The following is a 56,506-nucleotide window of genomic DNA, read 5'->3' as shown; positions in this document are numbered from 1 at the left end:
CATAGTAAAGCGCTTCTGCGGGCAATGCGCAGTTGGCACCCTTGCCGATCTCGCAGCCATCGTTGAAGCCACCTGCCTTGTAACCGGTGGAGACCGACGCGAAGATCAGGCCGAGCGACGTGTCGTAATCGACCCCCGCCCGCCAGGTCACGCGGCTGAAGGTGCGCTTGGCATCGTTGTTCTGGTTGATCTGGCGGCGGATGAAGTTGCCGATGCTATAGGATGTGCCGATGCTGTCGTAGTAATCGACCACCGTGTTGCCGACGCGCGACTTGAGGTCGTGCGAGTAGCGGACGCCGCCCGTGATCTTCAGGTCAGGGACAATTTCATAGGTTGCCTGCCCGAAGACTGACTTGTTCTCGGCAATTGTCGGGTCCTGCGGGAAGCCGAAGCGCGTGTTGGCACCCAGCAGATTGTTCAGGAAGAAGGCAATGCCTGACTTTTCCTTGAAGTAGTATCCGCCGATCTGCGCCTGCAGCGGGCCATCACCACCATAAGCGAGACGGACTTCCTGCGAGGTTTGCCAGTACTTGCCCGCAAAGTCTGCCGAGAACGCGCCATTGGCGGCGTTGCTGAATTCCTTGCGTTCCGATTCACGGTATGACCCGAGATAGGTAAGCGTGACATTGCCCAACGTGTAGTTGAGCTCGCCCATCACGCCCTTTTCCTCGTTGTTGCGGAAGGCCTGCTGCGCCTGCGTGCGGCTCAACGTGCGGGCGACATCGGGATCGGCGCCCAGATAGGTTGGCGCGCTGAAGTTCTGGCGACCACCGCTCGTGATGTTGCTATAGAACTGCGTGGTGGGAACACCGTTGGTGGGGTTGCCCTTCACCTTGCTGTAATCACCGACAAGCAGAAGGCTGAGGTCAGGGGTCGGCTTGAACAGTGCTGACAGGCGGACAGACTTGTTGTCCTTGAACTTGTTGAGCGTCACGCCATCGTTCGGTGCGCCATCGATGAGATAGCTGTCACGCTGGTCGATGTTCGCGGCAACGCGGAAGGCAATCGTTTCGCCAGCCGGGACGTTGATGACGGCAGTACCATTCAGCGCGTTGAAATTGCCGTAGGAAACATCGGCGCGTGCGCCAAATTCGAACTTGGGCTGAACCGTGAGGATGTTGACCACGCCGGCCGTCGAGTTGCGCCCATAGAGCGTGCCCTGCGGGCCGCGCAGCACTTCTACCCGCTCGATGTCGAAAAACGAGACTTCCTGAGCCTGCGGACGCGCCAGGTAGACGCCGTTGACCATGAAGGCCGCCGAAGGATCGCCCTTTTCGGTACCGTCGGTGCTGGTCACGCCGCGAATGGTGATCTGCAGGCCGTTGCCGCGCACGATAGACAGGTTGGGAACGCTTTCCTCAAGCTGCGTCGGGTTGGTGATGCCCGAGGCGATCAGATCGTCACCGCCGACAGCCGTCATTGCAATCGGGGTCTTGGACAGCAGCGACGAAGTGCGGTTTGCCGTGACGACGATGTCGCCATCTGTCGGCGCCTCGCTGGCATCCTGGGCGTAGGCGGACGTAGCCGCCAGAGACAGTGCCGATGCCAGGCACGCGAACTGCAGTTTTCTCATCGTAATCCTCCCTTTTGAAACCTGCACCCTTATCGACAGCGCTGTCAGCAGAGGGGGCGCCAGGGCTCACATATCGCCCCTGTGGCTTGGTTCTGGCATCCCTCTCAGCCGCTGCAATGTATACGCGCGGTCGTTATGCCTCTTGCCTTGCATACTTGTTTTGACAGCGCAAGCCAAAATTGTTGCCAGTTCCCACTGGCCTTGTTGAGGGTATCGTCAGCCTTGCACGTCGGGACTGGTGAAAAGGCGAGCGTATCCTTCGAGCGCGTTCGAAGCGTTGAACATGTGCGCACGCATCAGTTTGGCCGCTTCTTCCCCATCGCCACGCATTACGGCCTCGACCAGTTCGCCGTGTTCGTTGCGCGACCGCGCGGGTCGTCCACCCTGTCGCAACTGCGCTCTGCGAAAGGCGGCCATGCGCTCACGAAGGAGCTTTGCCTGTTCCACGATGAAGGTGTTGTGGGTTCCCTCATAAATCGCATCGTGGAACCGCCAGTTCAGTCGGTCGTACTCCTCCACATCGTCATTCTCCACCAAAATGGCCGATTCTTCGTGGATTTTCCTCAGCGCGCTCCGTTCGAGAGGGGTCATTCGCCACGCCGCCAGGCGCACGCACAGCGCTTCGATTTCCGCTGAGAGTTCGAACATCTCGAACACCCGCTCTGCCGTCATCGCGGCCACGACCGCACCGCGCCGCGGTCGCATTTCGACCAGTCCCTCCGCGGCCAATTGCCGCAAGGCTTCGCGAACCGGCGTGCGCGAGGCGCCGAACCGGTCGCCCAGTTGCTGCTCGTCCAGCTGGGTGCCGGGCGCCAGAATGCCGCTGGTAATTTCGTCCGCAAGCGCGAGGCGGATGCGCTCCGAACGCAGCATCCCGCCGGCGTGGTCATTTTCCGAAATCATGTTGATGCATGCCCGATAGTGTGATTATGGAATTCTTGCATACACACACTCCGGAAACAACCTGTTCCCGAGTCCTGCTCAAGGACCTGCCAATTGCCTTACGGTGCGCCGCACGACATCCTCAGCCTGTTTCTGGGCCATTGCGAATCTCAACCATGTGCACCCTTCCTGATCGGTCCGGATGGAGCAGAGCTGAGTTACCGTAGCGCCGCAGTTCGCGCTGCCCAGATCGCCCATGCATTTCGCGCCAATGGCGTGATGCCGGGCGACCGTGTGGCTGTCCAGGTCGAGAAATCGCAGACAGCGTTGCTCACCTGGCTGGCCGCGCTGCTGTCGGGCGCTGTCTACCTCCCGCTCAACACTGCGTATACGATAGGCGAATTGCGCTACTTCCTTGGTGATGCGCGCCCCGCCCTCGTTCTGTGCCGTACCACTGATGAGGCGGCCATGTCGGACTTGTGCAGCGAGCTTGGCCTGCCTGCGCTGCTGACGCTCGACACAGAAGGCACCGGCGGAACGCTCGTCGCAGCCGCGGCAGGCCAGCCCGAAGCCTTCCCGCGCCACATTCCGCAGCCGGACGACCTCGCTGCGATCCTTTACACCTCCGGCACAACCGGGCGCAGCAAGGGAGCAATGCTGAGCCATGCGAACCTGGCCTCGAATGCGCTGACCCTGCTCGATTATTGGCGCTTCACCAGCGCCGACCGGTTGCTTCATGCCCTGCCGATCTTTCACACGCACGGCTTGTTCGTGGCAACCAACGTCACGATCGCGGCGGGCTCGGCGATGATCTTCCTGCCGCGGTTCGATGCTGATGAACTTGTCAGGCTGATGCCGCAGGCAAGCGTGTTGATGGGGGTGCCGACCTTCTATTCGCGGTTATTGGGCCATGCCGGTTTCACTCGCGAGCTTGTCAGCCATATGCGCCTCTTCATTTCAGGTTCGGCGCCCCTCTCGGCGGAGGTCCACAAGGATTTTGCCGCTCTCACCGGGCAAGCGATCCTCGAACGCTATGGCATGACCGAAACCAACATGAACACTTCCAATCCCTATGATGGCAAGCGCAAGCCGGGCAGCGTAGGATTCCCGCTCCGGGGCGTGATCTTGCGCATTGCCCAGCCCGAAAGCGGAGTCGAAATGCCCCAAGGCGAGATTGGCGTGATCGAGGTCAAAGGACCCAACGTGTTTCGCGGTTACTGGCAGATGCCTGAGAAGACTGCCGAGGAATTCCGCGACGATGGCTTCTTCATCACCGGCGACCTGGGCTACATCGACCCGCAAGGCTATGTGCATATCGTCGGCCGTGCCAAGGATCTGATCATCGCCGGGGGCTTCAACATCTATCCGGCCGAAGTCGAAGCCGTGCTCGATGAGATCCCCGGCATCGCCGAAAGCGCGGTGATTGGGGTGCCCCACGCCGACATGGGCGAGGCGGTCGTTGCCGTGGTGAAGGCGACCGACCCGACGCTCGATGCCGATAGGGTAATTGCCGCTCTGGCTGACAGGTTGGCCCGCTTCAAGCAGCCGCGCGCGGTCGTTTTCGTTGATGAATTGCCGCGCAACACCATGGGCAAGATGCAGAAGGCACTGCTAAGACAGGAATATGCCGCACTCTTCGCCAGCTAGGGCAACGTGCGGGAGGGGAATGAGAGATGTTGATCCTGTCGATCGCGATTCTGGTCGCGATCTTCGTGGCGGCAGTGTGGTTGCCGGTAAACATGGGGCTGATCGGCTTCGCAGCAGCTTTGGCGCTTGGCGTATTCGGCGCAGGACTGCCGGTAAAGGAGGTTCTGGCAGGCTTTCCTGCCGACCTGTTCCTGACCCTGCTCGGCATCACCTATCTGTTCGGGATTGCCAGCAGGAATGGCGCGATAGACTGGCTGGTGGCGCGCGCGGCGGGGCTGCTGGGCAGTCATACGGCGCTTTTGCCGCTGCTTGTCTTCCTCGTCGCCGGCGTGCTGACGGCGCTTGGCGCTGTCGGGCCTGCTGCGGTCGCCATCGTCGCCCCGATTGCCATGCGCTTTTCGCGCAGCCACGGCTTTTCGCCATTGATGATGGGCCTGCTCGTTGTCCACGGCGCCCAGGCAGGAAGCTTCTCGCCCATCTCGATCTACGGCGGCATCACCGCCAAGGTCCTCACCGGCAGCGGCATCGAGCCTGATGCGCAATACCTGTTCATCGCCAGCGCGGCCTTCAATGCCGCAATCGCCCTCATGGTCTGGCTGTTCTATGCCCGGCGCGAGGCGGTGGCAGGCACGAACCACGAAGGCCATGTTGAAGTGCCGGTGCTCGACCGCGATGGGGCGTGGACGCTTGCCGGCCTGCTGGCCCTCGCCGCCGGCGCGCTGCTGTTCAAGGTCGAGATCGGGTTCATGGCACTCATGGTGATCCTCGCGCTCGCAATGGTTGCGCCGCGTACGCAGCAGGGTGCGCTCAAGCAGGTTGACTGGTCCACCATCCTGCTCATCTCAGGCATCGTCATCTACGTGACCCTGCTCGACAGAATCGGCACGCTCGATGCAATCAGCGCACTGATCGGGCAGGTCGGATCGGCCAGTCTCGCAGTTCTTCTGCTATGCTATCTTGCCGGCGTCGTCTCGGCCTTTGCTTCGTCGACGGCGCTGCTAGGGGTCATCATCCCGTTAAGCCTGCCCGTTCTCGCTGGCGGTCACATCGCCGTCATGCCGGTCGTCGCGGCGATCTGCATTGCCAACACCATCGTCGATACCTCACCGTTTTCCACCAACGGCGCGCTGATCGTCGGCAATGCGCCCGAAGACGAACGCCCTGCCATGCTGCGCAAGCTGCTGCTTTATGCCGCAATCATCGTTGGCATCGGGCCGATGCTGGCATGGGCCGCCTTTGTCGGATTGCCCGGCCTTTGATCGTCTAGCCGAACCGGAAGCTGGTCACGGCAAGGCCGCCGAAGAAATCGTCCTGGTGAAACTGGACGCTGCATGGATCTGCTCCGGCAGCTCCGGCGATGACATGCAAGGGCAGCAGGTGCTCGGGCCGCGGATGCGCCTGCATGGCCGCAGGCCCATCCATCCACCGCTCGAGCGCGATCGCACGCTGGTCGCCATCGACACCGGAAAGGCTGTGGCGCAACCAGCGGTCGAAGGCATGCGACGCCGCCTGTCCCTTCACCCCGAAATTGCGCAGATTGTGATAAGACAGTCCCGAGCCCAATACGAGCACGCCCTCCTCGCGTAGCGGCGCAAGGAGGCGGCCCATGGCGATGTGTTCGGCTGCGTCGAAACTGGTCAGCACTGAAAGCTGGACAACTGGAATGTCCGCCTCGGGCCGGATCGGCTGCATCATCGAGAAGGTGCCGTGATCGAAGCCGCGCTTCGCGTCCCCGCAACAGTCCATGCCCCCGGCGCGTAGCAACTGGCTGACTCGACCGGCTAGCTCCGGACTCCCGGGAGCGGGATAGCGTATGCGATAGGTGTGTTCTGGAAAGCCATAGTAATCATAAAGCATCGGTGGCGCCGCGTTGGTCGAAACGTGCGGCACCGCCTCTTCCCAGTGTGCCGAAACCACGAGGATGGCCTTGGGCATGGCCCCCAAGGATGGGATGACAGCCTGCAGCGAACCTTCAAGCTGGTCGTATGCCCGGCGCATCGGGCCGTCCATCCATGGCCACGGGCCGCCGCCATGGTTGAGGAAGAACGTCGGAAGGCGGTCTGCAGTCTGGGTCAATTGTCATTCCCGGCGGTGTATTCAGTGGCCGAGATGGCACCTGCTGGGGCGCCGGACAAGATCGTCAGAGCTTCACCACCCGCATCCTCGGTACCACGTTCTCGGCTGCGTTGAACCAGCGCCACAGGCCTGTGCCGGAACGATGCCCGGCAAGATCGACCCAGTTGCCGAACCCCGGATCAGCATCGGCACAAACCACGATCACGCTGCCGTCCGGCTCCAGCCTGGCCATCGAATTGTTGAGCCACACCTTCTGGTGAACGTGGTCGAGCGATTCCATCCACCAGTTGTCGATCTGGACGTTCCACATGCGGCAGTCCGGCACCGGTGTTTCGATCACCAGCGCCTCGCCCGGCTGGAGGTCGAAGTAGAAGTGGCCGTACCAGATATTGGGATCGCCGCCCGCCTTCCAGAAAATCTCCTGCGGCGCATCGTAGAACTGGTTGGGATGCGCCTTGAACCATTCGGACCAGTTGGCGAAGGTATTGGCCGTGCCCCGCGCCCATGCGGCAGAGGCCATGAGTTGCTGTTCGATCAATGCGGGCGTGAGCAGCGCGGGCGCTGTCGGTCCATCACTGATCCGTTCCACCTTGATGTCGGCAGGGGTCTGCGTCTGCTTGTCGTCAAAGGTCTGGCGCACGATCAGCAAGGTGGTGTCGTCTGCCATCGGCAGCCAGTTGCCCGGCTGCGGATCGCGGCTGACCACGATCTCGAAGGTGCCGTCAGGCCCGAACTCCATCTGCGCGAATTCGATCTCGCCAGTCGAAGCCATCGTCCCGTCGATGGCATAGCGGTTGGCCTTGCTGCCGATCGAGAAATAGGGGACCGAGTTGCGCTTGCCGGTGATGCGATAGGTACGATCGCCCCGCACTACGCACTGCTGGTAGAGGTTGTCGGGGTTGTCGGCGCCGATCTTGATCTTGTCGTCGCACAACAGGAACAGGCGCGGAAAATCCGGGTCCGCGCTGTCGACCAGCATGTTGAGCGCGGTGCGCGCCAGACGGCTGAGATACCGCAGACCCTCGGCCTGATCGAGTGCGCTGGTCGGGCTCGACGGGCGTGCCAGAACCTCCCCCGCCTCGGCCAGTTCGCTGCAGAACCGGCGCCAGACGTGGCTGAGGTTGCTGGCTTCGGCGGAAAGGTCTGTCATGCTGTCATCCTGCCAGTTGTCCGCCGTCGACGGTAAACAGCGATCCGGTGATCTTGCGCGCCTTGTCGCTGGCGAGGAAGGCGAACATTTCCGCGATGTCTTCTGGCGCGCACGAACCGTCCAGCAGCTTGGGCGCGTTGCGCATCATCAGCGCCCAGTCCACGCCCTCGGGCGGAGGGGTGTTCTCCGTCATCGGCGTGATCACATGGCCGGGGCAGATCGCATTGATGCGAACACCTGCGGCAGCATATTCGATGGCCAGCCCCTTGGTGATCGCCGCCACCGCGTGCTTCGAGGCCGAATAGGCAGCGTTGTAGGGCTGGCCCTGCAGCGCGGCGGTGGACGCGGTGTTGACGATATTGCCCTTGCTCTTGAGCAGATGTGGCATCGCCGCCTGGCAGATCACGAAGACGCTCGTCGCGTTGACGTGCATGAGCAGGTCGAAGTCCTCTGCCGCAAAAGTCTCGGAGCGCCCCCATTTCAGCAGGCCAGCGATGTTGCAGACGATGTCGAGCCCTTCGCGCGCGGCGGTGTCCACCAGCGCGCGGCACGAGGCATAGTCGGTGGCGTCGTAGGCCTGCACTACCGGCGCCGTGCCCGAAGCGGCGGCGATCATCGCAGCCGTTTCCTCAAGCCCCGCAAGATTGCGATCACCGATGGTCAGCGACGCGCCCTCGGCGGCGAAGCGGATGGCCGTGGCGCGGCCGATGCCCGATGCCGCACCGGTTACCAGCGCCTTTTTCCCTGCGAACAGCATCAGAACTTCACGCCCAGCGTGAGGCCGTAAGTGCGCGGATCGGGGAAATACCCGACCGTCAGGCCGCCAAAGCCCGGGCCAAAGTCGATGAAGTTGGAAGGATCGCGCTCCTTGGTCAGGTTCTTGACCCACAGCGCCAATTCAGCCTTCGCCCCGCCCAGCGGCACTTCGGAAACTGCGGCGCGCAGGTTCACGATGGTGCGGCCCCTGGACTTGGTGTTGTTGGCGTTCTGGTCCGACGGGTTGGTCGTGTTCAGGGCATAGGGGAAAGTGTAATAGCTGGAGACATAGTTGATGTCGCCGTTCACGTTGAAGCGGCCCCAGTCACCCTGCGCCACGCGCAGGTCGACGCCCGCTGCCGCCGTGGTCTTGGGTGTGTGCGGGAAGGCGCGGTTGTCGGCGACGTTGGTATCCACACCGCCCACTGCCTCGATATAGCTCTTGTACTTCGGGTCAAGGAAGGCGAGCGAGCCGTTGATCGTCAGAACGTCGACCGGACGGATCACCGTCTCGATTTCCAAGCCGCGGATGCGCGCGGCAGCTGCGTTCTTGACGACCGAGGCTGCCGCACCGTTGGCGGTGAAGACCGAAAGCTGGATGTCCTTGTGCTCGTCCCAGAAGCCGGCGACGTTGAAGATCACCTTGCCATCGGCCAGCTTGGTCTTGATGCCGACTTCGTAGCTGTCGACCGTTTCCGGGCGATAGGGGTTGCACAGCTCAAATGCGCCGGTCGGGCAAGCCGCCGTCGGCTGGCGGAAGTCGTTGGTTTCGCCATTGAAGCCGCCCGACTTGAAGCCTTGCGCGAAGCGAGCGTAGAGATTGATGTTCTCGTCTGCCTGATAGGCCAGCGTGATCGCCGGGTTGAAGCGGTTGTACTTGGCATCGGGCACGCCGCCATAGGGGATGTTCGCCGCGACGAACGGGGCGAAGATGCCGTTTGCCGGATCGAAGTTGATGCGCAGGAAGCGGCGCACATCCTTCTTCTCGTGCGTGTAGCGCCCGCCGAGCGTCAGCTTCAGGGCATCAGTGATGTCGTAATCGACCTGCGCGAATACGGCGAACGCCTCGGTGTTCGATCCGTAGTCGGACTGGTAAGACGCACCGCCGCCGAAGAAGCTTTGCGGCCCGAGCGTTTCGGCCTTTTCCTTGTAGTAGAACACGCCCGCGACGTACTTGAGCTTGTCGCTCATCGTCTGGCCCGAAACCTGCAGTTCCTGGCTCCAGCTGTGGAAGCTGGTATCGCGCTGGGTCAGCGCCACCGGCAGCGGCGAGCCATCAAGATCGAGCGAGTCCGCCCACTTGAGATTGCGGTAGGCGGTGATCGACTTGACCGTGGCGCCGCCGAGGTCGAGCGCGAGGGTCAGCGCGTGACCATAAGTGCGCGAACGTTCGTAAAGCGGGTTGGCGTCGAGAGATGCGGTCGACTGGCGGTCGGCCCGGTCATAGAGGTTGAGCGGGAAGAACGCTCCGCCGTTGGCATAGCCGGGCGAGTTGGGATCGAAGATGTCCTGGGGAAGGCCATTGCGGTTGACGCGGACCAGCTGGGCATAGTCCGGGCGCTGATCGAACTTCGAATAGTCGAACATGTAGTCGGCGGTGAAGTTGCTGCCTTCAGGCTTGAAGCGCAGCTGGACCATGCCGCTCTTGCCGTCGAGGTCGTTGGTGCGACCGGTGCGCGCAGGGCCCGCGGCTACCGCCTGGGGATAGGGATTGGGCGTCAGCCTGATGAAGCCGTCACGCTTCTGGATCTGGCCCGAAAGCTTGAGCGAGAAGGGCCCCATCGCCGGAAGATCGACCACGGCGCGCCCCTTCCAGTAATCGTAGTTCCCATACGTCAGCTCGCCCTTCACGCCCAGTTCGCCGCTCGGCGCCTTGGGCACGAGATTGACGGCACCGGCCAGCGCGTTGCGGCCATAAAGCGTGCCCTGCGGACCGCGCAGGATTTCAACGCGCTCCAGGTCGGCCACGTCGAAGATCGAACCCTGCGCCTTGGCAATGTAGACGCCGCCCAGGTAAAGGCCGACGGCAGGTTCCCAGGTCACGGCCGGGTTGATCGTCACCGATCCGCGGATGGCGATCTGCGAAATCGTCTTGTTCGATGGCGCACGTTCGAACTTCACGTTCGGCGCGATCGAGCCGAGGCTGTCGATCGAGGTGATCCCGCGCGTCTCGAGGAACTGGCTGCTCACCGCCGAGATGGCGATCGGCACGTTCTGGATGTTTTCGGCCCGCTTCTGCGCAGTGACGACGATCTCGCCGATACCCGAGGTATTTTCGGCAGCAGTGTCTTGCGCGGAATCCTGCGGCAAATCTTGCGCGAATGCCGGTGCTGCAACAAAGGCGAGCGAGCTCAATGCCGTAGCGGCGAGCAGTTTCCTCACGATGTCCTCTCCCTCTCCAGGATACTTTCCGATGCGCTTTCGCGCAATCAATTCGGACTTAAGCTACGCATATGCAGCGAGGATGGCAACTGGAAACTCTGTATTTCGGCAAAATGCGTCGCACTCGCTGGCGAGTGTTGCGCAAAGCACGCATTTTTGCAGTTCACGGCTTGCCCTACGTGCACGCGCGGTGACGCGCAGCAGCACTGCCGCTTTTCAAGGAGAAACGTAGGGAGGACTGCGCCTTGCCGGCATGACGCGGCACGGGGACAGGCTTGCGCGTTACTTCAAGCCGTAGCGCGCGTAATCCTGCACCAAACCCGGCGCGACCTTGCGAAAGTAGGCAAGATCGGCCTTCGCATCCGGCTTGCCCATGGCGTTGCCGATCCAGGCCCTCAGATAAAGCGACGCGAGTTGGGACGGCGAGATCTTCAGAGCAGCTTCGACGTCGGCCAACGCGTTTTGCAGGTTGCCTTGCGCCAACCAGGCCAGTGCCCGGCTGTCCAGCACGGCGGCAGCATTGGAAGCCCGTTCGACCGCCTGGTTGCAAGCCTTGATCATACCGTCGGAATCCACCCGGAAACGTGCCCGATACCAGCAAGCAGCATTGAGCAGCGACGTGTCTCCGGGCTTCTCCTCAATCAGCCCGTCGATCTCCTTCAGACCGTCTACCCCCTTCCCTGCGAAAGCCAGAATGTCCGCACGGGTCAGGACGACGCCGGTGTGTTCGTCGCCCATGTCGTCGTATTCGGTGAGCAGGGCCAGCGCCTCGTCAGTCTTGCCTTCGCGGCCGAGGGCACCAGCCAGTGAGATGGCGTTGGAGACCGATGGCGCCAGCTTCAACGCCTCACGATGATCCGTGATCGCATCGGCCCAACGACCCATCTGCCGCTTGGTGAAGGCGCGCCTGCCGTAGGTCCAGGCATCGGGCGCCATAGCGATTACCTTGTCCCAGTCGGCCAGCGCCCCATCCAGATCTTGCACGGATTCCCGCAGATCGGCACGGCGCGCCAAGGGATCGCTCTGCGCATCGCCGGTTTCCCGCGCCAGCGCCTTTTCGTAGGCTGCCTCGATCGGCGCGATGCGCGCCTTCAGCGCTGGCTGCTGATAGCGCCATGCGCGGGCTGCGGTCACAGGGGCAACAAGGAATGGCACCGTGTTGCGCAGGCGCAGCGCCTTTGCCTTTTCCACGGGTATTTCCGAAGCGGGCAGTTCACCGCCAAGCGAGGCGCGCTCTTCGCTGATGGTGAAGCGCTGACCTTCGAGCGCCCCCTTCCGGGTCACGGTCGTTCCAGCGAAAGTTGCCTCGTATTCGGCCCTTCCGCCCAACTTGAAACCCGGCTCGTCAGCCGGGAGCAGAACTTCGATCTCCTCTCGCACTCGTTCCGCGCGGCCAAGGTTGACGGGGATCGCCTTCCAGTTTGCCCGGCTGCGATCGTGGTCGAAGGAGGCGCTGGCACTGCCCAGGCCGCGCATGTCCATGCGCTTGGTGCCATCGCGGTCCAGGAAAAGGGAAATGACCATGCCTTCGATTGTAACGGTGGCCGTCCCGGTCTCGCTGTCGAACGCGGTTGTCCCGCCAGTGATGATGCCGCCGTCGTCGGTCAGGTCCTTGAAGATCGAGTCCGCCAGGGATTTGATCATCTGCTTCTTCTGTTCTTCGCTGGCCTGCCCGAACGCGGCACCAAGGTTGCTGCCCAGCATCCCTGAAAAAGTCGGAGTCGCCGAGATCAAGGCCGGCATCTCGACCCCGGCGCGCTGATCGATCGTGATCTTCACGGAGGCCATCGGTGCCTGGGGCACGCGCGGTTCCATCGCCACGAGCGTTGCGCCTTCAGCCCGGATCGGCAGCGCATGACGGAACGGAGGGACATCGGCCAGCGTCTGCAGCCGCGTGCCGGTTGCAGTACCGTCGAGCCAATAGGTCGTCCCTGCGATCTCGGCGCGCACGATGACATGGTCGAACGCTGCGGGCATCGGCAGCGATTCCGGCACGGCATCGCCCGTCTGGCTATTGACGGCAACGACCTCTGCCTTGATCCCCAAGGCTTCAAGCAAGGAGAGCAGAAGCAGGGATTTCGCCTTGCAATCGCCGTAGCGCGAGGTCCAGGTCAGCGAAGGGGCTTGCGGCACGTAGTTCCCGCCGGCCATGCCGTTCAGCAGATAGCTGACCTGATCCTGTACCAACCGTGTGGCCAGAGCTGCGCGGGTCAGCGGGTCCGCGCTCTGCTTCTCGATCTTGGCGACTTCTGCTGCCAGCGGGCTGCCTGGCGCAATCGCGTCCTTCGTCGAATAAAGCGGTGCGAACACCCGCGAGACTTCTTCCCAGCTGCCGAACGTGGTGGCTTCCAGCGTGGGCGGCCGGGTAAAGCGCGATGGCACGCCTTGCGGCATCTCCTCTCGCTTTGCCAGTGGCAGCGCCACGTTCACGGTGTGCCAGCCGTCCTTGACACTTTCGGTCGGGCTGCCGGCCGCCGGGCCCGCCTGCCACTTTACCGCGAGGCCTTCGGGCCAGGAAACGCTGGTGCGTGCAAAGCCTGCCTCGAGCGGCAGGGTCAAGAGACCGCTGTCGATCTGCACTTTCCCCTGCAACGCCTTGTCGCGCATGGTCTGGCTATAGGCAATCCGCACCACATCGCCGACCTGCAGCCCGGGAATGGCGAGAGTGGCGGTCAACATGCCGTCGATCTGGCGCTGCTCCAGCCCTCGCTCCCGTCGTAACACCTGATAGCGCGCGCCGCCCTTGAGCACGTCGATCACCTTGCCCGCGCGGAGAATCTCGACGCGATGAACTGTCAGATCGCCCTTGTCGGGCATCCACACCGCTGAACTCGTGCCGCTCTGTGTCAGCGATTCCGGGCTCCCCAGCTTGAGGGCCTGATCGACATAGACTCGCAGCGTCTCGCCTTCGATACGCTGCTGCACGTCGAGCAGGGCGATCGGGGTATTCGCCGCAGCGTCGATCTTTGCGGCATCGCGCACTTCGGCCCATTTCGGCGCTGGACCGTAAAGGACGGTCTCTCCGGCAAGTGCCGGTGCAGTAGTGGCAAGAAGACCGACAACGAACAGCGCGAATCTATTGCGCACGCAAACCCCCTGAAATTGAGGGGATTACCTGCCTTCTATTTGGATGTCTGGCAATTGCCCATCAAGCGCGCTGAACAGCCTTTATCCGGGATAGGACCATTTCGGCATGTTCCTTACGGCAGATCAGCAGGTCAGGCATGTATGTGTCAGCCTGGTTGTAGACGAGCGGGCTTCCATCGATGCGGCTGCAATGCAGGCCATGCGCCAAGGCGACTGCGACGGGCGCGCAGGAATCCCATTCGAACTGGCCGCCCGAATGAAGATAGATATCGGCATCGCCAAGGATAACGGCCATCGCCTTGGCCCCGGCGCTGCCCATCGGCACGAGCTCGGCCCCGATGGCCTCGGCCACGGCCACCGCTTCGTGCGCCGGGCGCGTGCGACTGACGACCATGCGCAAGGTTTCGGGCGCGGGCGGCACTTCGCGAGGCTGGTCGGTGCGCAGGACGATCCCGGCCCCCCCGTTGGCGCCTGGCAACGCCACCGCGCCTGTGCTTGCCACGCCGTCAATGGCCAGGCCGACATGGACCGCCCAGTCGGTCCGCGCCTCGCCATATTCACGCGTGCCATCGACCGGATCGACGATCCAGGTGCGCGAATACTGCAGCCGGTCAAGGTTGTCCTTTTCCTCCTCCGAAAGCAGGCCATCTTCCGGCCGCTGTTCGCGCAGGGCGTGGACGAGGAACTGGTTGGCCGTGGCATCGCCGGCCTTGCCCAGCTTCTTGAGGCTGAGCATTCCGCTTTCGCGCACCGTCAGCAGCAGCTTTCCCGCCACTTGGGCAAGATGGGCTGCAAGTTCTGCATCGGTCATCGCGGCAGAAGGCGTCACGGCATCAGTCATTCGGAGAAGCTCCCTCAGGCTCGGCTTGCAATTCAGCCCTTCGCCCCTAAACCAAAGCTCCCATATGGGAGGAAACGGTGGCATTCACGCATACGGACCAGCAGGAGCTTTTCCTGCCGCTTGTCGAGGGTGTTCACGAAACGCCGCCGTGGGGCGCGTTCATGCGCAATCTCGTCGCCCGCACATATGCGCGCCGCGCCTTCCTCATCATCACCCTGGCCAATGCCATGCCTTCGCAGGAGCCGACCGTCATCCATGTCACTGCGCCCCGCGCGGTGAGGGAGCGTCAACTTGACTTCCGCCGCATCAACGCGCTCGGCCTGCACCCCTATGGCCAGCTGCGGCCAGGCCGTGTCTATGCGATCGACGAGATGCTCGATTTTGACGATCCCGCGCGCCTTGCCCTGCAGCGCAGCGCTCTGGCCGAGATGGGCATTCGCTACGGGCGCTGGCTCCGCGTAAGCGCCGGCGGTGCGGCCGATGCGTGGCTGCTGCTGGTGCGCGAGCGTGAGGATTTCAGCTCTGCTGCCGTTTCCACCCTTGCCGCCATCGGCCCGCACCTTGCCGCTTCGCTGCGCACGCTCGCCGCACTTGCCGAACAGCGCTTGCAGACCGCGATGGCACAAGCAGCCCTTGCTCGGCTCGGCGCGGGTCAGCTCGCTTTTGACGCCGGCGGGCGGGTCATGGCAACCGACCCGCAGGCCGAGCGGATGCTGACCTTCGCTCCCGCCCCAGATCCCCGTGGTGGGCGACGGCTGCAGCTCCTGCCCGCTGCCAGCAGCGCGCTCGAAAAGGCTTGCAGCGCCATCGCCGAGGGCCATATCGAAGCGACCGCGATCCTGCTTGATCCTGCGCGTGACCTGCACATGCTCCTGCGCAAGTGCGACCTTGCCCTGCCCGAACCACACGCCCTGCCCGCCGTGATCGGTACGCTCCGCACCTCCGTCCGCGAGGATGAGCGCGCGGGAACCCGCATCCTGCGTGAACTGCACGGCCTGTCCGACCGCGAAGCCGCGCTTGCAGAGAAGCTGAGCCGTGGCGAGACGATCATCGAAGCGGGGCGTGCCCTGCGCCTGACCGACGAGACCGCACGAAACTATTCCAAGCGCATCTACGCCAAGACCGGGACGCGCGGACAGGGCGACCTTGTTCGCGAGGTGCTCGGCGGCCTCACTCCGTTTGCGTGAAAGCACCAAGCCAATGCCGGAAGCCACCGATTTCTCTGCCCGCCTCACTGCTCTTGAAGATCGCGAAGCTGTGCGAGAGCTTATCGCGCGCTACGGACCGCTTGCCGATGCAGGCGATGCCCAGGCCCTTGCCGAGCTCTGGACCGAGGATGGCGAATATGTCGTCACCGGCTTTGCCACGGCCAGGGGCCATGCCGAAATCGCCGCGCTGATCGAGGGCCCGGTCCACCGCCAGCTCATGGCCGATGGTTGCGCCCATCTCCTTGGCCCTGCTGCCGTCACTGTCGCAGGCGATGTCGCCACTGCGCGCTGTCATTCCTTGGTGCTGCGCCACGAAGCCGGCAGCTTTGTGGTCCACCGCGTCTCGGCCAACCGCTGGTCGTTCCGCCGCACCGCGAAGGGCTGGCGGGCAGTGCGGCGCGAAAACGCCCTGCTCGATGGTGCGGAGGCAGCCCGCGCACTCCTGAAGGGCGTGTAGGGTTAGCCCCCGCGCGATACCGGGATCAGGGCCCCGCTCAGGTTGCGTGCGCCGGGCGATGCCAGAAACACGATGACCTTGGCCAGCGAGGCCGGTTGCACCCACTGCGAAAAGTCGGCGTCGGGCATGTCGGCCCGGTTCGTCGGCGTGTCGATGATGCTTGGCAGCACGGCGTTGACCGTGCAGTCCGTCCCGGCAAGCTCGGCGGCAAGGCTCTCGGTCAGCTTGTGGACGGCTTGCTTGGATGCGGCATAGGCCCCCATCCCGCCGCTTGCCACCAGCGCGCTGCCCGCGCCGATGTTGACGATCGCCGCGCCCGGCGTCGCGCTCAGCGTCGGCAGCGCAGCCTTGGTCATGGTCACGCAGGTGGTCGCGTTCATCGCGAACATCCTTGCCCAGGTCTCGGGACCGCCATCGGCGAGCGTCTGCCACACGAAACCGCCCGCCACGTTCACCAGAACGGCAATGCCGCCCAGCGCCGCCTTGACTTGCTCTACCGCCGCCGCTGCGGCAGCGGCATCGGTCAGGTCCACACCGCCGATGTCGAGCCCGCCAGGGTTCGCGTCCGGCGCCGAGGGCGCAAAATCGATCCGCGCCACCTTGTCGCCATTGTCGCGGAACGCCTGCGCCACGGCGCGCCCCAGCACGCCAAAGCCACCTGTAACGATTACCGAACGCATCGTGTCAAAAACTCCTTCAAGGCCGTTGCGAATGGCGGATGCCACCATCGACGACAATCTCCGTGGCGGTGATATAGCTGGCTTCATCCGACAGGAGAAAGCGGATCGTCGTCGCGATCTCTTCGGGCTTGCCGAACCGGCCAGGGAATATGCGCGGACCGTAGATCTGCGCCATCCCGTCTCGCATCTCGCCAAGGATCGGCGTGTCGATCATGCCGGGGCTCAGGGCGTTGATGCGGATGCCATCGTGCGCAAGCTCGTCGGCCATGGACCGCACCAGCGATATGACCGCGCCCTTGGCCGCCGTATAGATCGGGATCATTCCGTTGCCGAACCATGCGTTGATCGAAGAGATTGCCACCACCGCGCCGCCCGGATGCGCCTTCAGGTCATCGCGGAAAGCCTGCACCAGTTCGATCACCGCGCGCACGTGCAGCGCCATTCCGGCGTCGAAGTTCTCGGGCGTGACCCCGCCAATTCCGGTCTGCACCGCCGTGCCAGCACCGTGGACGATACCGCCAATGCTGCCAAGCGCAGCGCGCGTTTCGATTGCGGCCGGGGCAACCGCCTGCGGATTGCGCAAGTCCACCGCGAGGCCCACCGCCGCCACGCCATATCGCGCCGCGATGTCGGCCGCGGCAGCCTGGGCGCCTTCGGCATTGATGTCCCACAGCGCCACCGGGCGCCCCACTTCGGCCAAGGCATGGGCGGTGGCCAGGCCGATGCCCGATGCCCCGCCGGTGATCACCACACCCGTCCCGGGCGTGCCCAGCCTCTCGTCACTCACGCTCATGCCGATTCCCTGCCTGATGGATTTGTGGCCAGGCACACCGTGTCAAACCCCAGGACATGCGCCACGCGGCCAAGGCCGACCCATGCCGCCACGCAATGCGCCAGATCGACGATCTCGCCATCGCTGAAGGCTTCGTGCATCCCGGTCCAGAAATCCTCGTCCGCCGCCAGTCCTTTCGGGTCCGTGCCGAAGCGCTCGGCAAAGGCGATGGCCAGCCGCTCCCGCGGTGAAAACAACCCGGAGTCCTGCCAGTTCTCCACCGCCGCATAGAACGCCTCGTCGGGCGCCGGGCCGTTTGCCGTCACCAGCCGCTCGGGCGTCTCGCCACCAACCGAGAAGGTGATTTCCGCATCGCGCGCCGCGCGGAAGTCCTGGCAGATCATGCAACCGTTGATCTGCGCCGTGCGCATGCGCGCCGCCTCGAACTCGCGTAGCGAGAGCCGGGTCTCGCGATAGACGGCAAAGGAAAATCCGGCTGCAGCGGCCATGATCTCGCGCGCATGGGTTCGCGCGGCATGGCCATAGGGATCGCTGGCCGCTTCGGCGGGCACGGAAATGCGCAACATCGGCAGGCGCTCCTCAGTTTGCAGGGATCTCGGGCACGGGGCCCATCGGCGGCACGTTGTGCGACCACGCCATGTCCTCGTGGCGCTCGGCAATGCGCCAGCCATCGGGCGTGCGGACCAGCCTGTCACGATACCAGAGACCGATGAAGAAGACCTGCTCCTCGCCCACCGCGCTGCGATGGACCATCGGGTTGAACAGGATCGTGCGCGCCCGGGCGGTGTCGCCGTCAAGGTCAAGCTTGGTCGTCGCCACCATGTGCTGGAACATCGGAAAGCGATCCAGCGCCACCGGCAACCACGCCTTGATCTGCGCGAAAGTACCCGCGGCGCCTCCGGTTTCGGAGTAATCGATCTGCGCGTCTGGCGTGAACACACGGTCAAGCGCGTCCCAGTCCCGTTCGTCGATTGCGAAGCAATAGCGCGCGAAGAGGTCCTGTATTTCCAGCCTGTCCGAGATTTCCTGAAGCGACATCATCGCGCTGCCCCTCTCCGCCTTGCTTTTGGCTGCGAATCATACGCAACTGCTTTGCTGTTGAGATCATTCATGGCGCTTCTCGCAAAAATTATCTACATTGTCTGCGCAATTTGTGTTGGTTGAGAAGGTCCATCGGCCGTCGGGCACTGGCAAGGCGGGGAGGGGCATCAGGAAGGACGTCTGCGGCCACAGCGCGACCTGGCACACACTTCCCGAGGTGATGCCCATGCACGCACGCCGTGTGGATGTCGCAAGTCCTCCATGTGCAATGAGCCGCAATTTTATCAATATCAAAAGCAGATATGCTTTTTGATTGACGATTTGCGTATCTGTTGCGATATCTTTTTACGAATGCATTGCCACGTAAAGCAGTGCGTGAGTCGAAAGTCGTACCGGAGGAGAGGCCGCTCATGGCCAGCGCAGCTGCAATTTCGCTCGAAAGCTCGATCCCGTCGGGCGAAGAGCTCGTCGCCCGGGCAAGGGCCATGATCCCCGCCTTGCGCCAGCGCGCGGCCGAATGCGTCGCCGGGCGTGACGTTCCGGCGCAATCCGTTGCCGAATTCCGTGAGGCTGGTTTCTTCCGCATCCTTCAGCCCAAGCGCTGGGGCGGCTACGAAATGCACCCCAACGTCTTCTACGATGTGCAGCGGGCCCTTGCCGAAGGTTGCATGTCCACCGGCTGGATGTACGGCGTGGTCGGTTGCCATCCTTATGAAATCGCGCTCTTTCACGAAGAAGCGCAGGCCGAGGTTTGGGGCGAGGACACCTCCACCCTCGTGTCCTCCTCCTACCAGCCCGTCGGCAAGGTCACCCCGGTCGAAGGCGGTTATCGACTCTCGGGCCGCTGGGGCTTCTCGACCGGCTCCGTCCATTGTCAGTGGGTCGTATTGGGCGCGATGGTCCCGCCGCGCGAAGAAGGCGGCGTGCCCGACATGCGCGCGTTCCTGTTGCCCCGCGCCGACTATACGATCGACACCGACAGCTGGCACGTCTTCGGTTTGCAGGGTACTGGCAGCCATGACATAATTGTCGACGATGTGTTCGTCCCCGAACACCGTACTCACCGTTCGATCGACGGATATCTCTGCACCAACCCCGGCCAGCAGACCAACACGGGGCCCCTCTACACCTTGCCCTGGGCCCAGGTTTTCATGCGCTCGGTCTCGACCGCTGCCTTCGGCGGCGCGCGCGCGGCGATTTCTGCCGCCATGGACATTGCCCAGAACCGCGTCTCGACCAACACCGGCAAGGCTTCCAAGAACGATCCGTTTCTTCTTGCCGCCATCGCCCGTGCGCAGGCCGAAGTGACGGAGATGGAGCAGACCCTGCGCCTCACCTTCGATGAATTGATGGCCCTGGCCGAAGCAGGCGAGCCGATCCCGATGGAGAAGCGCACCCTGTTTGCCTACAACTCGGCGAGCGTGGTGCGCCGCATGGCCGATCTGGTCGACGACATGGTCAAGCTGCTGGGCGGTCGCGCGATCTACACGTCCAGCGCGATCATCCAGCCCTGGCTCGATCTCAACGCCGGCCGCGCACACGTCGCCAATGACCCGGCCAATCGTACGCTCGACGTGGTCGGCGCGATGCTCGGTCAGGAACCGACCTTCACCTTCCTCTGATGGGAGCGCCACCCTTGGCTAGCCTGACCCAGACCACGCATCGCGTCTCCGGCGGATACGAAATTGTCATTGCCGAAGCGGGCGATCCTTCCGCGCCTGCCGTCGTCTTCCTGCACGGCAGCGGCCCCGGCGCCTCCGGTGCGTCCAACTTCCGCCAGAACATCGATGCTTTTGTGGACGCCGGTTACCGCGTGATCCTGCCCGACCTGATCGGTTATGGCGGCTCGTCCAAGCCAGAGGGGCTGGACTACACGCTGCAGCTCTTCACCGATACCGTGTACGAAGCGCTCGTCGCCCACGGCGTGACCAGCGCCAGCCTCGTCGGCAATTCGCTGGGCGGCGGCATTGCCCTGCTCATGACGCTCGACCACCCCGGCTTCACCCGCAATCTGGTGCTGATGGCCCCTGGCTGCGTGGCCGAGCGCGAGGCCTACTTCGTGATGCCGGGCATCACCAAGATGGTCTCCAGCTTCGGGGGGCCGGACTTCAACCTGGCCGAGCAGAAGCGCCTCGTCTCGAGCCTCGTCCACCCGGACTTCGCCCCCAAGATCCCGGATGCCCTGGTGGAGGAACGCTTCGCCGTCGCCCGCACCCAGCCCAAGGACGTGCTGGTGCGCATGCGCACGCCCGACCTCTCGCCGCGGCTGCCGGAAATCACCCAGCCGGTCTTCGTGCTGTGGGGTCTGAACGACGAGTTCTGCCCGGAAGCCCACGCGCGCCTGTTCCTCGACCATTGCCCCGATGTCCGCGCGATCACTTTCGGCCGCACCGGCCACTGGGTCCAGGTCGAACGCGCTGCCGAGTTCAACGCCTTTGCCATCGAGTTCCTCAATGCCCGCCGATAAGATCCAGCACTATGGCGCGGCGCTTTACGAAGCCCTGCGCACCCGCAAGACCATCGCCCCGCTGATCGAGCAGGACCCCTCGCTGACGCTCGACGATGCCTATGCCATCAACCTCGATTTCCTTTCGCGCCGCGTCGCCGATGGCGAGAAGGTCGTCGGCAAGAAGATCGGCGTGACCAGCAAGGCCGTGCAGGACATGCTTGGCGTCCACCAGCCCGACTTCGGCTTCCTGACCGACTGGATGCATGTCGAAGGTGACATCGACATCGACGCCAAGGCCCTGATTGCTCCGCGCGCCGAGGCCGAGATCGCGTTCATCCTCAAGAGCAGCCTCAATGGCCCCGGCGTCACGGCCGCTGACGTTCTTGCAGCCACCGAAAGCATCGCCCCCTGCTTCGAGATCGTCGACAGCCGCATCGACAACTGGAACATCATGATCGTCGATACCGTGTCCGACAACGCCTCATGCGGGGTCTACGTGATCGGCAATGAACGGCTCGACCCCGCCGGGCTGGACCTGCCCAATCTGCACGTGGCCGTCACCAAGAACGGCGAACCGCTGTCCGAAGGCCATGGCCACGCAGTTCAGGGCGATCCGGCACAGGCGGTGGCTTGGCTCGCCAACACGCTCGGCGCCTATGGCGTGACGCTCGATGCAGGCGACGTGATCCTGTCCGGTTCACTCGTCCCGCTCGCGCCCGCCGTGAAGGGCGATCGCTTCGAAATGACACTCAGCAACGCTGCAGGGCCACTCGGCACCTGCGTCGCCAACTTCGTTTGAGGAATACCTGAATGGCACGCGTCAAGGCCGCGATCATCGGTTCGGGCAATATCGGCACCGACCTGATGATGAAGATGATCAAGTACCCGCAGAACATGGAACTGGCGATCGTCGTCGGCATCGACGAGAAGTCCGAAGGCCTGGCCATGGCGCGCGAACACGGCATCGCCACCACGCACGAAGGCCTCGAAGGCCTGCGCGCCCACCCGCTCTACAAGGACATCGGCATCGCCTTCGACGCGACCAGCGCCTACGCCCACAAGGTCCATGACGAGGCTCTGCGCGCCGATGGCATCCAGGTGGTGGACCTTACCCCCGCGGCCATCGGTCCCTTCACCGTGCCGCCGGTCAACATGGGCCAGCACCTCGACCAGCCCAACGTCAACATGGTGACTTGCGGCGGTCAGGCGACGATCCCGATGGTCGCCGCCGTCGCCCGCGTCTCGGACAAGCTCCACTATGCCGAAATCGTGGCGTCGGTCTCCTCGCGCTCGGCCGGACCCGGCACCCGCGCCAACATCGACGAGTTCACCCGCACCACCGCCCGTGCGATCGAACAGGTGGGCGGCGCCGCCAAGGGCAAGGCTATCATCATCCTCAATCCGGCCGAACCGCCGATGATCATGCGCGATACCGTGTTCACCCTGTCCGAAGGCGGCGATGAGGACGCCATCCGCCGGTCGGTGGCCGATATGGTGGCCGAAGTGCAGAAGTACGTCCCCGGCTACCGGCTCAAGCAGGAAGTCCAGTTCGAACGCTTCGGCGACAACAACCGCCTGAAGATTCCTGGGCAAGGCGAATTCACCGGCATCAAGTCGATGATCATGCTCGAAGTCGAGGGCGCAGGCGACTACCTGCCCAGCTACTCCGGCAATCTCGACATCATGACTGCCGCCGCCAAGGCCACCGGCGAACTGCTTGCCGCGCGCCGCATGGCCGCTGCTGCCGCCTGAAGGAGATCGGACGATGACTGCCACCTTCAACGTCGAAGCCGGCGACAAGCTCTACATCCAGGACGTGACGCTGCGTGACGGCATGCACGCGGTTCGGCACATGTACGGCATCGACCACGTCCGCGCGATTGCCTCGGCCATCGAGAAGTCGGGCGTCGATGCCATCGAGGTCGCCCATGGTGATGGCCTTTCCGGCGCCAGCTTCAACTACGGCTTCGGCGCGCACACCGATTGGGAATGGCTGGAAGCCGTGGCCGACGTGCTCGACAAGTGCGTGCTGACCACGCTGATCCTGCCCGGCGTGGGCACCGTCGAGGAACTGCGCCGCGCCTATGACATCGGCGTCCGCTCGGTCCGCGTCGCCACGCACTGCACCGAGGCCGACGTCAGCAAGCAGCACATCGGCATCGCCCGCGATCTTGGCATGGACGTCTCGGGCTTCCTGATGATGAGCCACATGATCGAGCCCGACGCCCTCGCCCAGCAGGCGCTCCTGATGGAAAGCTTCGGCGCACAGTGCGTCTATGTCACCGACAGTGGCGGCGCGCTTGACATGGACGGCGTTCGCGCGCGCTTTCAAGCCTATGACCGCGTGCTGAAGCCCGAAACCCAGCGCGGCATGCACGCCCACCACAACCTCGGCCTCGGCGTCGCCAACTCGATCGTTGCCGCGCAGTGCGGCGCGGTGCGCATCGACGCTTCGCTGACCGGCATGGGCGCGGGCGCGGGCAACGCCCCGCTCGAAGTCTTCATCGCCGCCATCGATCGCAAGGGCTGGAACCACGGCTGCGACGTGATGATGCTGATGGACGCTGCCGAAGACCTCGTCCGCCCACTGCAGGACCGCCCCGTCCGTGTCGATCGCGAGACGCTCGCACTGGGCTATGCCGGGGTCTACTCCAGTTTCCTGCGCCATGCCGAAAAGGCTGCCGAGACCTACGGCCTCGATACGCGCGCGATCCTCGTCGAACTCGGCCGCCGCAAGATGGTCGGCGGACAGGAAGACATGATCGTCGACGTCGCGCTCGACATGCTGAAAGCGCAAGCCTGACCTGAAAACAAACGGCGAGAGGGCGATAAGGCCCCCGCCCAACCCCCCGGGAGAAAATGCCATGATCCTCAAGGACAAGGTCGTCATCATCACCGGCGCAGGGCCCGGCATGGGCCAGGCCGCGTGCCGGGGTGCGGCGAAGGAAGGCGCCAAGGTCGTCGTCACCGCCCGCTCCAAGCAGGCCATCGAGGAAGTGGCGCACGAGATCGTCGCGGCAGGTGGCGAAGCCATCGCGGTGCCGCTCGACGTGACGCAGATGGATCAGTGCCAGGCCGCAGCCAGGGCCGCGCTCGACCAGTGGGGCCGCATAGATGGTCTGGTCAATTCGGCCTACTATCACCCTGATTGGGGCCCGCTGATCGAGCATGACATCGACCAGGTGCTGCAAGCGTTCGATGTCGGCGCGGCAGGCGCGCTGCGCATGGCCATGGCCGTGTTTCCCACGATGAAGGCGCAAGGCGCTGGCTCCATCGTCAACATCTCCACCCTCTGCACCCGCAAGCCGATGCCCGGCGAAGGCGGTTATGGCATGGCCAAGGGCGCGCTCAATCACATGACCCGCCACCTCGCGGTCGAGTTCGGCGGCACCGGCGTGCGCGTGAACACCGCGCTGATGGGCTGGATGATGGGCGCTCCATTGGAAGGCTTCATCCAGGGTCTCGGCGAAGGCGCCGAAGCGTTCCGCAAGCAGCGCGCCAGCGAGATCCCGGTGGGCCACATCCCGCCCGACGCGGATTGCGCCAAGGCAGTCTACTTCCTGCTCTCTGACTACGCCTCGGAAGTGACCGGCGCCATGCTCGACGTCAACGGCGGCGACTGGGTCGCGGCATGAGGGAGGGCACGGTCATGTTGCTTGACTGGATGAAGAGCCACCCCACCCTTGCCGACGATCCGGTTTCGGGCTTCGATCCCGATGCCGTGACCGTCAGCGAGACGGTGGAGATCGCAGCCCCCGCCCGCGTGGTCTGGGCCGTACTCACCGATATGCCGCGGTACAGCGAATGGAATCCGTTCTGCGTGCGCGCTTCCTCCACACTCGAAATGGGCGCGGCGGTCGACATGACGCTGGTCAACTATGCCGTGCCCGGCACGCTCGTGCCCAACTGCGAATACATCTGCGCTTTCGAGCCCGAGCGCATGATCTCGTGGGAGATGGTCCACTCCGATCTCTGGCCCTACCCCGCCCGCCGCGATCAGGTGATCGAACCGACCGGCGATGCATCATGCCGGTACTTCTCGACCGACGCCTTCCTCGGCGCCAATGGCATCCACGTCTTCCGCTTTGCCGGACCGTGGGTAAAACGTGCGTTCGACGATAGCGCCCGCGCGCTCAAGGGCCGCGCCGAAATGCTCTACGCACAAGAACAGAAAGCCTGATCCCGCAATGCCTTACACGCTCCAGCAGCTCTCCGACATGGAAGAGATCAAGGTGCTCAAGCACCGCTACTTCCGCGCTATCGATACCGGCGATTTTGCTGCCCTGCCGGCGCTGTTCACGGCCGATGTCGCCTGCACCTACAATGGCGGCACATACAAGGTCTCGCTGTCAGGGCGTGACGCCATGGTCGAGTTCCTGTCCAATTCTTTCCACTCGGGCGCGCTGGCCATGCACATCGGCTCGATGCCCGAAATCAGCGTGACCGGCGACAACAGCGCCACCGGCCTGTGGTATCTGCAGGACGTGTTCATCGACCTCGAGAAGGACGCCCACACCTTCGGCACGGCGATCTATACCGACGCCTATCGCCGCGAAGGCGGGGTGTGGAAGATCGAGTCCACTTATTATGATCGCGTGATCGAAGTCTTGCGCAAGTTCAGCGAGATGAAGGGCAAACCTTCCGTCCAGCGCCTCGCGACCACCGGCCGCAAACCGCACGAGCGCACGGATATCAGCCACCTCATCCACTGGGACGAATGAGCACTGCGCCGGTCAAGGTCATCGCCCTGCTCCGCAAGAAGGAGGGCCTTAGCCGCGAGGCATTCATCGCCTATTACGAGACGCGCCACGCCCCGCTGATCCGCTCGCTGCTGCCACACATTGCCGACTATCGGCGCAACTACGTCGACCGCGACGGCGCCTTCAGCAGCGCCGTTGCCGCAATCGACTTCGACAGCGTGACGGAAATGCGCTTCGCCAGCCGCGCGCATTACGACGCTTTCCTCGCCGTCGCGTCGGACCCGGAAGTTGCCGCCCGGATCGCGCAGGACGAGGAGAACGTCTTCGACCGCGCCGCCACGCGAATGTTCGTTGTGGACGAGGTTCCGGCTGCGCCCCCGGCATCGGGAACCCTGGCTCAACTGACGGCCGAGCGCGCGATCCGTGAAGGCCTCGCCCGCTTTGCGCGCGTGATCGATGCAAAGCAGTGGGACGCCTTGCCAGATGTCTTCGCCACTGACCTGACCTTCGACTACGGCCTGGGCGAACACTCCGGGATCGCCGCGCTGGAAGCCAACATGCGCCGCTTCCTCGATCTCTGCGGGCCAAGCCAGCACCTGATCGGCAGCATCACGATCGACGTTGCGCCCGGCAGCCTGACCGCAACCAGCCGCGCCTATGTCCAGGCCCGCCACCAGCGCCCCGGTGACACGGGCGGTCCAGTATTCGACACGAACGGCGAATACATCGACCGCTGGACCCTGCGCCCCGAAGGCTGGCGCATAACGCGCCGCGATGCCCTGTGGCACACCAACAGCGGGGACGCGGCAATCATCTGGAGTGGCGCCGACTGAGGCGACGCTTCAGTCGTCCCCGAAATCCGGCACCCACGGCACGCCATTGATATGGCCGCCACCGTCTACGAACAGGGTATTGCCGGTCAGATACCGCGCGTCCTCGCTGGCGAGGAACAGGGCGACGCCGCCGATGTCCGCCTCGGGATCGCCCATGCGGCCCATCGGGTTTGCGGCCGCAGTCGCCTTCGCCACGTCGGGCGCCATTTCCGCAAAGCGGCGATAGGCGGCCGAGACCGCTGCCGGGCAGATCACGTTGACGCAGATGCCATGGGGCGCCCATTCCCGCGCCGCCGTGCGCGAATAGGCGCGCACTGCTTCCTTGGCGACGTTGTAGTCTGCGCTGCCCATGTGTGCGTTGACGCCATTCAGCGACGCCATGTTGATCACGCGGCCCCAGCCCCGCGCCTTCATGTGCGGCAGTGCCCGCTCCATCGCCCACTTGGTCGCATAGAGGCACATCTTCAGCGCATCGTCGAAGCGCGCGTCGGTCTTGCGCTCGATCCGCACCGGCCCTTCGCCGCGATAGGCGTTGTTGACGAGGATATCGACCGCACCGAACCGCTCGGCACACAGGTCCACCGCCGCGAACACATCGTCACGGGAAGAGACATCGCACTGGATGAAGACCGCCTGAGCCCCGCCTGCACAAAGCTGCTCGACCACCGCCGGACCGCGCTCGGCATCGTAGTCTGCGACGACCACGCTCGCCCCTTCCCTGGCGAAGCGGCGAGCAATGCCTTCGCCGATGCCATCGGCACCGCCGGTAATGACGGCGGCGCGCCCAGAAAGTCTTCCCGTCACGCCGCCGTCTCCTTCTCTCGTCAGTTGCCGAAGCTGTAGCGCAGGCGCAGGCCGAACATGCGCGGCTCGCCATAGATCACGCTCTGCGCGCCGATCGTCTGGAAGATGCCGGTGTTCGAGATGATGTAGTTCTTCTTGGTGATGTTGGTGGCGAACAGGCTCAGATCCACAGGCGCGCCCATCACGCCCTTCCAGTCGATCGTGGCGTTGAGCAGGCCATAGCTCGGCAGCAGCACGCCCGGTTCGTTGATCGTCCCATCCGGGAAGCGCTCGGTCGAGAACGGCGCCGTCGGCTGCTTGTCGGTCCAGTTGTAGCTGAGGAACAGGCTGAAATTGCCCACATCTTCCGAAACCGGCAGCGAGAAACGGCCATAGACCGACAGGATGTTGGGCGAGAGGTACTGCAGTGGACGGCAGGTCATGTCCGCCCCGGCAAAGACCTTGGGCGAAGTGATCGACTGCGCGGTACAATCCCACACGCCCGAGCTCGAATCGAACTTGAAGGATTTGTACTTGGCGCTGAGGTGGCTGTAGTTGCCGCCCAGTTCGATGTTCTGCGTCGGCTGGATCATCGCCTCGACTTCGACGCCCTTGATCTCGGCCGAAGCGTTGTTCAGCGTGATCGCGCCATTGCCGCCGGTCGCGCGGTTGAAGTCCCCGGCTGCACGCTGGATGTTCTTGTAGTCCAGCCAGAAGCCGTTGACGTTGAACCGCCCGCGCATGCCGCCGGCGTTGAAGTCGGTCTTGAAGCCTGCTTCGTAGTCGGTGACGGTCTCCGGCCCGAAGGTGCGGGTGTTCTCGAACACGGCATAGCTGTTGAAGCCACCGGCCTTGTAGCCGCGCGTGACCTTGCCATAGACCATGATGTTGTCGTTCGGGCGGTAGTCGAGCCCGATGGTCCAGTTGGGCGACGAGCTTTTCAGCCTTGCACCGAACAGGCAGGTGTTGAGCGGATCGGCGATCGGCTGCGTGGGATTGGGATTCGATTTCCACGAACACGCCGTGACATACTTCGCCCCACCCGGCAGCGGGACATAGCTGAACGATGTGGTCGATCCGTCCACGGTGTCCCAGGTATAGCGATAGCCCGCTGTCAGTCGCAGGCGGTCAAGCGCAGGCGAAAACGCGCCGAAATCGAGCGAGCCCTGCGCATAGAGCGCCTTGGATTCGTTGGTCACGCTGATCTGGCTCTGGCCGATGGGGCAGCCCGTGACAGACTGCAGGCCGCAGACGTTGATCGAATAGGACACCATTGTGCCCCGGGGGCTCTGCTTGTAGTAGAAGCCGCCGACCGTATAGGTCAGCTTGTCGTTCAGCGCCGTGCCCTGGAACTGCAGTTCCTCGGTCACCTGCTTGTACCAGTCACGCGGGGCGGTGCGGCTCTCTACGGTCACGCCGGTATCATAGACCGGAGCGATCGTGCCGTCCTGGTCGTTGGCGTAGTAGGACTTCAATTCTGCATAGCTGAAGATGTTGCGCAGCTTGAGAGTGCTGGAAAGTTCGATGTCGGTGGTGTTGTTGATGCCCCAGGATTCCAGCTTGGCGAAGCTGTCCATGCCATGCGCTGTCTGGCGGATGCCGCGCGCGTTCTGCTGATTGAGCAGGTTGGTGTAGTAGCTGCAATTGGCAGGGCCGGTCCCTGCACCGCAGAAATTGAAAGTCGGAGCGATTGCGCCCAGTGGCAGGGATACGCCCGGTGCAACCAGGATCGGCCGCGTGGCGAGGCCAACGAAATAGTTGGTATTGAAGTTCTTGGCGATCGAACCCGTGCCATTGCTGTGCGACTTGCCATAGTAGCCCAGCGTATAGTTGGTGACGCCCTCCACCGGCTCGATCCACAGCCCGACGCGGCCCATGCGCCAGTGCTGGTCGTCCCGATCCTTGTTCCAGTTCACATCATGCGTGAAGCCGTCACGATCGCGTGAGGCTCCGACAAGCCGCAGGCGAACCTTGTCCGAGATCGGCAGGTTCAGCACCGCTTCGGTCTCGACCATGCTGTAGTTGCCAAAGCCGGCTTGGACATAGCCTTCGAGCTTGTCGGTCGGCTTGGCCGGCGTCAGCAGGATCGCGCCACCAGTGGTGTTTCGCCCAAACAGCGTGCCTTGCACGCCGGCCAGAACCTGCACGTTCTGCAAGTCGACGAAACTGCCGGGGCCACCCTGGCCGGAAAGCGTGATCGCCGAAACCAGCGGGACTTCGTTCATGTAGACGACGACCGCGGGCGATCCCTGGAACGATGCGCTCTGCCCGCGGATCGATGGCGACATCACGTCGCGCGAAGCCTGCCCGTTCGGGCCGACGACCAGCGACGGCACGGAAGCCTGCAGATCCTGCAACTGGGTAAGCCCGCGTTCGCGAATGCTTTCTGCGCTGATAGCGGTGATCGAGATCGGAACGTCCTGTGCGCGCTCTTCGCGGCGGTTGGCCGTGACGATGATTTCCATGTTGTTGGGCACGCTGTTTTCCGCAGCCTGCTCATCCGCAGCATCTTCTGCAGCAAAAGCGATCTGCGGCGCAGCAAAGCTGCCCAGCGAAACGCTTGCCAGCAACGCCCAAGCGACCCGTCGTCCCGTTTCCGAGCGTGCACGCATTGTGTCAGACATCGTTCTCTCCCTCCAAGATCGCACTTCCCATGCCTCTGCGGCGAAACACGGATCGACAGGATGAGCGGCATCCCCGCGCACGCCCCAAGCATGCACGACGACAATTCGCAGAAAGGCAGGGAGGCCCCTCATCCCGGTTTTCTTTTTCTCTATGAAGCAGCGTATCAACTACGCAAAATAAGTTCAAGAGACGATTTTAGCATCATGTTGCGTAGCCAAGGGCACATCTTTGCGCTTATGTGGGCTTGACGAATTTTTCTGGAAGTCCTCCTTTGGCGATGCACCGGACAATGCGGCCACACCGATTCTGCAATCGCCAGCGAACCCAAGGCGCGGCACGAAGTGACTGATTTTCAGGAACCTTCCACTGCGCACCGCTCAGAAAAGCAACAGGAGAAGTCGATGCCTGACCTGCCCTATCTCGCCCGCGGCGTCATGCCGGTCGAAACGCCGTCGAGCGTGCTCGTGTCCTCGTCGAAGTATCTCAACAACCCCCGCCTGCGCGATTGGCTGGCGATGATCCTCCTGCGCCGCAACGGCCCGGACCTGCCCCCGCCAGCCGAGATGTACGAGTTCCTGCCGATTCTCGAGGAACTGCGCGATCACGATGCCATAGAGGAGATGTTCATGGCAGAACGCCGGATCAATCCCGAACTCGATGCCTGGCTTTCCGAGGGCTTCTACTCGACCTACTCGATCGACGATTTCGCGCAGTACGCGCCAGGCTCGCTCGGCGGAATCTTCTACCAGTGGATCACCGAAGGAAACTACGAGATCCAGATCACGCCCTGGCGCGAACCGAAAAGCCAGCTGGAGTTCTACAACCTGCGCTCAGGCCAGACCCACGATTTCGAACACATCCTGTGTGGCGGCGGGTTCAACTTCATGGGTGAGCTCGTGCCTTACTGGTACCGCCTGACCAACGTGTTCAAGCACATCCGCAATCCGGAACTGGCAGCCGAATTGAGCCTGATCCAGATCTTCGGATCGCTCCGCTACACCGTGCGGACGATACTGCATTATCCGCAAGTCTGGAACACCTGCACCGACGCTATCCAGCGCGGCATGGCGGTCGGCAAGGCCAGCGACGCCTTGTTCATGAAGAGGCTGGAGCCGTGCTTCCACCTCCCATTGGCCGAAGCGCGCGAGGCCTTGGGTGTGCGCGGCGCGGTCGATGTCGATACCGATCTCGAAGGCGCGTTCTGGGCGGAGCGGGTTCCCGCCTCGGCGCTGGTGAGGCCGGAACTGCAATAGCCTCGGCCCGATGATTGACTCACTCCGTCTGCCAAGTAAGTGAGTGATCATGACAAGGACCCGTTTACCGGGCGTGCAGCGCCGAGGCCAGATCGTTGCCGCCGCACGGCGGGTCTTTTCACAGCACGGCTATGACGGAGCCAAGACCCTGCAGATCGCGCGCGAGGCGAAGGTCTCGGAGGCGCTGGTGTTCCGTCATTTCCCCAGCAAGCTCGCCCTCTACCGCGCGGTCCTGCGCCAGGTATTTCTCGAGCAGGACGAGCGCTGGCGCGAACAGGGCGTGCACGGCGAAGGTGCGCGGGGCCTCGCCAGTGCGATCCACACTTTCATCTCCGCCTGCGCGACCGATGCAGATGATCCTGCCCGTCATGATACGCATCGCATGACCCTGGCCAGCCTTGCAGGCGATGGCTCCTACGCCAGCCTGATCTATCGCCGCTCGCAGCGGCGCCACGGGGCTGCCATGGACGCGGCCTATGCCTCTGCCCGGGCCGAGGGTGGACTTGAGGGCGAGCCTCTCGACGTGCCCGCCGCTGCCATGTTCGTCGAACATGTCGGGACGATGATGGCCGCAATCGGGGGATTGCCTTTGGCGGCAAGGCCTTACGGAATCGCGGGGGATGATCTTGTCAGGCAGGCGACGTGGTTCTGCCTGCGTGGCATCGGCATGCCGGACAGGATCATTGCCGATTACTTCGCCTCCCTCGCTTCAGACACGTAAGGCAGGATCTTCGAAGATCAGCTGAATGATGGCTTCCGCAAGACCTATCGCTCGACCGGCAGCCCATGGTTCGTGCCGCTCAACAGGCGGCGTAATGGCCTGCGTGCCGGTCTATCTCACGGCCCGATAGGCAGCATCACCGGCGCGAAGGTCGAAAGCAGTCCCGCGTCAAGCACTTGCGCTTGACCCGTGATGAAGCCCGAGGCCGGGCTGCACAGCCACAACGCCACTTCGGCAACATGCTGCGCCTGTCCCATGCCGCGCAAGGGCACGCGCGGCAGCTCCTGCCCATCAACGATCTCGACATCCGGCGCGCCGATCAGGGGGGTCTCCACTCCGCCCGGGCACAGCGCATTGATCCGGCAGCCGCGCGCCGCGAAGGCATCGACGCAGGACTTCACCAGCCCGACCACGCCATGCTTGGCAGCACTGTAGGCCGGGTTCGCCGGATGGCCGACAACGCCCGCCGCCGAAGCCGTGACCACGACCGCGCCGCCCTGCCCGATCACTGGCTGCACCGCCTTGATCCCGTTGAACGCGCCCTTGAGATTGACCGCGACCAGCTTGTCGAACAGCGCCTCGTCAACCGTGTCGAGGCCTTCGGCGGCGCCATAGAGCCCGGCGTTGAGGAAGGCGAAATCCAGCTTTCCGGCTACGGCCAGAACTTGCGCCACCATCTCCTGGTTGCTGGCATAGTCGGCCACGTCGACCTTCACGGCGCTTGCGCGCTCACCGATCTCGGCCACGACGGCCTGCGCCGCCGCAAGGTTGAGGTCAGCGCAGAACACCCTCGCGCCTTCCTGCGCAAAGCGAATTGCCGCGGCGCGGCCGATGCCGGATCCTGCTCCGGTGACGAGGGCAACCTTGCCGACAAATCGCTGCATCACTCTCTCCGAAATAGCCCTCGCCTTGATCAGCGAAGTTCTGTTTTCAGCACCTTGCCCGCGGCATTGCGCGGGAGATCCTCCACCAGCACGAAGCTGCGCGGCACCTTGTAATTGGCCATGTTCTCGCGCGACCACGCGATCAGCTCGGCCTCGCTTGCGGTTGCACCGGGACGAAGCACCACGAAAGCGCGGCCCACTTCGCCCAGGCGCTCGTCCGGCACGCCGACGACGGCGGCCATGCCGATCGCCGGATGCTCCGCCAGCAGCTTCTCGACTTCGGCGGGATAGACGTTGAACCCGCCCGAGATGTACAGGTCCTTCATCCGGTCGGTGATGCGCACATAGCCGCGCTCGTCCATCGTGCCGACGTCGCCTGTGTGCAGCCAGCCATCGGCGTCGATGGTCTCGGCCGTGGCTTGTGCGTTGTCGAGATAGCCAAGCATGACGCCCTGCCCGCGCACCTGCACCTCGCCGGTCTGCCCGCGCGGCACTTCGTTGCCTTGCGCGTCGGCGATGCGAACTTCGTTGCCCGGAAAAGCCTTGCCGCAGGTGCGGGCAATAGTTTCAGCGTCGTCTCCCGGAACGCAGGTCGTGATGTTCACGCACTCGGTCATGCCATAGGCGGTGATCAGATCCACCATGCCAAGGTCCTCGCGGATGCGTTCGACCAGCGCGGGCGGCACGCTTGCCGCGCCGGTGGTGCCGCCCCGCAACGATGAGCAGTCCCATTTGCGCTTGTCCAACTCTGCCAGCAGCATCTGGAAGATGGTCGGCGGCCCCGGCATGAAAGTGATGCGTTCGCGCTCGATCAGCTCGATTGCCTGGCCCACGTCGAACTGCGGCATCGGCACAGCCACCGCCCCCGAGAGGATGCACGCAACCCAGCCCACCTTCATGCCGAAGGAATGGAAGAACGGATTGGCAATGAGATAGCGATCGCCCTCGCGCAGGCCGGTATTCTGGCACCACACCGCAGCCTGCGGCAGGACCCGGCCGTAAGTCATCAGCACGCCCTTGGGGCTGCCGGTCGTCCCGCTGGTGAACAGGATGTCCGAGACAGTATCGGCGTCGATACCCACCAGCGCCCCATCCACGGCCGGGTCGTCCGCCCCCTTGCCCCCTTGCACCAGATCGTGCTCGAGCAGCAACGTGCCTTCCAGCGCAGGCAGGTCCTCGTCCGCGATCAGGGCGCGGTAATCGATGCCGAGAAAGCCCTCGACCGTGAACAGCAGCTTCGCATTCGTGCGGCGCAGAATGTCTCCCGCCTCGCGGCCCTTCAGCCGGGTATTGAGCGTGACCACCGCCGCGCCGCAGCTCATCACCGCAATCGCCGCCACGATCCATTCGCGCGAATTGGGAGCCCAGATGGCTACCCGGTCCCCTGCGCCTATGCCCCGCCCCAGCAGTGCCGAAGCCGCCGCCCTGCTGCGCTGCCACAGCTCGGCAAAGCTCCACACCTCGCCGTTCTCAAGCACCGCCGGCGCATCTGGCCAGGTTCTTGCCGCAGCCTGAGCGGCGTGGGGTATCGTTGGCGGCAGGGGATCGAGCATCGCGCGTCAGGCCACTTCGAACAGGCCGGCCGCACCCATGCCGCCCGCCACGCACATCGAGACGACGACGTACTTCACGCCCCGCCGCTTGCCCTCGATCAGGGCATGGCCAACCAGCCTTGATCCGGTCATGCCGAACGGATGGCCGATGGCAATGCCGCCGCCGTTGACGTTGAGCTTGTCGGGATCGATCTCCAGCTTCTTCTGGCAATAGACAGCCTGGCTCGCGAAGGCCTCGTTGATCTCGAACAGCCCGATGTCCTCGATCTTCAGCCCTGCGCGGTACAGCAGCTTGGGGATCGCAAAGACCGGCCCGATGCCCATTTCCTCTGCCCCGCAGCCCGCCACCTGGAAGCCGCGATAGATCCCCAGCACCGGACGCCCTTCGGCCTTTGCAGTATCGAGGTCCATCAGCACCTGCGCCGATGCGCCGTCAGAAAGCTGGCTGGCATTGCCTGCGGTAACGTGCTTGCCCTCGGCGATGACCTGTCCGTTCTTGAACACCGGCTTGAGCCCCGCGAGCGCTTCGTAAGTCGTGCCCGCGCGCACACCTTCGTCACGGCCAAGCGTCACCTCTTCCTTGCCGGTCTCGTTGCCCTCCTTGTCTAACAACGCCTTGGTCACGGTGATCGGCACGATCTCGTCATCGAACTTGCCGGCTTCCTGCGCAGCCGAGGCGCGCTGCTGCGAAAGGGCGGCAAAGCGGTCCTGCTCCTCGCGGGTCACACCATAGCGCTCCGCGACGATCTCGGCGGTCTCGATCATCACCATGTAGGCATGCGGGTCCGCAGCCTTGATGAATTCCGAACGGTTGCGAAACTGCGGCGCATGCTTGTTGATGGTCAGCGAAATGCTCTCCATGCCGCCCGCCACGGCAACGTCGATCTCGTTGCACATGATGCCACGCGCTGCGAGCGCGATGGCGTTGAGGCCGGACGAGCACTTGCGGTCGAGCGTGAAGCCCGCTGTCGTGTCGGGCAGGACCGAACCGTGGACGGTTAGCCGCCCGAGGTTGTAGCTCTGCGTGTTCCAGTGGTTGCCGACCCCGAGGTAGACGTCGTCCACCCGTGCCGGATCGATCCCGGCCCGCGCAATCGCGGCATTGACCACGTGGCTCGACAGCACCGGAGCTTCGGTATCGTTGAAGGCCCCACGATAGGCCTTGCCCACGCCGGTGCGGGCGGTCGAAACGATGGCGGCTTCACGCATGTTTGCGTCCTCTCAGGAAAATCCGTGCATGTTGGTCGGCCCAAAATAGGCCCGCATCTCGACGACCTTGCCGTCATCGTTGAACTTGAAGGTGTCGATCACATCGACGCGCATGTCCTTGCCGCCAAGGTTGAGCAGGACCGAGAACGCGAACGCCGCATAAGGCCCGCACACGCGCACCGGCCCTTCAAGCCTGAGCTTCGCGCCTGTCTGCATCGAGGCCGTATAGAATTCGAGGATCGCCGCCTGCCCGACCTTGGGTTCGGTCCCCACCGGGTCTTCGACCGTGGCATCTTCCGCGAACAGCGCGGCAACCCGTTCAGGCGCGCCTGCATCGAACGCGGCAACATATTCGTGAACGGCGGCTTCCATCACCTTGGGATCGGTCATCGCACTTGCTCCGGAAAATAGCGGCTGATTGTATCGAGCACGCAGGCTGGCCTGTCCTGCCCCTCGATCTCGACGGTGACGCGCACGACTGACTGGATCGCGCCCTTGACCTCCTCGACCGAGACGATTTCGCCTGCACCCCGGATGCGGCTGCCAACCTTCACCGGCGAGAGGAAGCGCAAGCGGTCCGCGCCGACGTTCACCGCATGGGCAAACCCGCGCACCTCGATCAGCTGGGGGAGGAAGTAATTGACGAGGCTCATCGTCAGGTAGCCATGCACGATCGTCCCGCCGAACGGTCCGGCCTTGGCACGCTCGACATCGACGTGGATCCACTGGTGATCGCCCGTGACATCGGCAAACCCGTTGACCCGCTCCTGATCGACCAGAAGCCACTCGGTCGGCGGCAGTTGCGTGCCTTCCTTGCCAAGCAGGTCGGCCGGTTTCTCGAACACCACCGCCACGGTCAGGCCCTCTGGCTCGATACCGGGACGATCTCGCCGGTCATGTAGGAGGAAAGGTCCGAGGCCAGGAACAGCATGACATTGGCCACTTCCCACACCTCGGCGGGGCGCCCGTAGGCTTCGGTCTTGACCAGCTCGGCAAGGCGCTCTTCTGTCGTCACCTTGGCAAGGAACGGATGCATCGCCAGGCTCGGCGCCACCGCATTGATGCGCACGCCATGGTCCGCCGCTTCCAGTGCGGCACAGCGGGTGAAGGCCATCACGCCCGCTTTCGCCGCGGCATAGTGCGCTTGGCCCCGCTGCGCGCGCCAGCCCAGCACCGAGGCGTTGTTGACCATCACTCCGCTCTTCGCCGCATACATCGAAGGCAGGAACGCCCGCGTCATGCGAAACAGGCTGGTCAGCGTCACGTCAAGAACGCGGCTCCACTGTTCGTCGGTCATGTCGACCACGTCCACTTCGCCGCCAAGGCCGGCGTTGTTGATCAGCACGTCGACCGATCCCAGCGCCTCCAGCGAGGCATCGCGCAGATCCTGAACCTGCGCCTCGCTGGTCACGTCACACACCTGCGTGAACGGGCGTTCGCACCCCACTTCGGCGGCAATGCGATCGGCCGCTTCGCCCAGACGACGCTCGTGAAAGTCGCTGATCAGCAGACGCGCGCCCTCTTCTGCGGCCCGCTTCGCCACCGCAAAGCCGATGCCGGTCCCGGCAGCGGCGGTGACAACCACCGTCTTGCCCTTCAGCATGCCCATGGGCGTCGGATAGGGAGGAACGGGAACGCTCATGCTTGACCTCTCGGTTCGCGCGGTAGCCCCAGACCGCGCTCGGCGATCAGGTTGCGCTGGATCTGGTTGGTGCCGCCGTAGATCGTGTCGGAGCGGCTGAAGAGAAACAGGTTGGGCAACGTCGGCCAGGAGTAATGGTCACCGGACGCGACTTCCCCGGCCTGTCCGAGCACTTCCATGCCCAGCTCGCCAAGGTCACGCCGCCAAGTCGCCCACTGGATCTTGTAGGTCAGCGCCGCACCGTCGATGGCGGCAAGGTCCGTGCCCGAAAGCATCCGCAGCGCGCCGTAGCGCATCAGGCGAAGGCCGATCTCGGCCCGCGCAATCTTCTGGCGGATCACCGGAACGGCAGCCTTTCCGTTGGCCTTGGCCGCATCGATCACGGCGTCGAGTTCGTTCCTGAACTGCATCTGCTGGCCCAGCGTCGAAACCCCGCGCTCGAACGCCAGCAGCGCCATCGCGACCTTCCACCCCTCGCCCGCCGCGCCCAGCATGGCATCGGCGGCACAGCGCGCGTCAGTGAGGAAAGTCTCGTTGAACTCGGCCTCGCCGTTGATCTGGCGGATCGGGCGCACCTCGATGCCTGGCTGGTCCATGTCCATCAACAGGAACGACAGTCCCTTGGGGCCCGCCGAGCCGTCCTCGCTGCGCGCGACAACGAAGATCATGTCCGAATAATGCGCGAGGCTTGTCCAGACCTTCTGGCCGTTGACCACCCACTCACCATCTTCCAACCGCGCCTTGGTCTTCACGTTGGCAAGGTCGGAACCGGCATTCGGCTCCGAATAGCCCTGGCACCAGATCTGCCGACCTGCCGCGATTTCGGGCAGGTACCTCGCCTTCTGCTCCTCGGACCCGAAGGCAAGGATCGTCGGCCCGGCCAGTTCCACGCCGATGTGGTTGATCCGATTGGGGGCGCCAGCCCGCGCATATTCCTCGGCGAAGATCACCTGCTGGGCGATGGTCGCATCGCGCCCGCCCCATTCGCGCGGCCAGCCGATGCAGCTCCACCCCGCCTCCCCCAGCCGCTGCTCCCATTCCTTGCGGCGCGGGATTGCGTCGCACAGGTTGGGGATGCCGCGAATGTCGGCGAATTCCCCGGTCATTTCCGCCTGCAGCCACTCCGCGCACTCTGCGCGAAAGGCTTCGTCAGCGGGCGAAAAGCCGAGCTTCATGCAGCCGCCCCGAGAACCGCCGAGGCGACCTGCTCGCGATGCCACTGGCCATCGCCAAGCAGCGTCTGGATCGAACGGGCGCGCTTGAAGAACAAGTGCGCGTCATGTTCCCAGGTAAAGCCGATGCCGCCGTGCAGCTGGATCATGTTGCCGGCGCACATGAAGAAGGTGTCGGCGCAGAACGCCTTGGCCGAATGCAGCGCGACCTGCGCCTCGTCCGAACCCTCATCCACCGCACAGGCCGCCCAGTAGACCGCCGAGCGCGCCTGCTCGATCTCGATCATCATGTCGGCAAGACGGTGCTTGTAGGCCTGGAACGAGCCGATCTGCCGCCCGAACTGCACCCGCTCCTTGGAATAGGCCACGGTCCGATCCAGCGTCGCCTGCGCTCCGCCCAGCGCCTCGGCGGCAAGGCAGATCCACCCGGCGGCCAGCGCCCCGGCAATTGCCGCATCGCCATCAGCAAGCTGCTCGCCCTGCGCGCCATCGAGCGTCGCCGTGGCAAAAGGCCGGGTCTGGTCCATCGTGACGTGCGCCTGCACACTCACACCAGCGCCCTTGAGGTCGACGATCCACGCATCGCTGCCCGAATGGACCAGCAGCAGATCAGCCGAAGCGCCATGCGGCAGGAACGGGAACGTACCCGAAATCCGGGCATCCTCCACGGCCAGCTGCGGAGCCCACGCCGCCGTCGCGATCAACTCGCCCGCAGCAAGGCGCGGCAACCATTCCGCCTTCTGCGCCTCGGAACCCCCACGCGCAATGGCCTGCCCGATCATTACGTGGCCCAGCAGCGGCAGCGCCGCCACCTGCGCCCCCGCAGCCTCGGCCACCAGCGCCATCTCGACCATGCCAAGGCCTGCGCCGCCATGTTCCTCAGGCAGGCCAATCCCGGCAAGGCCAAGCTCGGTCGCGAACGACGACCACAACTCGCGGTCGATCCCGTCGGCCGCCATGGCCTTTCGCGTGCGCTCGCTCGTCGCGTTCTCGGCAAAGAAGCCGCGCACGGTCTCGGCGATCATCGCCTGTTCGTCGGTGAAGGCAAATTCCATCGTCTCTACTCCGTCCGGGCCTTCAGGCCGTGCCCCATACCCCGCGGCCTTTAGGCCGCACCCCACACTTTCCGCGGCGGCACGCGCGCTGCGATCAGCTTCGCCACGGCATCGCCAACTTCGGCAGGCTCCCACTTCGCGCCCTTGTCCACCACCGGACCCTCGCGCCAGCCGTCCTCCAGCATGATCTTGCCACCTTCGAGTTCGAAGACGCACCCGGTCACATCGCGGCTTGCGCTGCTGCCGAGCCACACGACCGTCGGCGCGACATTGGCGGGGTCCATCACGTCGAAGGCCTGGCCCTCGGTCGCCATCTTCTCGGCAAAAGCCTGCTCGGTCATGCGGGTGCGCGCAGATGGGGCCAGTGCATTGGCAGTGATGCCATAGCGCCCCAGCTCTGCCGCCTGCACCAGCGTCAGCGAGGCGATGCCGCCCTTGGCTGTCGAATAGGCCGCCTGCGCGATCGAGCCCTGCAGCCCGGCCCCGCTCGAGGTATTGATGATCCGCGCATCGGGATCGCGCCCGTCCTTCTGCTTGGCCCGCCAGTAGTTCACGGCGTGGCGCGCAAGGCAGAAGTGGCCGCGCAGGTGGACGTGCATCGTCGCGTCCCACTCTTCCAGCGTTGCCGAAACGAACATGCGGTCGCGCACGATGCCGGCATTGTTTACCACCACATGCAGGTCACCGAAGGCGTCGAGCGCGGCCTGCACGATCCGTCCTGCCGCATCCCAGTCGGTGATGTCCTCGTAGTTGGCGATGGCCTTGCCGCCCGCCGCCTTGATCTCGGCCACCACCGCGTCAGCCGCGCTGGTATCGCGGCCCTCACCGCCCAGCGACGTGCCGATGTCGTTGACCACCACATTCGCGCCCTCGGCGGCAAAGGCCAGCGCATAGGCGCGGCCCAGCCCGCGCGCGGCGCCGGTGATGATGACAGTGCGCCCATTACAGATACCGCCGCAGATGCCCACTTGTGTCTCCTGTGAAGTGCTTCAGCCAACCGGCAGCAGCAGGTGCTGCGAAAGGTCGCCGATGTAATCGAGCATTGAATAGTCGCGCGTGGCGAAGCGCCAGGTTCCGCCAACGCATTCAAACGTATCGTGATAGCGCCCCGATGCGATTGCCTGCAGCGGCAGTTCCGGGGTCTGCTGGAACACGGTGTAGACCGAACGGCAGCTCGCCGTGCCCGCCGCCTCGTCGATCTCAATGATCGGGTTGGTGATCACGTGCCGCGTGCGCGGCGTGCCGCAAGGATGGATGCGCACGAAGGCGCGCCACTGCTCCAGCATCGCAGCCCCACCTTCCACCACACGCCCGCCGCCCAAGGTGACGCGCGCATGATCGAACATCGCGGCAACCTCATCGAGCTGCCCAGCGTCCATCAGTCCCGCGTAGCGGTAGAGCAGGTTGGTAATGGCGGTGGCGGCGTGCATGGTCAGAGCCGCTCGATGATCGTGACGTTGGCCTGCCCACCGCCTTCGCACATCGTCTGCAGCCCATAACGGCCACCGGTGCGCTCAAGCGAGTTGAGCAGCGTCGTCATCAGCTTGGCGCCTGTCGATCCAATTGGATGGCCCAGCGCAATCGCGCCACCCGCCACGTTGACCTTCTCATGCGGGATATCGAGTTCCTTCATCCACGCCATCGGCACCGAAGCGAAAGCCTCGTTGCATTCGAACAGGTCGATGTCGGAGAGCTTCATGCCCGATTTGTGCATGGCATAGCGCGTCGCCGGTATTGGCCCCGTCAGCATCCACACCGGATTGTCGGCCCGCACCGACATGTGGTGAATGCGCGCGCGCGGCTTGAGGTTGTGCTCCTTCAGCGCCCGCTCGCTGACGATCAGCAGCGCAGCCGCACAATCGGAATTCTGGCTGGCATTGCCCGCTGTGATCCGCCCGCCCTCGCGCACCGGATTGAGCAAGGCGAGGCCTTCCAGCGTCGTGCCAGGACGGATCGTCTCGTCGCGGTCCAGCCCCTCCAGCGGCACGATCTCGTTCCTGAACCAGCCCTGCTCGGTCGCATGCTGCGCACGGCGGTGGCTCTCATAGGCGAAAGCGTCCATTTCCTCGCGGCTGATGTTCCACTTCTCGGCAATCATCTCGGCCGAGCGGATCTGGTTCACTTCCTCGTCGCCATAGCGCGCGTCCCAGCCCCTGGCGCCGATGAACGGACTTTCGAAGCCATAGGCAGCGCCAGCGGTCATCGCCGCCATGATCGGAATGCGGTTCATCGCCTGGCTGCCACCGGCCACGACAATGTCCTGCGTGCCGCTCATCACGCCCTGTGCGGCGAAGTGGACTGCCTGCTGGGCAGAGCCACACTGGCGATCGATGGTCACGCCCGGCACGTCCTCGGCAAGGCCAGCGACCAGCCACGCCGTGCGGCCAATGTCGCCCGCCTGCCCGCCGATCGTTTCGGTGCAGCCCCACACCACGTCCTCGACCAGCGCCGGGTCGAAGTCGTGCCGCGCCATCAGTTCGCGGATGGGATGCGCGGCAAGGTCGGCTGGGTGGAGGTGGGCAAGGCTGCCCTTCTTGCGCCCGACAGGCGCGCGCACGGCATCGACGATATAGGCTTCAGGCATGTTCAGTCTCGCGTGCAAAGGTCTGGTCGGCGCCAAGCGGCTGGGTGAAGATGCGCGTGGCAATGCGGCTGCGATGGAAGGCGGGCGTGCCCCACGCCGCCTTCAGCGCCAGCGCGCGCTTGAGGAACAGGTGCACGTCCACTTCCCAGGAATAGCCCATCGCGCCATGGACCTGGATCGAAGCTCGCGCGGCCTTCTCGGCCGCTTCCAGTGCAACGATCTTCGCCTCGGACACCCGCGCCCGCGAATGAATGTCGGCGTGTCCGATCTCGGCCGCAGCAGCGAGCACGACCGGCCGCGCGAACTCGATCGCGGTCTGCGCGCTGGCAAGGTGGTGCTTCACCGCCTGGTACGATCCGATCGGCTTGCCGAACTGCATGCGGTCCTTGGCATAGGCGACCGCCAGATCGACCGCCCGCTGCGCCAGCCCCAGCCCCTGCGCCGCCGCGAACAGCGACGCGCGGTCCAGCGCCAGCGTCCAGTCGGCAGGGCCTAGATCCTCGGTGTTGCTCTCGTCCCATTCGATGCGGAACAGGCGGCGGAACGGATCGATGGTCTCGGCAGGCGTGAGCGTCACCTGGTCCGGCTTGGCGAGGAAGGCCCGTCCGTCCTTCTCGATCAGGATCGCCGCAGCAATGCCGGCATTGGCGACGACCGGATTGATCGCCGGGGCCACCGCGATGATCGCCGCCGGATCGGCCAGGAGCGGATGATCCGGCGCAAGGCTGGCCAGCAAAGGCGCGCCAACACCGGCGCTTTCCGCCAGAGGTTCAGGCAGCGCCACATAGCCCGCCTCGATGGCGATAAGGGCAAGGTCCAGTTCGGTCAGCCCCATGCCGCCAGCAGCTTCGGGCAGGAGCAGCAGGGTAAAGCCGTTCTCGACGATCTGCGCCCAGCGCGCGGCATCGAAGGCCACGCCCTGTTCCATCATCTTGTGCCAATGATCCGGCGTGCAGGTATCGCCCAGAAGCGTCCGTGCCGTCTCGGCAAACATCAGCTGTTCGTCGTTGAGGGTGAAGTCCATGTGCCCGTCCCTCCTCAGCGCGGCAGGCCGAGCATGCGCTCGGCAATGATGTTGCGCTGGATCTCGTTCGACCCGGCATAGATCGGCCCGGCCAGCGAGAAGATGTAGTCGTCGAGCCATTCGTGCTCACCAGTAGGCGGCAGCAGCTCGGCCTCGGCCCCGAGGATAGCCAGCGCGGTCTCGTGAAGGTGGATGTCCATCTCCGACCAGAAGATCTTGTTGGTCGAAGCCTCCGGCCCGATCTTCGCGCCCGCCATCAGCCGCGATGCGGTCTGGTAGATGTTGAGCGCATAGGCCTCCGCATTCATGTGCGCGCGCACCACGTCCGCCTCCAGCGCTGGATCGCAGCTGTCCTTGCGGCTCTGCCACAGCGCCGCCAGCGCAGCAGCAGCTTCCTGGAAGCGCGCCGGGCTACGCAGCATCAACCCGCGCTCGAACCCTGCGGTCGCCATGCAGATGTGCCAGCCCTGCCCCTCGTCGCCCAGGCGGTTGAACGCAGGCACGCGCACGTTGTCGAGGAAGATCTCGGCAAAGCCCACATGCCCGTTGATCTTGCGGATCGGGTTGCGGGTGACGCCTTCCTGATCCAGCCGGAAGAAGATCAGGCTCATCCCCTTGTGCCGCTCGCTGCCCGGCTCGCGGAACAGGCCGAAGGCCCAGTCGGCAAAGGCGGCGCGGCTCGACCATATCTTGTGGCCGTTGAGCACGTATTCGTCGCCCTCACGAACGGCGGTCGCCCGCACTCCGGCAAGGTCGGACCCCGCCTGCGGTTCGGACCAGGCCTGCGCCCAGATTTCCTCGCCGCTCGCCATCGGCGGCAGGAAACGCTGCTTCTGTTCGTGCGTGCCGAATTCCATCAGCGTCGGGCCGAGCAGGAAAATGCCGTTCTGGTTGACGCGGCCCGGCGCTCCGGCACGGTAATACTCTTCCTCGAAGATCAGCCACTGGATCAGGTCGAGCCCGCGCCCGCCGTATTCCTTGGGCCAGGTCACCATGCCCCAGTCGCCGCTCTTCAGCGTCGCTTCCCATTGCCGGTGCGCCTCGAAACCCTCGCGCGTCGCGTCGTAATGCTCGAGCGGTTGCTTCGGCACATGCGCTTCCAGCCACGCGCGAACCTCTGCGCGAAATGCCTGCTGTTCTGGAGTGTACGTCAGGTTCATCAGAACTTCGCCGCCTTGCCGGTCTCGACGAAGGCATCCCGCGCGCGCTGGCTGTCTTCGTGCATGTACATTTCCAGCGTGAAGCCCTGCTCCCAGCGGTATCCGCGATCGACGTCACGCGCTTCGAGACCGTTCAGAGCTTCCTTGGCGATGACCAGCGCCTTGCGGCTCTTCGATGCGATCACGCTGCAGAAGGCGTGGGCCTCTGCCACCAGATCGGCCCGCGGCACCACCTTCTCCACCGCGCCAAGACGATAGGCTTCCTGCGCCGGGATGTTGCCGCCGGTAAAGAACGCCGCGCGCACCTTGTGCAGCGGCAGCATGCGCGACATGTGGCTCGCCCCGCCCATCGCGCCGCGATCGACTTCCGGCAGCGAGAAGAACGCATCGTCCGCCGCGATGATCACGTCGCTCGCGCCGCAGATCCCGATGCCGCCGCCGATCACGAACTTGTGCGCCGCGACCACGACAGGAATCTCCGCCTCGTGGATCGCCTTGAACGTCAGGAAGTTGCCGCGATTGAGCACGGTGATGCGTTCCGGGTGGGCCTGCATCTCCTTGATGTCCACCCCGCCGCAGAACCCCCGCGAATCCTCCGCCGCGCGGATCAGCACCACGTTCGCCTCCGGGTCTGCCGCCGCCTTCTTGACGATGGCCGGCAGCGACATCCACGTCTCGCTGTCGAACGCGTTGACCGGCGGCACGTCGAACACGATCTCGGCGATGCGGTCCTTGACGGTAAGCGTGATCGGCATGGGGTGTCCCTCGTCCTCGAAATGTCAGCTTGCGCAGAGCGCGGAAAGGCGGGCCTCGGCCTCTGCCATGATGCGGTCGACCAGCTCCTGGCAGGTCGGAACCTCGGAAATGCGCCCGCCGACCACGCCCGTCGCCATCACGCCGTTTTCGATATCGCCATCGACCACCGCCTTCTGGATCAGCATGGGCATGGTCGCGGCCATCATCGCCTGCTTCAATGGCACATCGCCGTGCCCGGTCATGCCCTTGGCCGCCTTGATGAAATGAAGCCACGAGGCGCCGGTCTGGCGCTTCATCGCCGCGCCTGCCTCGAAGGCGCGCAGCCACATGGCCAGGGAGCCGGACTTCTCGATGCGGTCCATCAGGCGCGTGCGCACCATGCGCTGCGGGATGCCGTCGAGCTTGGTCGTCACGATGATCTGGTCGGTCCCGGCCTTCAGGTACGCCGCCTTGGCGCTGTCGGGCACCGGGCTTTCCTTGGTCAGCAGAAAGCGCGTGCCCATCGCAATGCCGACGGCGCCATAGGCCAAAGCCGCAACCAGACCGCGCCCGTCGGCAAAGCCGCCGCTGGCGATCACCGGCACCTTCACGGTATCGAGCACTTGCGGCAGCAGGATCGTCGTCGGCACCGAACCGGTATGCCCGCCACCCTCGCCGCCCTGGACGCTGATCATGTCGACGCCCAGCTCTTCCATCTTCCTGGCGTGCTTCACCGCGCCGACGGTGGGAATGCACAGAATCCCGGCGTCCTTGAACCGCCCGATCATCTTGGCATTCGGCCCGCGCCCGAAGCTGACCGCGCGCACCTGATCGGCATTGGCCAGGATCAGGTCGACGATCTGCTCCGCTCCGGGCTGGAACGAATGGAAGTTCACCCCGAACGGCTTGTCCGTACCACGGCGCACGGCCAGGATCTTGCTCCGGCATTCATCGGGCGTCATCACCGCCGCGCCAAGGAAGCCGAACGCACCCGCATTGCAGCTGCCGATGACAAGGCTCGGCTCGGCCACCCAGCCCATCGCGGTCTGGATGATCGGAGCCTTGCAGCCAAGACGCTCGGTCAGGACGGTGTGAAGCGCACCAGCCATCACCCTTCGCCCGCGTCCTTCTTGTTTGCTGCCGCAGCCGAAGTCCCGCTCACGCCCGCAATCGAGTTGCCGGTCACGATATCGTTCTGCGCATGGGCGAAGTGGTGCATGTGGTAGACCGCATCCATCGCCGCCCGCTTGCCGCGCAGTTCCTCGACGTGATTGACGGACTGCTTGGTCAGCCAGTTGCCCAGCCGCCCTTGCCCCGCCAGCTTGTTCGCCCACGCAGCAGTCGCCTCGCGCAGCTGATCGCGCGGGACCACCTTGTTGACCATGCCGAAGCTGTAGGCCCGCGCCGCCGGCATCCGCTCGCCCAGCAGCAGGAATTCCTTGGCCACGCGCGGCGGCAGTTCATAGGCATGGGCAAAGTATTCGACACCCGGAATGCCCATCAGCGGGTTCACCGGGTCCTGGAAGAACGCGTCTTCCGAAGCGACGATCAGGTCGCAAACCCATGCCAGCATCAGCCCGCCCGCCACGCAGGCACCCTGCACCATGGCGATGGTCGGCTTGGAGATATCGCGCCAGCGGCGGCACATGCCAAGGTACTGCTCCTGCTCGCGGGTATAGAGCAGTTCGGCGCCCGGCTTGTTCGTGTGCGGCGGGAACATCAGCCGCTTGTCGAACTCGTGGTGCAGGTCGCGCCCCGGCGTGCCGATGTCGTGGCCGGCCGAGAAGTGCTTGCCCTCGCCCGCCAGCACGATCGCGCGGACGTTGTCGTCCTGCACCGCGCGGTTGAACGCATCGTCGAGCGCATAGGTCATCTGCCCGTTCTGGGCATTGTTGAACTGCGGCCGGTTCATCGTGATCCAGGCCACGCTCCCTTCCACCTCGTAGCGGACAGGCTCTTGCGTCTCGTAGACGATGTCGACTTGCTTCGGCTCGACGAGGTCGGTCATGCGGTCATCTCCCTCAGGCAGCGGCGCGGATGGCGGGCGGGTTGTCCTTGAGCACGCTGGCGCGGACGTTGTGCGGATCGAGGCCGGCAATCACTGCCAGTTCCTCTGCCGTCGGCAGCCGCGTCACTTCCACGTTGTCGGCCTGGGCCAGTTCGAAACCGGTTGCCGCCTGCACTTCCTCGAACGTCACGCCGGGGTGCAGCGAGATGACGCGGATCTGGTTGTCCGGCCCGCCGAAGTCCATCACGCACAGGTTGGTCACGATCCGGCGCAGGCTCACGCCCGAGAAGTTGCCGCCGCCCACGCGCTTGGCCGGGTTGTACCCCACGCCCGAGATCATATCGACCTGGGGCACGAAGACGCGCGGCCCATGCGCCGGGAAGAAGAACGAGTTGGGGTGGTAGATCGTGTTCCCCGGAAAGCCGCGCACGCCCAGCATCTGGGTCTTCGGCTTGTCATAGGTCCCGCCCATGTAGGACAGGTTGATCTGCCCGAAGCGATCAAGCTGCGTCGGCGTGACCATGGCATGCCTTCGCCCTGACCACACCGCACTGTCGAAGAAGCGCGAGAACGGGAGGTATCCTGCGGGCTTGCGGTCGTCGTACTTGCGCGGCCCCAGCGGCACCGGCTGCTCGACCAGATAGGCCTCGCCGTCGGTCATCATCAGTTCGGGCGTGTGGGTCAGCTTGGCCAGGCCCGCCGCCAGGCGCGGCACTGGCCCCACGCCGGTCGCCACGATTTCGCCATTGCCCCGGAACGCTTCCGAACAGGCGACGATGCACAGGTCTACGAGAGTGATGTCGCTCATCAGAAAATCGGCAGCGAAAGAGCCGCTACCGCCTCCTTTCCGCCAATGGATTCAAGATATTCGGCTTCAGAAGCGCCAACGAAGCGGTCCGCCACCGCAGACCAGTCGCCCGGATCGCGTGCCGCATCGGCGTAGGCCTTGAAGGCCTTCATGTCCCAGCCGTAATGCGGCGGCATCGAGCTTGGGTGCGCGCCGCAGGGCATTTCCACCACGCCCGAAACGAAGCAGCGCTCGAACAGGTTGTCCTGCGCGCCTTCGGGGTAATGGTCCTCCATCCGGTCGACCAGTTCCTCGCATGAAACGTAGGTCCTGGCAGCAGCCTTGGCGAACCACTCGTCGTAATAGACGTCCGGCCCAAACACCTGGACGTTGCCGCGCCAGTCGCTGCGGTTGACGTGGATCAGCGCGGCATCGAGCTTGAGCGGCGGCATGGCGATCAGCGTCTCGCCATCGTCATAGGGTGACTGCACGGTCTTGAGGCCGCCCAGCTCGGCAAGGTCCGTGCCGAGGCCAACCCGCGTCGGCAGGAACGGCAGGCCGAACGCCGCCGCCTTCAGGCCCCACTGGAACATGCCTTCGTCCAGCTCCAGCACCTGCAGCGCGCCGCTCTCGCGGGCCTTGCGGAACCACGGCTCCAGCGGGATCGCATCAAGACTGACAAACGCGAAGACCAGCTTCTTCACCTTGCCCGCTGCGCACAGCATGCCCACGTCAGCGCCGCCATAGGCGACGACGGTCAAGTCCTTGAGGTCGGAACGCATGATCTCGCGCACCAGCGCCATCGGCTTGCGCCGCGGGCCCCAGCCGCCGATGCCGATGGTCATGCCATCGGACAGCTGCGCGACGATCTCCGCCGCGCTCATCCTCTTATCAAGGCTCACGCCTGTTCTCCTGCCTGCTCTTCAAGCGCCTTCTGCCATGCCCAGACATGGCCCCATTCGCTGGGGATCAGATGCGCAGTCGGTGTCCAGTTCGTGTAATCGATCACCAGCGGATCGGCCCCGATCTCGATGTCGAAGCCAGAGGGCGTCTGCATGTAGAAGCCGAAGGTCTGGTCGTTGACGTGCCGGCCGATCGAGGCGCTCTCGGGCACCTTGTTGATGCGCATGCGATCATGGCACTTGCCCACGTCGCTTTGCGTCTTCATCTCCAGCATCAGGTGGATGCAGGCAGAAGGCGGCACCGGCATTTCCGCAATGGCTACCGAATGGTGGCGGCCATTGTCGGCGTGCATGAAGGCAAAGCCCATGCCCGGATCGTTGGGATCGTCCGAAAATCGGAAGCGCGGGATGTCGGTGTCGCGAAAGCCGATGGCCTTGTAGAAGGCGTGCGCCTCGTCAAAGTTCGGCGTCGCAAACACGGCGTGCCCCATGCCCATGTCTCCGGTCACGAAGCCGCTCACGCCCACCGGCGAAACGAACGCCACATCGTCGCGGACATCGCCGTGGAAGAACTCGAGACCGTTGCCCGAAGGATCGCTCGTCGCAAAGAACGCCGCCACGCCGCGCGCCTTTGCTGCATCCGCATCGCCATCGACAATCTCGCGCCCCAGCCCGGCAATCGTCTCGCGCAGCGCCGCCAGTTCCGCCGCATCGCCGACTTCATAACCAGCAGCCACAAGCCGGTCGCTCTCGCCCCGCTCCACCCAGAAGCGGAACGGGCGGTCGTCGATCCGGTAGGCCGCCACGCCATCGCATGGCGCATCCGCCCGCATCGTGCCGACCACTTGCGTCATGAAGTGGTCCCAGGCCTCCGCCTTGGCGGTTTCGATCCTGACATAGCCCAGTGCCTTTATGCCCATGGCAGCTTATCCTTTCACGAGGTCGAGGAAGTAGGGCCGCTCGCCCCCGCCATCGACGTTGATGCGTGCGCCGCTCACCCATGAGGCGAGGCTCGAACTCAGCCACAGCACGGCTCCGGCGATGTCCGCGCCGGTGCCCATGCGCTGCAGCGGCAGCGATTTGGCAACCGCAGCCTGCGCCGCCTCGTCGCCATAGGTTTCCTCCGAAGTTTCGGTCTGCATCAGGCCGACGATGATCGCGTTCACGCGCACGCCATCGGGCCCCCACTCCTGCGCAAGGCTCTGCGTCAGGCTGAGCAGCCCTGCCTTCGCCGCCCCATAGGCCGCCGTCATGGGGGAGGGCCGTATGCCCGATACGCTGGCGATGTTGACGATGCTGCCAGCCCCGGCCTTCGCCATGTGGGCATAGGCATATTGCGACATGTACATCGCCGAATGCAGGTTCAGCTTCACGATGGAATCGAAGAAGCGCGGGCTCGCCGTGGCGGGGGCTTGCGGTGAACCCCCAGCGTTATTCACGAGGATGTCCAGCCGCCCATGGCGCTCCACCACGCCATCGACCAGTGCCTGCGCCTGTTCGGGATCGCGGATGTCAGCCGCCCGACACGTCAGGCCTTCGGGCAGATCGTCAGGCTCGGTTCGGCCACACACTGTCACCGCAGCCCCGGCGCGCAGCAGGGCTTGCGCAATCTGCCGCCCCAGCCCGCGCGTGCCCCCGGTGACGATCGCCACCTGGCCGCCCAAGTCAATGTGATCAGTGCCCTGCACCGCGGCTGCTCTCCCATCCCATGCCGCAGGTGCCGAAAGTTGCACCGCAGCAGATTCGAAATCGCCAATATCCAAAGGCGATTGCCTTTTCAATTGACGATTTGCGTATCCAATGCAATCTTAAATTACGAATGCGGCCCAGATTGACGCGAATAACGTCAAGCGGGCGTTCAAATGACAGCCACAGGCAGCGGACACTACAGATCCGCGCACGGGCATGGGAGCGGAAGGCCGGAATGACAGGATATTCGCAGTATCGACCTTTGCCGATTACGCAGGTCGAAAAGTGGGATTTCGAGACGGACGTCGCCGTGATCGGCTTCGGCGCAACCGGGGCTTGTGCCGCGATCGAGGCCCGCGTTGCGGGTGCAGAGGTCCTGCTGTTCGAACGCAGTTCCGGCAGCGGCGGTGCCTCGGCGCTCTCCGGTGGCGAGATCTACGTCGGCGGCGGTACTGATGCGCAGAAGGCCGCAGGGTTCGACGATACGGTCGAAGACTTCACCGCCTACCTCAAGCTTGCCGGCGGCCCCTGCGTCGATGAGGCCAAGTGCGAGATCTATGGCCGCGAGGCGCTGGCGCACTACCAGTGGCTGAAGGATCAGGGCGTGCCCTATCGCGGCAACTACCTGCCCGGCAAGGTGATCGAACCGACCGACGATTCCACCCTGATCTGGTCGGGTAGCGAGGCCGCCGCGCCGTTCTACCGACACGCAAAGCCCGCCCCGCGCGGCCACGTGATCCAGCACATGGGCTGGGGCGGCGGGCGTCCGCTGGTCGACATACTAGAACGCCGCGCCCGCGATCTTGGCGCCGAGATCCACGTCGACGCACGCGCCGTCGCGCTCATCACCGATGGTGACGCCATTGCCGGAGCCGTCGTCCGCATCGACAACAAGGACCGCTTCGTCCGCGCCCGCAAGGGCGTCGTCCTTGCCACCGGCGGCTTCGTCTTCAACGAGGCCATGCGCCGCAAATACTGCCCCGAGAGCTTCCGCGTGAACAGCCCGATCGGCGACAAGGACGACGGCATCGGCATCGAACTCGGCGTTTCGGTCGGCGGCGATGCGATTCACATGGACCAGTTCTTCACCACCTGCCCGTGGACGATCCCGGCCGAACAGGCCCACGGCGTCTTCGTCAACGTCGCCGGGCAGCGCTTCATCAACGAGGACTGCTACCACGGCCGCGTGAGCCGCTGCGCCGTCGACCAGCCGGGCGGCAAGGTCTACCTCCTGCTCGACAGCGCCCACTTCACCCGACCGCTCGACCTCGCCGGCATCACCATCGCCGGCACTGGCGAGACGTGGGAGGAAGTCGAAGCCGAACTCGAAATGCCCGCAGGCACGCTTTCGGCCACGATGCACTTCTACAACGAACACGCCCGCAACGGCCGCGATCCCCTGTTCGACAAGCAGCCCCCGATCCTGAAAGCGCTCGACCAGTCGCCGTTCGTCGCGCTCGAATGCAATTTCCAGACAAGCTACTTCAGCTTCTTCACCTTGGGCGGGCTCAAGACCTCGACAGACGGTGAAGTGCTCGGTCGCTCCGGCGCGCCGATCCCCGGACTCTACGCCGCAGGGCGCTGCACCTCGGGCCTGCCGGCATGGGGCCACGGCTATTCCTCTGGCCTGAGCCTTGCCGACTGCACCTTCTTCGGGCGCCAGGCCGGCCGCCGCGCCGCGCGCGCCTGAACGGACGGAAGCACCTCGGGAAACTTCGCACCCGGTGCTTCCTTTCCGCCCAAGTTTTGCTAAGTCAGCACTTACATTTACGAGGAAGCGCACAATGCTCAAGAAGGTTACGCTAGGCCACACCGACCTCACCGTGAGCCGCCTGTGCTACGGCACCAACATGCTCGGCTGGATGCTAGATCAGGGCAAGTCCAACGCCATTCTCGATACCTTTGCAGGCCTTGGCGGCAACTTCATCGACACCGCCCGCTCCTATGGGGACTGGATGCCGGATGCCCCCGTCGGCGCCAGCGAGCGCGCGGTCGGCGCGTGGCTCAAGATGCAGAAGCGCGACGATTTCGTGATCGCCACCAAGGGCGGCTTCTTCGACATGCGCGTGGGCGACTACCGCAACCGCGTGACCCCGGATGACGTCGCGGCCGACCTTGCCCAGAGCCTCGACCACCTCGGCATCGATACCATCGACCTCTATTTCCTGCACATGGACAACCCGGAAAGCCCGGTCGAACCGATCATCGACGCGCTGATCGCCCACCGCGAGGCAGGCCGCATCCGCCATTTCGCCGCATCCAACTGGGCAGCAGAGCGTATCCGCGCCGCCAACGCCTATGCCGCCTCCATCGGCAAGGAAGGGTTCGTTGCCTCGGAGACGTTCTGGGGCCTCGCCGTGCCCGATGCCGCCGCCGCCGCGCAGCAGGGCTACCAGCACTACTACGAAGGCGAATACGAAGATCTCCACGCTGGCGGCCTCCCCATCGTCGCCTATGCCGCCCAATCCGGCGGATATTTCACCAAGCTCGCGTCCGGCTCGGTCGGCGAACAGCTCGCCGCCCGCTACGCCAACCCCGCGAACGAACGCCGCTTCGCCATCGTGCAGTCGCTGGCCGAGAAGCATGACGTCTCGATCAACGAGATCGCCCTCGCTTATCTTCTGAGCCAGCCCAACCAGACCATCGCCATCTTCGGCGGCTCCTCCCCCGAACAGGTCCGCGACAGCGCCAAGGCCGACGCCCTGACCCTGACCGCCGAGGAAATGGCCGCGCTGCGCAACGCCTGACGTGACCGCCCGAGAAACTACCCAGTTGCCGCGCGCGCGCTGTTCACAGCGCGTTGTGCGCGCATCGCCGCCGTCTCACCGCCCACTGCATGGTTGCGCGGGATCTCGACGCTTATCGGGCACCCTTCCGGCAACGCGCGCACAAATCCCGCCACGTCGAACGCGCCTTCGCCGCACAGCATGCGCGCGGAAGAGGCCTCGAACTCGGCATCTTCTGGCGCCGTTGCCGGCCCATCGGCCACCTGCCCATAGAGCACGTATTGCGCCGGAGCCGCCGCCAGTTCCGCCACTGATCCGCCTGACCGCATCAGGTGCAGCAGATCGGCATTGACGCCAACCTTGCCCGGTCGCCCGATAGCGCCCACCAGATCGAGCGCCGCCGCCAGCGAGCCCACCTGACTTGGCGGATAGAACTCGACGCCCACTCTAAGACCGAAACTGCCAGCCAGGTCGCAGAACGCCCCGAACCGCTCCAGCCGCCGCGCCGGATCGCGGTCATAGAGCAGCGCATTGATCAGCCCCGCCCCCAGCTCTGCGGCGCATTCCATGGCCGTGGAGAAAGTAGCCACTTCGGTCCGGCCCGACAGCGTGAACGGATAGGCAAGGTCCAATGCCACGCCCAGATCGCACATCACGCGCCGCAACTCCGCCCGCGCCACGCGGTCGCCGTAGATGTCGAACTTCGGCATCAGCGGCAGCACGTCCATCGGCTCCATGAACAGGCACATGCCATCGCAGCCGGCTTGGCGCGCAATCTGCGCAAGCTGGACCGGAGTGGTGTCGACGGCGGTGATATGATCCAGCGCAAGACGTTGCATGGCCGCTTCTCCTACCCGCACAACGGCAAAATGGAATACGCAAATAACCCAGAGAATCGGCCAGAAACTTTACTCATACGAAAATATGCCGCCGGTCTAATACGCGATTCGTCATAAGTGCCCACTTACAAATATTGCTCCTGGAACGCGACGCTGTTAGTCTGCCCCTGAACAAGGATAAGAGAGGACCGACTGCCATGGCGACAATCGCACCGGAAGCCGCAGATGCCGCCATCTCCGATGGCGCGCTGTCCATGGGCCACCTTGCCCTGCATTACGGCAAACCCGACGACGGCCCGCTCGCCTCGCGCCTGCTCCAGATCGCCGGACTCAAGGAAACCCAGGTCCTCCCGCTTCCCGGCGGCAATTTCTACCGCTTCGTGGTGTCCGGCAGCCACTTCGCGCGGGGCGACGGTATCGTCTACCTCTCCTGCCTGCCCGAACCGCAGCAGCAGTTGATCGCCGCGATCCACGCAGCGCTGCGCGTCGGCAGCGATGACGAGCACGAGGCGGTCAAGGCGTACCGCGCGATGATGGCGCGGGATTTCGAAGCCAGCTTCCACTTCGGCTTCCTCGTCGAATCGCTCGAGGAACTGGAACGGATGGTCCTGATCCTGCAGGATCTCAACGCGAACGATCCCGCCTTCCGGGGGCGCCTCAACATCGGCATGAACCGCGCCCGCCGTGGCGATGATGCCATCGACGCCCGGCTCGATGCTTCCCCCGTATTCGGCAAGGCCACCCGCTACGCCTATGGCGCGGCCGGCGTGCAGGTTTTCGTCGAGACTGACCTGATGTGCGCAGGCCAACTCGGCGAGAGCATGGTTCTCGAATTCGATTACGTCTTTCCGGACAGGCACAGCCACATCCTCTCGGTCGTCGAACTCTGACCGGCTCCGCCGCCGCATGGAGCGCCTCGAATTCGACTTCGTGATCGTCGGCGGCGGGGTAGCCGGATGCATCCTTGCCAATCGCCTGTCCGCCGATCCCAAATGCAAGGTCGCGCTGCTCGAAGCAGGCGGCAAGGACACGAGCCCGCTGATCGCCGCGCCGGGCGGCCTTCTCCCGATCATGATGTCCGGCGCCCATGCCTGGCGCTACATGTCCGCACCGCAGGCCCACCTCGATGGCCGAATGCTCTACAGCCCGCGGGGCAAGGTTCTCGGCGGCGGCTCCTCGATCAACGGCATGGCCTACGATCGCGGCTTCCATTCGGACTATGACCGCTGGGCCCAGGCCGGCAATCGCGGCTGGTCCTTCGCCGAGGTCCTGCCCTATTTCCGCAAGCTCGAAAGCTTCGGCCCGGTGCAGAACGAATGGCACGGCATTGATGGCCCGATCCAGGTCACAAGGGCCGCACAGAATCATCCCTTCGCCCAGGCCTTCCTGAAAGCCGGAGCGCAGGCCGGCTACCCCCTGACGAGCGATCTCAACGGCGCAACACGCGACGGCTTCGGCGCGGTCGACCTTACCGTGGGCAAAGGCCGACGCTCCAGCGCTTCATCGGCCTACCTGCGGCCTGTCCTCAAGCGCCGCAACCTTACCGTGCTGACCGCAGCGCAGGCCCGCCGCATCACTTTCGACGACCCCCGCGCCACCGGCGTGATATTTCGCAGGCGAGGCACTGACACTCTCGCGACAGCCGCCCGCGAAGTCATCCTTTCCGCAGGCGCGATCAACACGCCGCAACTGCTGATGCTATCGGGCGTCGGCCCCGCCGCGCATCTGGCCGAGCACGGCATCCCCCTGATTCACGACCTGCCCGGCGTCGGCCAGGACCTGCAGGACCACCTCGCGGCGCACGTCAAGTTCCGCTCGACAAAGCCGTGGTCGATGCTGCGCTTCCTCAATCCTGTGCGCGGCGCCCTTGCCATGGCGCAGTACCTCGCCTTCCGGACAGGCCCTCTGGCAGACCCGGGCATGTCGGTCGCCTGCATGGTCCGCTCCAACCCGGCGCTGGACGAGCCTGACATCAAGATGCTGCTGGTTTCGGCCCTGTTCGGGCAGAATGGACGCAAGATGGTGCCGATGCATGGCTTCTATGCCCACATCAACGTCGCCCGCCCGGAATCGCGCGGGCGCGTCACGCTTGCCAGTGCCGATCCCGATGCGCCCCCGGTGATCGACCAGAACTACAATGCGACGGAGAACGACCGCCGCGTCATGCGCGAAGGCATACGCATCGCCCGCCGCGTCTTTGCCCAAAGCGCGTTCGACGAGATGCGTGGGCAGGAACTCGCACCGGGTCCGCACATCCAGTCCGACGAGGAGATCGACGCCTATATCCGCGCCCATGCCGAGGCCGATTACCACTCCACCAGCACCGCGCGGATGGGCTCGGATCCCATGGCCGTGGTGGACGATACCCTGCGTGTCCACGGCCTGCAGTCGCTGCGCGTGGTCGATGCCTCGATCATGCCGCACCTGCCCGGCGGCAACACTGCCATCCCCGTCGCGATGATCGCCGAAAAGGCCGCCGACATGATCCTTGGGAAAGCCTGAAAGATGAAAACCAGAGCCATGGTCTGCCACGCCCCCGGCACCCCGCTGGTCGAGGAACTGCTCGATCTCGCCCCGCCCGGACCCGGCGATGTGCTGAT

The 56,506-nt window shown here is 64.4% G+C and carries 55 protein-coding genes (2 of these 55 only partly in view); 20 read left to right on the top strand and 35 right to left on the bottom strand.

Annotation, left to right across the window (positions count from 1 at the left end):
• A protein-coding gene (locus tag NJ75_RS11595; RefSeq protein ID WP_052242385.1) for a TonB-dependent receptor crosses the window boundary here: on the bottom strand, positions 1–1,573 show its 5' portion. Its footprint begins 668 nt before the window's first position; the window shows 1,573 of its 2,241 coding nt (coding positions 1–1,573); it begins with the start codon at positions 1,571–1,573; its stop codon lies off the left edge, out of view.
• 216 nt (positions 1,574–1,789) lie between these two features.
• Positions 1,790–2,476, bottom strand: a complete 687-nt coding sequence (locus NJ75_RS11590; protein ID WP_039334576.1) for a GntR family transcriptional regulator — start codon at positions 2,474–2,476, stop codon at positions 1,790–1,792.
• Between the two features lie 93 nt (positions 2,477–2,569).
• Here NJ75_RS11590 and NJ75_RS11585 point away from each other — a divergent pair, with 93 nt between their 5' ends.
• Both NJ75_RS11585 and NJ75_RS11580 read left to right on the top strand, forming a co-directional pair.
• A complete protein-coding gene (locus NJ75_RS11585) occupies positions 2,570–4,102 on the top strand; it encodes a malonate--CoA ligase (RefSeq protein WP_236727132.1) in 1,533 nt (510 codons plus the stop codon).
• Positions 4,103–4,128: 26 nt separating this feature from the next.
• Positions 4,129–5,361: an SLC13 family permease gene (locus NJ75_RS11580; RefSeq protein ID WP_039334574.1), complete on the top strand. Its 1,233-nt coding sequence runs from the start codon at positions 4,129–4,131 to the stop codon at positions 5,359–5,361.
• A gap of 4 nt (positions 5,362–5,365) precedes the next feature.
• Here the strand turns inward: NJ75_RS11580 and NJ75_RS11575 are convergent, their stop codons facing one another.
• The 6 genes from NJ75_RS11575 to NJ75_RS11550 all read right to left on the bottom strand — a co-directional run bounded on the left by NJ75_RS11575 (position 5,366) and on the right by NJ75_RS11550 (position 14,364).
• Positions 5,366–6,178: a DODA-type extradiol aromatic ring-opening family dioxygenase gene (locus tag NJ75_RS11575; protein ID WP_039334572.1), complete on the bottom strand. Its 813-nt coding sequence runs from the start codon at positions 6,176–6,178 to the stop codon at positions 5,366–5,368.
• Between the two features lie 64 nt (positions 6,179–6,242).
• The gene (locus tag NJ75_RS11570; protein WP_039334570.1) at positions 6,243–7,328 is read right to left on the bottom strand and encodes a DUF1214 domain-containing protein; all 1,086 of its coding nucleotides are present in this window, start codon (positions 7,326–7,328) and stop codon (positions 6,243–6,245) included.
• 4 nt (positions 7,329–7,332) lie between these two features.
• The gene (locus tag NJ75_RS11565) at positions 7,333–8,085 is read right to left on the bottom strand and encodes an SDR family NAD(P)-dependent oxidoreductase (protein WP_039334568.1); all 753 of its coding nucleotides are present in this window, start codon (positions 8,083–8,085) and stop codon (positions 7,333–7,335) included.
• Entirely contained in the window at positions 8,085–10,466 is a 2,382-nt protein-coding gene (locus NJ75_RS11560) for a TonB-dependent receptor (protein ID WP_039334701.1), read from the bottom strand. The genes NJ75_RS11565 and NJ75_RS11560 overlap by 1 nt, the downstream gene beginning before the upstream one ends.
• A gap of 282 nt (positions 10,467–10,748) precedes the next feature.
• Positions 10,749–13,553 (bottom strand): DUF3857 domain-containing protein, encoded by a 2,805-nt coding sequence (locus NJ75_RS11555; protein WP_039334566.1) that lies wholly within the window; start codon positions 13,551–13,553, stop codon positions 10,749–10,751.
• A gap of 61 nt (positions 13,554–13,614) precedes the next feature.
• Positions 13,615–14,364, bottom strand: a complete 750-nt coding sequence (locus tag NJ75_RS11550) for a 3'(2'),5'-bisphosphate nucleotidase CysQ (RefSeq protein ID WP_369820995.1) — start codon at positions 14,362–14,364, stop codon at positions 13,615–13,617.
• A 107-nt stretch (positions 14,365–14,471) separates the two neighbouring features.
• On the opposite strand from NJ75_RS11550, the gene NJ75_RS11545 reads away from it, so the two are divergent.
• Positions 14,472–15,581 (top strand): helix-turn-helix transcriptional regulator, encoded by a 1,110-nt coding sequence (locus tag NJ75_RS11545; RefSeq protein WP_039334563.1) that lies wholly within the window; start codon positions 14,472–14,474, stop codon positions 15,579–15,581.
• A 13-nt stretch (positions 15,582–15,594) separates the two neighbouring features.
• Positions 15,595–16,059, top strand: a complete 465-nt coding sequence (locus tag NJ75_RS11540) for a nuclear transport factor 2 family protein (protein ID WP_039334561.1) — start codon at positions 15,595–15,597, stop codon at positions 16,057–16,059.
• Between the two features lie 2 nt (positions 16,060–16,061).
• Here NJ75_RS11540 and NJ75_RS11535 read toward each other — a convergent pair whose 3' ends face one another.
• The 4 genes from NJ75_RS11535 to NJ75_RS11520 are packed head-to-tail and all read right to left on the bottom strand — an operon-like array spanning position 16,062 to position 18,573.
• A complete protein-coding gene (locus tag NJ75_RS11535; protein WP_039334700.1) occupies positions 16,062–16,739 on the bottom strand; it encodes an SDR family NAD(P)-dependent oxidoreductase in 678 nt (225 codons plus the stop codon).
• A gap of 16 nt (positions 16,740–16,755) precedes the next feature.
• Positions 16,756–17,532, bottom strand: coding sequence for an SDR family NAD(P)-dependent oxidoreductase (locus NJ75_RS11530; RefSeq protein ID WP_039334559.1), 777 nt, complete (start codon positions 17,530–17,532; stop codon positions 16,756–16,758).
• A complete protein-coding gene (locus NJ75_RS11525) occupies positions 17,529–18,098 on the bottom strand; it encodes a carboxymuconolactone decarboxylase family protein (RefSeq protein WP_039334557.1) in 570 nt (189 codons plus the stop codon). Before NJ75_RS11525 ends, NJ75_RS11530 begins: the two co-directional genes overlap by 4 nt.
• A gap of 13 nt (positions 18,099–18,111) precedes the next feature.
• Positions 18,112–18,573 (bottom strand): nuclear transport factor 2 family protein, encoded by a 462-nt coding sequence (locus NJ75_RS11520; protein ID WP_039334555.1) that lies wholly within the window; start codon positions 18,571–18,573, stop codon positions 18,112–18,114.
• A gap of 410 nt (positions 18,574–18,983) precedes the next feature.
• Between NJ75_RS11520 and NJ75_RS11515 the strand changes: the two genes are divergently transcribed.
• The 9 genes from NJ75_RS11515 (at position 18,984) to NJ75_RS23760 (ending at position 26,555) form a co-directional block, all read left to right on the top strand.
• On the top strand, positions 18,984–20,195 hold the full coding sequence (locus NJ75_RS11515) for an acyl-CoA dehydrogenase family protein (protein ID WP_039334552.1): 1,212 nt from the start codon (positions 18,984–18,986) through the stop codon (positions 20,193–20,195).
• A gap of 14 nt (positions 20,196–20,209) precedes the next feature.
• Positions 20,210–21,040 carry an alpha/beta fold hydrolase gene (locus NJ75_RS11510; RefSeq protein ID WP_236727131.1) on the top strand — a complete coding sequence of 277 codons (831 nt, stop codon included), beginning with the start codon at positions 20,210–20,212 and terminating at the stop codon, positions 21,038–21,040.
• Positions 21,027–21,821 (top strand): fumarylacetoacetate hydrolase family protein, encoded by a 795-nt coding sequence (locus NJ75_RS11505; protein WP_039334550.1) that lies wholly within the window; start codon positions 21,027–21,029, stop codon positions 21,819–21,821. Before NJ75_RS11510 ends, NJ75_RS11505 begins: the two co-directional genes overlap by 14 nt.
• Before the next feature lie 11 nt (positions 21,822–21,832).
• Positions 21,833–22,774, top strand: coding sequence for an acetaldehyde dehydrogenase (acetylating) (locus NJ75_RS11500; protein ID WP_039334548.1), 942 nt, complete (start codon positions 21,833–21,835; stop codon positions 22,772–22,774).
• A 13-nt stretch (positions 22,775–22,787) separates the two neighbouring features.
• Positions 22,788–23,825 (top strand): 4-hydroxy-2-oxovalerate aldolase, encoded by a 1,038-nt coding sequence (dmpG, locus tag NJ75_RS11495; RefSeq protein ID WP_039334695.1) that lies wholly within the window; start codon positions 22,788–22,790, stop codon positions 23,823–23,825.
• Positions 23,826–23,886: 61 nt separating this feature from the next.
• The gene (locus NJ75_RS11490) at positions 23,887–24,657 is read left to right on the top strand and encodes an SDR family oxidoreductase (RefSeq protein WP_039334546.1); all 771 of its coding nucleotides are present in this window, start codon (positions 23,887–23,889) and stop codon (positions 24,655–24,657) included.
• A 14-nt stretch (positions 24,658–24,671) separates the two neighbouring features.
• Positions 24,672–25,202: an SRPBCC domain-containing protein gene (locus NJ75_RS11485; RefSeq protein ID WP_039334692.1), complete on the top strand. Its 531-nt coding sequence runs from the start codon at positions 24,672–24,674 to the stop codon at positions 25,200–25,202.
• Positions 25,203–25,209: 7 nt separating this feature from the next.
• Positions 25,210–25,743, top strand: coding sequence for a nuclear transport factor 2 family protein (locus NJ75_RS11480; protein WP_039334544.1), 534 nt, complete (start codon positions 25,210–25,212; stop codon positions 25,741–25,743).
• Entirely contained in the window at positions 25,740–26,555 is an 816-nt protein-coding gene (locus tag NJ75_RS23760) for a nuclear transport factor 2 family protein (protein ID WP_082013358.1), read from the top strand. Before NJ75_RS11480 ends, NJ75_RS23760 begins: the two co-directional genes overlap by 4 nt.
• Positions 26,556–26,564: 9 nt before the next feature.
• Here NJ75_RS23760 and NJ75_RS11465 read toward each other — a convergent pair whose 3' ends face one another.
• Positions 26,565–27,359 (bottom strand): SDR family NAD(P)-dependent oxidoreductase, encoded by a 795-nt coding sequence (locus tag NJ75_RS11465; protein WP_039334542.1) that lies wholly within the window; start codon positions 27,357–27,359, stop codon positions 26,565–26,567.
• A gap of 20 nt (positions 27,360–27,379) precedes the next feature.
• Positions 27,380–29,962, bottom strand: coding sequence for a TonB-dependent receptor (locus tag NJ75_RS11460; RefSeq protein ID WP_052242383.1), 2,583 nt, complete (start codon positions 29,960–29,962; stop codon positions 27,380–27,382).
• Between the two features lie 402 nt (positions 29,963–30,364).
• Here NJ75_RS11460 and NJ75_RS11455 point away from each other — a divergent pair, with 402 nt between their 5' ends.
• Positions 30,365–31,216 (top strand): hypothetical protein, encoded by an 852-nt coding sequence (locus tag NJ75_RS11455; protein ID WP_039334684.1) that lies wholly within the window; start codon positions 30,365–30,367, stop codon positions 31,214–31,216.
• A gap of 49 nt (positions 31,217–31,265) precedes the next feature.
• Positions 31,266–31,937, top strand: a complete 672-nt coding sequence (locus tag NJ75_RS11450; RefSeq protein WP_082013357.1) for a TetR/AcrR family transcriptional regulator — start codon at positions 31,266–31,268, stop codon at positions 31,935–31,937.
• Between the two features lie 116 nt (positions 31,938–32,053).
• On the opposite strand, the gene NJ75_RS11445 is transcribed toward NJ75_RS11450, so the two are convergent.
• Genes NJ75_RS11445 through NJ75_RS11350 form a run of 20 tightly spaced genes read right to left on the bottom strand, consistent with a single transcriptional unit; the run spans position 32,054 to position 50,340 of the window.
• The gene (locus tag NJ75_RS11445; RefSeq protein WP_039334536.1) at positions 32,054–32,821 is read right to left on the bottom strand and encodes an SDR family NAD(P)-dependent oxidoreductase; all 768 of its coding nucleotides are present in this window, start codon (positions 32,819–32,821) and stop codon (positions 32,054–32,056) included.
• 29 nt (positions 32,822–32,850) lie between these two features.
• On the bottom strand, positions 32,851–34,374 hold the full coding sequence (locus NJ75_RS11440; protein ID WP_039334535.1) for a FadD3 family acyl-CoA ligase: 1,524 nt from the start codon (positions 34,372–34,374) through the stop codon (positions 32,851–32,853).
• Positions 34,375–34,380: 6 nt separating this feature from the next.
• Complete coding sequence (locus tag NJ75_RS11435; RefSeq protein ID WP_039334533.1) at positions 34,381–35,583, bottom strand: thiolase family protein; 1,203 nt, start codon at positions 35,581–35,583, stop codon at positions 34,381–34,383.
• Positions 35,584–35,595: 12 nt separating this feature from the next.
• Positions 35,596–35,973, bottom strand: a complete 378-nt coding sequence (locus tag NJ75_RS11430) for a steroid Delta-isomerase (RefSeq protein ID WP_039334531.1) — start codon at positions 35,971–35,973, stop codon at positions 35,596–35,598.
• A complete protein-coding gene (locus NJ75_RS11425; protein ID WP_039334529.1) occupies positions 35,970–36,437 on the bottom strand; it encodes a MaoC family dehydratase in 468 nt (155 codons plus the stop codon). The genes NJ75_RS11430 and NJ75_RS11425 overlap by 4 nt, the downstream gene beginning before the upstream one ends.
• Before the next feature lie 2 nt (positions 36,438–36,439).
• Positions 36,440–37,225, bottom strand: a complete 786-nt coding sequence (locus NJ75_RS11420) for an SDR family oxidoreductase (RefSeq protein ID WP_052242381.1) — start codon at positions 37,223–37,225, stop codon at positions 36,440–36,442.
• Positions 37,222–38,400 (bottom strand): acyl-CoA dehydrogenase family protein, encoded by a 1,179-nt coding sequence (locus tag NJ75_RS11415; protein ID WP_039334525.1) that lies wholly within the window; start codon positions 38,398–38,400, stop codon positions 37,222–37,224. Before NJ75_RS11415 ends, NJ75_RS11420 begins: the two co-directional genes overlap by 4 nt.
• The gene (locus NJ75_RS11410; protein WP_039334523.1) at positions 38,397–39,452 is read right to left on the bottom strand and encodes an acyl-CoA dehydrogenase family protein; all 1,056 of its coding nucleotides are present in this window, start codon (positions 39,450–39,452) and stop codon (positions 38,397–38,399) included. Before NJ75_RS11410 ends, NJ75_RS11415 begins: the two co-directional genes overlap by 4 nt.
• 50 nt (positions 39,453–39,502) lie before the next feature.
• Complete coding sequence (locus tag NJ75_RS11405) at positions 39,503–40,420, bottom strand: SDR family oxidoreductase (protein WP_236727130.1); 918 nt, start codon at positions 40,418–40,420, stop codon at positions 39,503–39,505.
• 21 nt (positions 40,421–40,441) lie between these two features.
• A complete protein-coding gene (locus NJ75_RS11400) occupies positions 40,442–40,882 on the bottom strand; it encodes a nuclear transport factor 2 family protein (protein WP_039334521.1) in 441 nt (146 codons plus the stop codon).
• A gap of 2 nt (positions 40,883–40,884) precedes the next feature.
• A complete protein-coding gene (locus NJ75_RS11395; protein WP_039334520.1) occupies positions 40,885–42,036 on the bottom strand; it encodes an acetyl-CoA C-acetyltransferase in 1,152 nt (383 codons plus the stop codon).
• Positions 42,029–43,060, bottom strand: a complete 1,032-nt coding sequence (locus tag NJ75_RS11390; RefSeq protein ID WP_039334519.1) for an acyl-CoA dehydrogenase family protein — start codon at positions 43,058–43,060, stop codon at positions 42,029–42,031. Before NJ75_RS11390 ends, NJ75_RS11395 begins: the two co-directional genes overlap by 8 nt.
• A 14-nt stretch (positions 43,061–43,074) precedes the next feature.
• Positions 43,075–44,220 carry an acyl-CoA dehydrogenase gene (locus tag NJ75_RS11385; protein ID WP_039334518.1) on the bottom strand — a complete coding sequence of 382 codons (1,146 nt, stop codon included), beginning with the start codon at positions 44,218–44,220 and terminating at the stop codon, positions 43,075–43,077.
• Complete coding sequence (locus NJ75_RS11380) at positions 44,220–44,975, bottom strand: enoyl-CoA hydratase family protein (RefSeq protein ID WP_039334517.1); 756 nt, start codon at positions 44,973–44,975, stop codon at positions 44,220–44,222. The genes NJ75_RS11385 and NJ75_RS11380 overlap by 1 nt, the downstream gene beginning before the upstream one ends.
• Positions 44,976–44,999: 24 nt before the next feature.
• Positions 45,000–46,064 carry an NAD(P)H-dependent flavin oxidoreductase gene (locus NJ75_RS11375; protein ID WP_039334516.1) on the bottom strand — a complete coding sequence of 355 codons (1,065 nt, stop codon included), beginning with the start codon at positions 46,062–46,064 and terminating at the stop codon, positions 45,000–45,002.
• On the bottom strand, positions 46,064–46,963 hold the full coding sequence (locus NJ75_RS11370; RefSeq protein WP_039334515.1) for an enoyl-CoA hydratase: 900 nt from the start codon (positions 46,961–46,963) through the stop codon (positions 46,064–46,066). Before NJ75_RS11370 ends, NJ75_RS11375 begins: the two co-directional genes overlap by 1 nt.
• Before the next feature lie 13 nt (positions 46,964–46,976).
• On the bottom strand, positions 46,977–47,771 hold the full coding sequence (locus NJ75_RS11365; RefSeq protein ID WP_039334514.1) for a CoA-transferase subunit beta: 795 nt from the start codon (positions 47,769–47,771) through the stop codon (positions 46,977–46,979).
• Positions 47,771–48,652, bottom strand: coding sequence for a CoA transferase subunit A (locus NJ75_RS11360; RefSeq protein ID WP_407668273.1), 882 nt, complete (start codon positions 48,650–48,652; stop codon positions 47,771–47,773). Before NJ75_RS11360 ends, NJ75_RS11365 begins: the two co-directional genes overlap by 1 nt.
• Positions 48,649–49,572, bottom strand: a complete 924-nt coding sequence (locus NJ75_RS11355) for a VOC family protein (protein WP_039334512.1) — start codon at positions 49,570–49,572, stop codon at positions 48,649–48,651. The genes NJ75_RS11360 and NJ75_RS11355 overlap by 4 nt, the downstream gene beginning before the upstream one ends.
• A gap of 6 nt (positions 49,573–49,578) precedes the next feature.
• Complete coding sequence (locus tag NJ75_RS11350; RefSeq protein ID WP_039334679.1) at positions 49,579–50,340, bottom strand: SDR family oxidoreductase; 762 nt, start codon at positions 50,338–50,340, stop codon at positions 49,579–49,581.
• Between the two features lie 236 nt (positions 50,341–50,576).
• Here NJ75_RS11350 and NJ75_RS11345 point away from each other — a divergent pair, with 236 nt between their 5' ends.
• Positions 50,577–52,031: an FAD-dependent oxidoreductase gene (locus NJ75_RS11345; protein ID WP_039334511.1), complete on the top strand. Its 1,455-nt coding sequence runs from the start codon at positions 50,577–50,579 to the stop codon at positions 52,029–52,031.
• A 94-nt stretch (positions 52,032–52,125) separates the two neighbouring features.
• Positions 52,126–53,088 (top strand): aldo/keto reductase, encoded by a 963-nt coding sequence (locus tag NJ75_RS11340; protein ID WP_039334510.1) that lies wholly within the window; start codon positions 52,126–52,128, stop codon positions 53,086–53,088.
• Positions 53,089–53,105: 17 nt separating this feature from the next.
• On the opposite strand, the gene NJ75_RS11335 is transcribed toward NJ75_RS11340, so the two are convergent.
• Entirely contained in the window at positions 53,106–53,906 is an 801-nt protein-coding gene (locus NJ75_RS11335) for a sugar phosphate isomerase/epimerase family protein (protein ID WP_039334509.1), read from the bottom strand.
• A gap of 197 nt (positions 53,907–54,103) precedes the next feature.
• Between NJ75_RS11335 and NJ75_RS11330 the strand changes: the two genes are divergently transcribed.
• The 3 genes in view from NJ75_RS11330 to NJ75_RS11320 are tightly spaced (at most 16 nt apart) and all read left to right on the top strand, a layout consistent with a single transcriptional unit that may run on beyond the window.
• On the top strand, positions 54,104–54,796 hold the full coding sequence (locus NJ75_RS11330) for a hypothetical protein (protein ID WP_039334508.1): 693 nt from the start codon (positions 54,104–54,106) through the stop codon (positions 54,794–54,796).
• Positions 54,797–54,812: 16 nt separating this feature from the next.
• Positions 54,813–56,408 (top strand): GMC family oxidoreductase, encoded by a 1,596-nt coding sequence (locus tag NJ75_RS11325; RefSeq protein WP_039334507.1) that lies wholly within the window; start codon positions 54,813–54,815, stop codon positions 56,406–56,408.
• 3 nt (positions 56,409–56,411) lie between these two features.
• On the top strand, positions 56,412–56,506 hold the 5' portion of the coding sequence (locus tag NJ75_RS11320; RefSeq protein ID WP_039334506.1) for a zinc-binding dehydrogenase. 994 nt of this gene lie beyond the right edge of the window; only the first 95 of its 1,089 coding nucleotides appear in the window; it begins with the start codon at positions 56,412–56,414; its stop codon lies beyond the right edge, outside the window.

This window comes from Novosphingobium subterraneum, from assembly GCF_000807925.1.
In the GTDB taxonomy this organism is placed as follows: domain Bacteria; phylum Pseudomonadota; class Alphaproteobacteria; order Sphingomonadales; family Sphingomonadaceae; genus Novosphingobium; species Novosphingobium subterraneum.
The sequence above is the reverse complement of the archived record's forward strand: the minus strand, read 5'-3'. Positions and strand labels throughout refer to the sequence as shown.

What these genes read in the sequence shown, in the direction of transcription:
- NJ75_RS11590 (WP_039334576.1), bottom strand. Translation starts at nt 2,476, where the DNA reads ATGATTTCGGAAAATGACCACGCCGGCGGGATGCTGCGTTCGGAGCGC.
- NJ75_RS11580 (WP_039334574.1), top strand. Translation starts at nt 4,129, where the DNA reads ATGTTGATCCTGTCGATCGCGATTCTGGTCGCGATCTTCGTGGCGGCA.
- NJ75_RS11570 (WP_039334570.1), bottom strand. Translation starts at nt 7,328, where the DNA reads ATGACAGACCTTTCCGCCGAAGCCAGCAACCTCAGCCACGTCTGGCGC.
- NJ75_RS11565 (WP_039334568.1), bottom strand. Translation starts at nt 8,085, where the DNA reads ATGCTGTTCGCAGGGAAAAAGGCGCTGGTAACCGGTGCGGCATCGGGC.
- NJ75_RS11550 (WP_369820995.1), bottom strand. Translation starts at nt 14,364, where the DNA reads ATGACCGATGCAGAACTTGCAGCCCATCTTGCCCAAGTGGCGGGAAAG.
- NJ75_RS11540 (WP_039334561.1), top strand. Translation starts at nt 15,595, where the DNA reads ATGCCGGAAGCCACCGATTTCTCTGCCCGCCTCACTGCTCTTGAAGAT.
- NJ75_RS11535 (WP_039334700.1), bottom strand. Translation starts at nt 16,739, where the DNA reads ATGCGTTCGGTAATCGTTACAGGTGGCTTTGGCGTGCTGGGGCGCGCC.
- NJ75_RS11530 (WP_039334559.1), bottom strand. Translation starts at nt 17,532, where the DNA reads ATGAGCGTGAGTGACGAGAGGCTGGGCACGCCCGGGACGGGTGTGGTG.
- NJ75_RS11525 (WP_039334557.1), bottom strand. Translation starts at nt 18,098, where the DNA reads ATGTTGCGCATTTCCGTGCCCGCCGAAGCGGCCAGCGATCCCTATGGC.
- NJ75_RS11520 (WP_039334555.1), bottom strand. Translation starts at nt 18,573, where the DNA reads ATGATGTCGCTTCAGGAAATCTCGGACAGGCTGGAAATACAGGACCTC.
- NJ75_RS11515 (WP_039334552.1), top strand. Translation starts at nt 18,984, where the DNA reads ATGGCCAGCGCAGCTGCAATTTCGCTCGAAAGCTCGATCCCGTCGGGC.
- NJ75_RS11505 (WP_039334550.1), top strand. Translation starts at nt 21,027, where the DNA reads ATGCCCGCCGATAAGATCCAGCACTATGGCGCGGCGCTTTACGAAGCC.
- NJ75_RS11500 (WP_039334548.1), top strand. Translation starts at nt 21,833, where the DNA reads ATGGCACGCGTCAAGGCCGCGATCATCGGTTCGGGCAATATCGGCACC.
- dmpG (WP_039334695.1), top strand. Translation starts at nt 22,788, where the DNA reads ATGACTGCCACCTTCAACGTCGAAGCCGGCGACAAGCTCTACATCCAG.
- NJ75_RS11490 (WP_039334546.1), top strand. Translation starts at nt 23,887, where the DNA reads ATGATCCTCAAGGACAAGGTCGTCATCATCACCGGCGCAGGGCCCGGC.
- NJ75_RS11485 (WP_039334692.1), top strand. Translation starts at nt 24,672, where the DNA reads ATGTTGCTTGACTGGATGAAGAGCCACCCCACCCTTGCCGACGATCCG.
- NJ75_RS11480 (WP_039334544.1), top strand. Translation starts at nt 25,210, where the DNA reads ATGCCTTACACGCTCCAGCAGCTCTCCGACATGGAAGAGATCAAGGTG.
- NJ75_RS23760 (WP_082013358.1), top strand. Translation starts at nt 25,740, where the DNA reads ATGAGCACTGCGCCGGTCAAGGTCATCGCCCTGCTCCGCAAGAAGGAG.
- NJ75_RS11460 (WP_052242383.1), bottom strand. Translation starts at nt 29,962, where the DNA reads ATGTCTGACACAATGCGTGCACGCTCGGAAACGGGACGACGGGTCGCT.
- NJ75_RS11455 (WP_039334684.1), top strand. Translation starts at nt 30,365, where the DNA reads ATGCCTGACCTGCCCTATCTCGCCCGCGGCGTCATGCCGGTCGAAACG.
- NJ75_RS11450 (WP_082013357.1), top strand. Translation starts at nt 31,266, where the DNA reads ATGACAAGGACCCGTTTACCGGGCGTGCAGCGCCGAGGCCAGATCGTT.
- NJ75_RS11445 (WP_039334536.1), bottom strand. Translation starts at nt 32,821, where the DNA reads ATGCAGCGATTTGTCGGCAAGGTTGCCCTCGTCACCGGAGCAGGATCC.
- NJ75_RS11440 (WP_039334535.1), bottom strand. Translation starts at nt 34,374, where the DNA reads ATGCTCGATCCCCTGCCGCCAACGATACCCCACGCCGCTCAGGCTGCG.
- NJ75_RS11435 (WP_039334533.1), bottom strand. Translation starts at nt 35,583, where the DNA reads ATGCGTGAAGCCGCCATCGTTTCGACCGCCCGCACCGGCGTGGGCAAG.
- NJ75_RS11430 (WP_039334531.1), bottom strand. Translation starts at nt 35,973, where the DNA reads ATGACCGATCCCAAGGTGATGGAAGCCGCCGTTCACGAATATGTTGCC.
- NJ75_RS11420 (WP_052242381.1), bottom strand. Translation starts at nt 37,225, where the DNA reads ATGAGCGTTCCCGTTCCTCCCTATCCGACGCCCATGGGCATGCTGAAG.
- NJ75_RS11415 (WP_039334525.1), bottom strand. Translation starts at nt 38,400, where the DNA reads ATGAAGCTCGGCTTTTCGCCCGCTGACGAAGCCTTTCGCGCAGAGTGC.
- NJ75_RS11410 (WP_039334523.1), bottom strand. Translation starts at nt 39,452, where the DNA reads ATGGAATTTGCCTTCACCGACGAACAGGCGATGATCGCCGAGACCGTG.
- NJ75_RS11400 (WP_039334521.1), bottom strand. Translation starts at nt 40,882, where the DNA reads ATGCACGCCGCCACCGCCATTACCAACCTGCTCTACCGCTACGCGGGA.
- NJ75_RS11395 (WP_039334520.1), bottom strand. Translation starts at nt 42,036, where the DNA reads ATGCCTGAAGCCTATATCGTCGATGCCGTGCGCGCGCCTGTCGGGCGC.
- NJ75_RS11390 (WP_039334519.1), bottom strand. Translation starts at nt 43,060, where the DNA reads ATGGACTTCACCCTCAACGACGAACAGCTGATGTTTGCCGAGACGGCA.
- NJ75_RS11385 (WP_039334518.1), bottom strand. Translation starts at nt 44,220, where the DNA reads ATGAACCTGACGTACACTCCAGAACAGCAGGCATTTCGCGCAGAGGTT.
- NJ75_RS11380 (WP_039334517.1), bottom strand. Translation starts at nt 44,975, where the DNA reads ATGCCGATCACGCTTACCGTCAAGGACCGCATCGCCGAGATCGTGTTC.
- NJ75_RS11375 (WP_039334516.1), bottom strand. Translation starts at nt 46,064, where the DNA reads ATGGCTGGTGCGCTTCACACCGTCCTGACCGAGCGTCTTGGCTGCAAG.
- NJ75_RS11370 (WP_039334515.1), bottom strand. Translation starts at nt 46,963, where the DNA reads ATGACCGACCTCGTCGAGCCGAAGCAAGTCGACATCGTCTACGAGACG.
- NJ75_RS11365 (WP_039334514.1), bottom strand. Translation starts at nt 47,771, where the DNA reads ATGAGCGACATCACTCTCGTAGACCTGTGCATCGTCGCCTGTTCGGAA.
- NJ75_RS11355 (WP_039334512.1), bottom strand. Translation starts at nt 49,572, where the DNA reads ATGGGCATAAAGGCACTGGGCTATGTCAGGATCGAAACCGCCAAGGCG.
- NJ75_RS11345 (WP_039334511.1), top strand. Translation starts at nt 50,577, where the DNA reads ATGACAGGATATTCGCAGTATCGACCTTTGCCGATTACGCAGGTCGAA.
- NJ75_RS11340 (WP_039334510.1), top strand. Translation starts at nt 52,126, where the DNA reads ATGCTCAAGAAGGTTACGCTAGGCCACACCGACCTCACCGTGAGCCGC.
- NJ75_RS11335 (WP_039334509.1), bottom strand. Translation starts at nt 53,906, where the DNA reads ATGCAACGTCTTGCGCTGGATCATATCACCGCCGTCGACACCACTCCG.
- NJ75_RS11330 (WP_039334508.1), top strand. Translation starts at nt 54,104, where the DNA reads ATGGCGACAATCGCACCGGAAGCCGCAGATGCCGCCATCTCCGATGGC.
- NJ75_RS11325 (WP_039334507.1), top strand. Translation starts at nt 54,813, where the DNA reads ATGGAGCGCCTCGAATTCGACTTCGTGATCGTCGGCGGCGGGGTAGCC.